Source organism: bacterium, from assembly GCA_023145965.1.
Classification (GTDB): domain Bacteria; phylum UBP14; class UBA6098; order UBA6098; family UBA6098; genus UBA6098.
In genome coordinates this window covers 1-57,671 of sequence record JAGLDC010000036.1, presented here as the reverse complement: position 1 = coordinate 57,671, position 57,671 = coordinate 1, and the positions used below count along the sequence as shown (strand labels likewise).

The 57,671-nt window shown below is 43.9% G+C and carries 50 protein-coding genes (1 of these 50 running past the window's edge); 18 read left to right on the top strand and 32 right to left on the bottom strand.

Features of this window, described 5'->3' with window-relative positions:
- On the bottom strand, positions 1-87 hold the beginning of the coding sequence (locus KAH81_04125; GenBank protein ID MCK5832841.1) for a hypothetical protein. Its footprint begins 198 nt before the window's first position; only the first 87 of its 285 coding nucleotides appear in the window; its start codon is at positions 85-87; the stop codon falls past the left edge of the window.
- A 270-nt stretch (positions 88-357) separates the two neighbouring features.
- On the opposite strand from KAH81_04125, the gene KAH81_04120 reads away from it, so the two are divergent.
- Positions 358-1,794 (top strand): hypothetical protein, encoded by a 1,437-nt coding sequence (locus KAH81_04120; protein MCK5832840.1) that lies wholly within the window; start codon positions 358-360, stop codon positions 1,792-1,794.
- A 41-nt stretch (positions 1,795-1,835) separates the two neighbouring features.
- On the opposite strand, the gene rodA is transcribed toward KAH81_04120, so the two are convergent.
- The 19 genes from rodA to KAH81_04025 form a co-directional block, all read right to left on the bottom strand.
- Complete coding sequence (gene rodA / locus KAH81_04115) at positions 1,836-3,023, bottom strand: rod shape-determining protein RodA (GenBank protein ID MCK5832839.1); 1,188 nt, start codon at positions 3,021-3,023, stop codon at positions 1,836-1,838.
- Positions 3,020-4,738: a penicillin-binding protein 2 gene (gene mrdA / locus KAH81_04110; protein ID MCK5832838.1), complete on the bottom strand. Its 1,719-nt coding sequence runs from the start codon at positions 4,736-4,738 to the stop codon at positions 3,020-3,022. Before mrdA ends, rodA begins: the two co-directional genes overlap by 4 nt.
- Before the next feature lie 65 nt (positions 4,739-4,803).
- Entirely contained in the window at positions 4,804-5,310 is a 507-nt protein-coding gene (locus KAH81_04105) for a hypothetical protein (protein ID MCK5832837.1), read from the bottom strand.
- Positions 5,311-5,317: 7 nt separating this feature from the next.
- On the bottom strand, positions 5,318-6,148 hold the full coding sequence (gene mreC / locus KAH81_04100; GenBank protein MCK5832836.1) for a rod shape-determining protein MreC: 831 nt from the start codon (positions 6,146-6,148) through the stop codon (positions 5,318-5,320).
- Between the two features lie 43 nt (positions 6,149-6,191).
- Entirely contained in the window at positions 6,192-6,641 is a 450-nt protein-coding gene (locus KAH81_04095) for a PTS sugar transporter subunit IIA (protein ID MCK5832835.1), read from the bottom strand.
- A 14-nt stretch (positions 6,642-6,655) separates the two neighbouring features.
- Positions 6,656-6,817 (bottom strand): Trm112 family protein, encoded by a 162-nt coding sequence (locus KAH81_04090; GenBank protein MCK5832834.1) that lies wholly within the window; start codon positions 6,815-6,817, stop codon positions 6,656-6,658.
- A complete protein-coding gene (locus KAH81_04085) occupies positions 6,817-7,788 on the bottom strand; it encodes an acetyl-CoA carboxylase carboxyltransferase subunit alpha (GenBank protein ID MCK5832833.1) in 972 nt (323 codons plus the stop codon). Before KAH81_04085 ends, KAH81_04090 begins: the two co-directional genes overlap by 1 nt.
- Positions 7,785-8,837, bottom strand: a complete 1,053-nt coding sequence (locus tag KAH81_04080; protein MCK5832832.1) for an undecaprenyl/decaprenyl-phosphate alpha-N-acetylglucosaminyl 1-phosphate transferase — start codon at positions 8,835-8,837, stop codon at positions 7,785-7,787. Before KAH81_04080 ends, KAH81_04085 begins: the two co-directional genes overlap by 4 nt.
- Positions 8,831-9,769, bottom strand: a complete 939-nt coding sequence (locus KAH81_04075) for a glycosyltransferase family 2 protein (protein ID MCK5832831.1) — start codon at positions 9,767-9,769, stop codon at positions 8,831-8,833. The genes KAH81_04080 and KAH81_04075 overlap by 7 nt, the downstream gene beginning before the upstream one ends.
- 11 nt (positions 9,770-9,780) lie before the next feature.
- Positions 9,781-10,545, bottom strand: a complete 765-nt coding sequence (locus KAH81_04070; GenBank protein MCK5832830.1) for a polyprenol monophosphomannose synthase — start codon at positions 10,543-10,545, stop codon at positions 9,781-9,783.
- Between the two features lie 2 nt (positions 10,546-10,547).
- Entirely contained in the window at positions 10,548-11,660 is a 1,113-nt protein-coding gene (locus tag KAH81_04065; GenBank protein ID MCK5832829.1) for a DUF362 domain-containing protein, read from the bottom strand.
- A 13-nt stretch (positions 11,661-11,673) separates the two neighbouring features.
- Positions 11,674-12,558, bottom strand: a complete 885-nt coding sequence (locus tag KAH81_04060; GenBank protein MCK5832828.1) for a decaprenyl-phosphate phosphoribosyltransferase — start codon at positions 12,556-12,558, stop codon at positions 11,674-11,676.
- The gene (locus KAH81_04055; GenBank protein ID MCK5832827.1) at positions 12,545-15,088 is read right to left on the bottom strand and encodes a hypothetical protein; all 2,544 of its coding nucleotides are present in this window, start codon (positions 15,086-15,088) and stop codon (positions 12,545-12,547) included. The genes KAH81_04060 and KAH81_04055 overlap by 14 nt, the downstream gene beginning before the upstream one ends.
- A 28-nt stretch (positions 15,089-15,116) precedes the next feature.
- Positions 15,117-16,259, bottom strand: a complete 1,143-nt coding sequence (locus KAH81_04050) for a glycosyltransferase family 4 protein (GenBank protein MCK5832826.1) — start codon at positions 16,257-16,259, stop codon at positions 15,117-15,119.
- Positions 16,260-16,277: 18 nt separating this feature from the next.
- Positions 16,278-17,129 carry a polysaccharide deacetylase family protein gene (locus tag KAH81_04045; protein MCK5832825.1) on the bottom strand — a complete coding sequence of 284 codons (852 nt, stop codon included), beginning with the start codon at positions 17,127-17,129 and terminating at the stop codon, positions 16,278-16,280.
- Between the two features lie 34 nt (positions 17,130-17,163).
- The gene (locus tag KAH81_04040; protein ID MCK5832824.1) at positions 17,164-18,576 is read right to left on the bottom strand and encodes a glycosyltransferase; all 1,413 of its coding nucleotides are present in this window, start codon (positions 18,574-18,576) and stop codon (positions 17,164-17,166) included.
- Entirely contained in the window at positions 18,566-19,045 is a 480-nt protein-coding gene (locus KAH81_04035) for a hypothetical protein (GenBank protein MCK5832823.1), read from the bottom strand. The genes KAH81_04040 and KAH81_04035 overlap by 11 nt, the downstream gene beginning before the upstream one ends.
- Before the next feature lie 17 nt (positions 19,046-19,062).
- Positions 19,063-20,310: a serine hydroxymethyltransferase gene (locus KAH81_04030; GenBank protein ID MCK5832822.1), complete on the bottom strand. Its 1,248-nt coding sequence runs from the start codon at positions 20,308-20,310 to the stop codon at positions 19,063-19,065.
- A 16-nt stretch (positions 20,311-20,326) separates the two neighbouring features.
- A complete protein-coding gene (locus KAH81_04025) occupies positions 20,327-20,785 on the bottom strand; it encodes an RpiB/LacA/LacB family sugar-phosphate isomerase (GenBank protein ID MCK5832821.1) in 459 nt (152 codons plus the stop codon).
- A 144-nt stretch (positions 20,786-20,929) separates the two neighbouring features.
- On the opposite strand from KAH81_04025, the gene KAH81_04020 reads away from it, so the two are divergent.
- From KAH81_04020 to KAH81_04010, 3 genes are read left to right on the top strand one after another with little or no spacing between them, the layout of a single operon-like run.
- On the top strand, positions 20,930-22,522 hold the full coding sequence (locus KAH81_04020; GenBank protein MCK5832820.1) for a hypothetical protein: 1,593 nt from the start codon (positions 20,930-20,932) through the stop codon (positions 22,520-22,522).
- Positions 22,523-22,554: 32 nt separating this feature from the next.
- Positions 22,555-24,663: a DUF3857 domain-containing protein gene (locus KAH81_04015; GenBank protein ID MCK5832819.1), complete on the top strand. Its 2,109-nt coding sequence runs from the start codon at positions 22,555-22,557 to the stop codon at positions 24,661-24,663.
- A gap of 9 nt (positions 24,664-24,672) precedes the next feature.
- Positions 24,673-26,745: a DUF3857 domain-containing protein gene (locus KAH81_04010; GenBank protein MCK5832818.1), complete on the top strand. Its 2,073-nt coding sequence runs from the start codon at positions 24,673-24,675 to the stop codon at positions 26,743-26,745.
- 14 nt (positions 26,746-26,759) lie between these two features.
- Here the strand turns inward: KAH81_04010 and KAH81_04005 are convergent, their stop codons facing one another.
- The 6 genes from KAH81_04005 to KAH81_03980 form a co-directional block, all read right to left on the bottom strand.
- The gene (locus KAH81_04005; GenBank protein MCK5832817.1) at positions 26,760-27,989 is read right to left on the bottom strand and encodes a hypothetical protein; all 1,230 of its coding nucleotides are present in this window, start codon (positions 27,987-27,989) and stop codon (positions 26,760-26,762) included.
- The gene (locus KAH81_04000; protein MCK5832816.1) at positions 27,982-29,253 is read right to left on the bottom strand and encodes a DUF1926 domain-containing protein; all 1,272 of its coding nucleotides are present in this window, start codon (positions 29,251-29,253) and stop codon (positions 27,982-27,984) included. Before KAH81_04000 ends, KAH81_04005 begins: the two co-directional genes overlap by 8 nt.
- 153 nt (positions 29,254-29,406) lie before the next feature.
- Positions 29,407-29,877 carry a 30S ribosomal protein S7 gene (gene rpsG / locus KAH81_03995; GenBank protein MCK5832815.1) on the bottom strand — a complete coding sequence of 157 codons (471 nt, stop codon included), beginning with the start codon at positions 29,875-29,877 and terminating at the stop codon, positions 29,407-29,409.
- A 401-nt stretch (positions 29,878-30,278) separates the two neighbouring features.
- Positions 30,279-31,382: a CapA family protein gene (locus tag KAH81_03990; protein ID MCK5832814.1), complete on the bottom strand. Its 1,104-nt coding sequence runs from the start codon at positions 31,380-31,382 to the stop codon at positions 30,279-30,281.
- Positions 31,369-32,109 (bottom strand): hypothetical protein, encoded by a 741-nt coding sequence (locus KAH81_03985; protein ID MCK5832813.1) that lies wholly within the window; start codon positions 32,107-32,109, stop codon positions 31,369-31,371. The genes KAH81_03990 and KAH81_03985 overlap by 14 nt, the downstream gene beginning before the upstream one ends.
- Positions 32,106-33,248, bottom strand: coding sequence for an aminotransferase class I/II-fold pyridoxal phosphate-dependent enzyme (locus KAH81_03980; GenBank protein ID MCK5832812.1), 1,143 nt, complete (start codon positions 33,246-33,248; stop codon positions 32,106-32,108). The genes KAH81_03985 and KAH81_03980 overlap by 4 nt, the downstream gene beginning before the upstream one ends.
- Before the next feature lie 636 nt (positions 33,249-33,884).
- Between KAH81_03980 and rplM the strand changes: the two genes are divergently transcribed.
- The 13 genes from rplM to KAH81_03915 all read left to right on the top strand — a co-directional run bounded on the left by rplM (position 33,885) and on the right by KAH81_03915 (position 48,403).
- Positions 33,885-34,316 (top strand): 50S ribosomal protein L13, encoded by a 432-nt coding sequence (rplM, locus tag KAH81_03975; protein ID MCK5832811.1) that lies wholly within the window; start codon positions 33,885-33,887, stop codon positions 34,314-34,316.
- Entirely contained in the window at positions 34,313-34,723 is a 411-nt protein-coding gene (gene rpsI / locus KAH81_03970) for a 30S ribosomal protein S9 (GenBank protein ID MCK5832810.1), read from the top strand. The genes rplM and rpsI overlap by 4 nt, the downstream gene beginning before the upstream one ends.
- Positions 34,724-34,824: 101 nt before the next feature.
- The gene (gene rpsB / locus KAH81_03965) at positions 34,825-35,574 is read left to right on the top strand and encodes a 30S ribosomal protein S2 (GenBank protein MCK5832809.1); all 750 of its coding nucleotides are present in this window, start codon (positions 34,825-34,827) and stop codon (positions 35,572-35,574) included.
- An 87-nt stretch (positions 35,575-35,661) separates the two neighbouring features.
- Positions 35,662-36,258 (top strand): translation elongation factor Ts, encoded by a 597-nt coding sequence (tsf, locus tag KAH81_03960; GenBank protein MCK5832808.1) that lies wholly within the window; start codon positions 35,662-35,664, stop codon positions 36,256-36,258.
- Between the two features lie 16 nt (positions 36,259-36,274).
- Complete coding sequence (locus KAH81_03955; protein ID MCK5832807.1) at positions 36,275-37,015, top strand: UMP kinase; 741 nt, start codon at positions 36,275-36,277, stop codon at positions 37,013-37,015.
- Complete coding sequence (gene frr, locus KAH81_03950) at positions 37,005-37,562, top strand: ribosome recycling factor (GenBank protein MCK5832806.1); 558 nt, start codon at positions 37,005-37,007, stop codon at positions 37,560-37,562. Before KAH81_03955 ends, frr begins: the two co-directional genes overlap by 11 nt.
- Before the next feature lie 600 nt (positions 37,563-38,162).
- Entirely contained in the window at positions 38,163-40,184 is a 2,022-nt protein-coding gene (locus tag KAH81_03945; protein ID MCK5832805.1) for a CotH kinase family protein, read from the top strand.
- Positions 40,185-40,204: 20 nt separating this feature from the next.
- Positions 40,205-42,220: a CotH kinase family protein gene (locus tag KAH81_03940; protein ID MCK5832804.1), complete on the top strand. Its 2,016-nt coding sequence runs from the start codon at positions 40,205-40,207 to the stop codon at positions 42,218-42,220.
- 23 nt (positions 42,221-42,243) lie between these two features.
- Positions 42,244-43,887 carry a DUF1566 domain-containing protein gene (locus tag KAH81_03935; protein MCK5832803.1) on the top strand — a complete coding sequence of 548 codons (1,644 nt, stop codon included), beginning with the start codon at positions 42,244-42,246 and terminating at the stop codon, positions 43,885-43,887.
- A 51-nt stretch (positions 43,888-43,938) separates the two neighbouring features.
- The gene (gene tmk / locus KAH81_03930) at positions 43,939-46,032 is read left to right on the top strand and encodes a dTMP kinase (protein ID MCK5832802.1); all 2,094 of its coding nucleotides are present in this window, start codon (positions 43,939-43,941) and stop codon (positions 46,030-46,032) included.
- Positions 46,029-46,919, top strand: a complete 891-nt coding sequence (locus KAH81_03925; protein MCK5832801.1) for a DUF4956 domain-containing protein — start codon at positions 46,029-46,031, stop codon at positions 46,917-46,919. The genes tmk and KAH81_03925 overlap by 4 nt, the downstream gene beginning before the upstream one ends.
- Positions 46,919-47,896, top strand: a complete 978-nt coding sequence (locus tag KAH81_03920) for a hypothetical protein (GenBank protein MCK5832800.1) — start codon at positions 46,919-46,921, stop codon at positions 47,894-47,896. Before KAH81_03925 ends, KAH81_03920 begins: the two co-directional genes overlap by 1 nt.
- Positions 47,897-48,403, top strand: a complete 507-nt coding sequence (locus tag KAH81_03915; GenBank protein MCK5832799.1) for a lamin tail domain-containing protein — start codon at positions 47,897-47,899, stop codon at positions 48,401-48,403. It abuts the gene before it with no gap.
- A gap of 85 nt (positions 48,404-48,488) precedes the next feature.
- Here the strand turns inward: KAH81_03915 and KAH81_03910 are convergent, their stop codons facing one another.
- The 5 genes from KAH81_03910 to KAH81_03890 all read right to left on the bottom strand — a co-directional run bounded on the left by KAH81_03910 (position 48,489) and on the right by KAH81_03890 (position 53,723).
- A complete protein-coding gene (locus tag KAH81_03910) occupies positions 48,489-49,943 on the bottom strand; it encodes a T9SS type A sorting domain-containing protein (protein ID MCK5832798.1) in 1,455 nt (484 codons plus the stop codon).
- Positions 49,944-50,182: 239 nt separating this feature from the next.
- On the bottom strand, positions 50,183-50,812 hold the full coding sequence (locus KAH81_03905) for a class I SAM-dependent methyltransferase (protein ID MCK5832797.1): 630 nt from the start codon (positions 50,810-50,812) through the stop codon (positions 50,183-50,185).
- Positions 50,812-51,840 (bottom strand): rod shape-determining protein, encoded by a 1,029-nt coding sequence (locus tag KAH81_03900; GenBank protein ID MCK5832796.1) that lies wholly within the window; start codon positions 51,838-51,840, stop codon positions 50,812-50,814. The genes KAH81_03905 and KAH81_03900 overlap by 1 nt, the downstream gene beginning before the upstream one ends.
- A gap of 89 nt (positions 51,841-51,929) precedes the next feature.
- The gene (locus tag KAH81_03895) at positions 51,930-52,526 is read right to left on the bottom strand and encodes a hypothetical protein (GenBank protein MCK5832795.1); all 597 of its coding nucleotides are present in this window, start codon (positions 52,524-52,526) and stop codon (positions 51,930-51,932) included.
- A gap of 30 nt (positions 52,527-52,556) precedes the next feature.
- Positions 52,557-53,723, bottom strand: a complete 1,167-nt coding sequence (locus KAH81_03890; protein MCK5832794.1) for a phosphopentomutase — start codon at positions 53,721-53,723, stop codon at positions 52,557-52,559.
- Positions 53,724-54,123: 400 nt separating this feature from the next.
- Between KAH81_03890 and radA the strand changes: the two genes are divergently transcribed.
- Entirely contained in the window at positions 54,124-55,503 is a 1,380-nt protein-coding gene (gene radA, locus KAH81_03885; GenBank protein MCK5832793.1) for a DNA repair protein RadA, read from the top strand.
- 508 nt (positions 55,504-56,011) lie between these two features.
- On the opposite strand, the gene KAH81_03880 is transcribed toward radA, so the two are convergent.
- Complete coding sequence (locus KAH81_03880; protein MCK5832792.1) at positions 56,012-57,457, bottom strand: zinc-dependent metalloprotease; 1,446 nt, start codon at positions 57,455-57,457, stop codon at positions 56,012-56,014.
- Positions 57,458-57,671: the final 214 nt, after the last annotated feature.

Sequence of the window (57,671 nt, the reverse complement as noted above, 5' to 3'; positions counted from 1 at the left end):
CACATCGAAAAGTTGAAAACCAATTACCCTAGAAGAATCGGCGAATGCCACGCCCTCCGGCTCGGTTAACTTCCCCTGATAGTTCATGGTTTGGTATTGCAAATACCGTAAAAAAAGATTACAATAAAGAAAAAAACCTTTATAATACCCCAAAGCCTGAGCTTATTACAATAGGACAAAATAATATGCATTTACCAAAAGCTTAAGATGTTTTTCTTATAATAAAGAAAACCCCGGGAAACTCGAAGATACTAGGATTTGAATATCTCTATTATTCAATTAGGTTAAAATTCTGTTTTACGAGAGGAGTTTTTTTATTATATTACTATAATAAGATTTATTTACAGCGAGGTCAAAATGAGAAATTTGTGTGTTTTCCTGTTAATCGCTACGATGGCTTTTTGCGGTGTCCGAATTGCTTCCCTTAAAATCGGTGGCCCAAACAGATGCATGGAAACAGTATCGGTCATCGATGCAGTTCTCATGGCGGATTCTACTATAGATATTATTCTTGCACCAGCAGAAAATCTTGGCGGCGACTCGAATCGAGCGCGAATAATATTCTCAGAAACCACATTGGGATGGGATTTCTCAGTGGCGGATACTTTCACTCGCACGCGAGAGGTGTTTTCAGCACTTCAGGCTATTGCAAGCCTTGCAGAAACCTATGCTGTGACTATAATCCCCGGCACTCTATGGGAGGTCGATAGTTTTAACCGTTGCTTTGAGTGCGTGCCAATTTTTGAGTCGGATGGCAATATTGCCCGTATTCGCAGGAAAGCCCATCAAACCAAAACCGATCCCAATATCGATGCTTCAATAATACTGGATACTGTTTTCACAAAAGAGGGCGATATATATTCATACCTGATTACTATTTCTAATGAAGCCGGAGACCTTCCTTCAGTTTATGGTTCTTCAGAATCCCCTGCGGATATCTGGCTTGCGCTCGATAGAAGATGGTCGGAAAATCTTATCTACGCTTTAGAAAACATCAATACTGTTTATCCTCCAAACTGGACCTTTGTTCATTCTGCCGTGGATTCTCCGAGTTTCAAAGCTCTCATTGACTCGAATTGGATTTCATCGAGCGGTCTTCTTGTTTTATCGGATTTTGATGCAGGCGCCGGTGCAACCTATATTTCGAATCTGTTTCCTGAATTTCATACCGATAATGATTGGTCGGTTATCCCAGATTATTCTGAGATGTCCTCATATGTCGTTATAGATGTCGATCCAGATATGCCAACCCACAATATGAGAGTGGATATTATCGCAAGAGATACCATCGACGCGCCGGTGGAAAACCTCTTTGTTAACTATGGCCCCCCTGATTGCACTCCGATTCACGCCGGTTGGACAGACGACGAAGGTGTTTTTATGGCATGTATTGCCGATGAGGAAAGCCTATATTTCCTCTTCTCCATCGATGGAATGATTCCCATGCCGGAGGAGACCACTCTTTATGTATCTTATGCTGAATCGAGATGCACAATCTTCGTAGCTCTCGAACCAGACTCATTTAATTCTATCTCGGAGGTTAAAAGACCTGAAAATGAGGAAATCGCTGTTTGGCCAAATCCTTTTAACGCGAGTTGCGTTATAAGCGCAAGCACACGCGTTGTAATCTACGATCTCATGGGTAAAGCGGTTCGTCAGTTAGAGATGGGTGTGCAAAATAAAACCCTCTGGGATGGTTGCGATAATACCGGGAATGAACTTCCAACCGGAATTTACTTGGTGAAAGCCCTCGATAACCGTTCGTCGAGTATCAAGATTTGCTTAATGAGATAATTATTGACTTTCGGATTCATAGCTAGAAGGAATCAGATTGGCTATGGTCCTTCTATGCCATGGGAATGGATGTTCAGCAAAATTCCGATTATACAGAAAGTTGTGAGAAGACTACTTCCACCGGAGGATAAAAAAGGCAAAGGCAATCCTGTTACAGGCATAAGCCCGATTACCATACCCATATTGACTACTGCACCAAAAAACAAAATTGCACCCAATCCAATTGCGGAAAGCCTTGCGTATTCGTTTCGCGCTTCATCCGCAATGCGAAGTATCCTGCGGAATAGAATGAAGAATAAAACCAAGGTTGCTATCGAACCGATAAAACCGAATTGCTCTCCTAAAACGGCAAAAATAAAGTCGGTCTGTTTAGCTGGGAGAAAAGCGAGTTTAGCCTGAGTTCCCTGTAAGAATCCCTTTCCCCAGAATTGACCGCTTCCTAGGGCTATTTTACTCTGGATTATCTGATATCCTGTGCCGAATGGGTCTCTTCCCGGATCAAGAAAGACAAGCACTCTTTCTTTTTGATAATCATGAATGGAACGCCAAATGGCAGGTGTTAAAATACCGGCTGCAAGATTTCCTAAAGCAGTAATAGCGAAAACTGGTAATCTTCTGCGTGAAAACCAAAGCGTCAAAAGCAAAGCAATATAAAATATAGCCCACGAAATCCAATGAAAACTCAATGAAACTGAAAGAAGCGGACTTGCCAGAAGAAAAAGAGTTAACTCACTGACACCAGCAGTATAAAGCGCGCAAACTATTATGACTATGAATACCATAGCGGTTCCAAGATCCGGCTGACTCATTACTATAGCAAAGGGTATAACAGCTATTAGAATTGCACCCGCAATGGTCTTAAACGAGCGAATGTCCTTTTTTCTGTCATAAAGAAATCTCGATAGCGCCAATGCAACAGCTGGTTTTGCAAATTCCGAGGGTTGTAGGGTCATTGTCCCTAGATGAAACCATCTTTTAATATCTCCACTTTGAAGTATAGGCGAAAAAAGAAGTAGCACCGCCAAGGCATAGTATATCCAGCCGAACGAGTAATGGAACCTAAGTGGAATGCGCCATATCGCGACCATCAACACAATACCCACCACAAGATATATCGATTGTTTTAGCCATATATTACTCGAAGGTGCTGCACTGTATATTAAAAGTATTCCCAAACACGCGAGTATTATCGAGCAAATCACCAATATCCAGTCGAATGAATGATTCAATTAATCCTCGCTTCATATATGTTGAAATAATTCAACATAAAATCCCTTGCTAAAGGTGCCCATGCCCCACCAGAGCCTCCATGCTCTACAAGCGTTACAATAACCAATCTAGGGGCTTCTGCCGGCGCATAACAGGTAAACCAAGCGTGGTCTTCGCCGTGAGGGTTTTGAGCGGTTCCCGTTTTACCTGCAACATTTATATTGGGTAGTTGCGCCCAAGCACCAGTTCCCAGTGGAGCATTAATTGCTCTAAACATCCCCTCTTTGGCAATTTTTATTGCAACTCCGCTGGCCGGGAGACGTCCATTCGTTTCGTTTTCAACAATAAGTGGCCTTTCCATTGGAGGGCGAATCTCTTTAACAAGCTTGGGTCTGTAAACTACACCTCCATTAGCTATTGCGCTCATGTATTGCGCAATCTGTATAGGTGTAACAAGTATCTCGCCTTGACCTATACAAAGATTCAACACAACTCCCGTTCCCCAACCACGCCTGCCGTATCGCTCGGTAAAATAATCCCTCGTTGGAACAAAACCCGAGGCTTCCGGCGAAATGTCGATTCCAGTAGGTTTCCCAAATCCGCTGCTCTTTGATAATTCACTCCAATTATTGAGACCAAGATGAAGAGAAAGCTGGTAGAAATAGACATCGCAACTTTGAGAGATAGCCTCGACTAGATTAATATCTCCGTGCCCACGCCTGTTCCAACAATGGAACCAGCGGTCTCCATACCAAATTCTACCATGACATGCCTGAAGGTGAGTATTTGCATTTGCAATACCCTCATCCACAGCACCCATAGCAGTTACCAGCTTGAAAATCGAAGCCGGTGGATAAGTCCCTTGAATCGATCTATTCAAAAGCGGATGTGTCTCTCGGTCGTTTAAAAGCTCCCAGATACTATCTGTAATCGTTTCGGTAAAGAGCTCTAGATCGAAACTTGGTCGCGATACCATTGCGAGTATCTCCCCGTTTCTTGGGTCCATCGCAATAAATACTCCAGTCTGAACATTTGCCATAAGGGTCTCTGCGTATGCCTGAAGACCGAGGTCTAAAGTAGAAATAATATCCGCACCGGAAATAGCAGGAATGTTTGATTTACCTTTTACCGGCCCCACAACCTCGCCAGTAACCCGAACCTCTATAAATTCCGCTCCATCGCGGCCCCTTAAAAAGGAATCATATGATTTTTCAATGCCGAGTTTGCCCAAAAAGTCGCCGGCTTTATAATTATCTTTATATAATTTTCTCAGCTCTGGCGCGCTTATTTCCCCAATATAGCCGAGAACGTGTGCAGCATGACTATGCCATGGGTAAACTCTTTGCGGTTCAACTTCATAGATAACCCCGGGATAATCCAGTAGATGTTCCTGAAGCTTGCTAACATCCGCAAAATTGACCTTGCGCTTTATTGGAATTGGTGCATATAGTGAAATGCCACCCTTATCTATTTTTTTTATTATACTCTCTGATGAAATATCGAGGAGCTTCTCCAAGCGGCTCATAACCTCCGGATTACTGACAAATTCAAACGGAAGAACACTTATTGTGTATGTAGGACGATTATCGACAAGAATCTTTCCGTTTCTGTCCAGTATCTTACCTCTTGCCGCTCTCTTTGGAACAATTCGTATCCTGTTTTGTTCGCTTAGTCTGTAATAATATTCCCCTTTTATAACCTGAAGATTGAAAAGAGCTACGGTTATTAATAACAATGACGCTATTAATAATATGTGAAGTAGTCTGATCGACCGTATTGAAAAGGTTCTGCTTCTCATTGTTATAAGTGCGCGATGTCGCTGTCTTTATAATGGCCGGGCAAAAATAGGCCAATTTTTATCGCTATCCAAAGTAAAATAAAACCTAAAAGCGCGGTTAAAACTGCCGAAGGTAAATCGAAACGGATCAAAGTGAGTCCATAATGTATTGCGAATGGAGTAAATAAACGGAATATAATCCTATCTAGAAATGACAAGATAAATAAGACAATACCTAAAAGCAATGGTCGAGATAGATTGAGTGAATCGTCTATAAGACCAAAAATCAAAACTACTGTCGTTTTTGCCAATATATGTCCACCTAATGACACAGGATCGAATATGTCGAGCATAAAACCACCCAACATAGCCCATAAAAGACTCTCGCTTCGCGAAAATAAACTGGTGGCAAAAACTAAAATGATAAAAGCAAGATCAAAATCCCATGGGAATTGAGCAAATGGAGTCGATATCGAAACCTGAATTCCAATCGCAAAATATAAAGCAAAAAATAATCCTATTCGCTTCATCTCAAAATCAATCCTCCGTTTGAATGGAATCGAGTGGACCTTGATCGCTCACTAAACCAACAAATAATATGAAGACCTCCTCTAGCCGATTAAGGTTCGCTGATGGTTCGATTTCAACCCTCATAAAAAGCCCGGATTGAGGCATAGAAACTCTGATAACACGCCCCACGAGCAAACCTTCAGGAAAAATCCCGCCCATACCAGAAGACAGTATCGAATCGCCCCGTCGAATATCTGCTTCTACTGGAATATTTTCTATGATAATCTTCCCGCGAGCATCCGTAGATACAATACCATTCACCCTGCTCCGTGCATCGACAACACTTATTTTAAAATTTGGATCGGTCATCAATTGAATTACACAGCTTTTATCGTAAACCCCGACAACCTTGCCGACTATTCCGCTCTCGTCGATAACCGGGAGCCCGATTATCACACCGCGATTACTGCCTACACCCGAAACCAGCGCACTAGGTAACCTCGGAGTTCCTCTACCTATAACTTCCGCAAGAATATTGTGATATTCGATTTTTTCAGCAAATCCAAGAAGCTCTCGAAGCCTATGGTTTTCTCTTTCCGCTTCCTTCAATGACTCCATGCGGAGTTTGATTCTCGAAAGTTCTTCTTTAAGAACAAGATTCTCCAAACGACGATTACGAAGCAAATGATATGTCTTACTCACCGAAGTAAAGGGGAGATAGATCGTGTTCATAAGTGAAGCGGAGATAGTAGTTCGGATTTCTAATGGAGCTTGATTTATGAGAACACTGATAACAATAGAAAATACCCAGAGACTGACGGAAAGGTGTTTTTTTATAATTTCAAGAAATGAGATCATGGCTTGGAGACAAACCTGTTAATTAACAGTTTTATAACCTCCATTATTCTTGATTTATAAGGTCGAGAACCTCTTGAGGGAAAGTAGCATTAAGAAGAATTTCCCGATTGTCCTTCTCTTTTAATAAATACGAGAGTTTCCCAAGAGCCGTTAAATGGGTGTTAACAGCTGTTTCCGGCACAACTATAACAAAGAATAAATGAACAAGGTTATGGTCTATTGCCCCAAAGTCGATCCCTTTTTCACTGCGACCAAAGGCTACTGTAAGCCCCTTTACCGATTTCGCTCGCGCATGAGGTAAAGCAACCCCAAAGCCAATACCAGTAGAAGCAAGCTCTTCTCGTTCAATAAGTGCGCTCTTTATTGTTTGAACGGAATCGATTTTGTCTGAGTTCCCAAGTAGCTCGGAAAGCTCGTCGATAACATCATCACTATTTGTCGATCTGAGCTCGAGTTCTATAAGATTTGTTCCACTGAACTGAGATAGTTTCATAATTGATACTCCATTTAACAGCTTTCAGCCTCATCTGCAAGCAGAAGAGGAATTCCATCGGCAATATTATATGCCAAGTTACAAACTTCGCAATAAAGTTTTTCTTTGGATATATCGTAAATAAGCTTCGAATGACATTTGGGGCAAACTAAGATTTCTAATAACTTTTCATCCATCATACTTTCACCTTTGTGAATATACCCATGTTTCTGTATTTTGTAAATCTCTTTTCTACTATTTGATTTCCATCAAAATTCGAGAATCTAACGAGTTCGGAAAGCAGGTCTTTTTCAAGGATTTTCGCGGCCATTTCAGGGTCGGAATGGGCGCCGCCTATAGGTTCAGGAATGATTTTATCTATCATCCCAAGCTCGAGAAGATCCGGAGCGGTAAGTTTAAGCGCCTCAGCTGCTTTTGGGGCTGCAGCTCGATCCCTCCATAGAATAGCCGCACATCCTTCAGGCGAGATTACCGAATACCAAGCGTTCTCCATCATTAAAACAGAATCTCCAACACCAATCCCCAAAGCACCACCAGAGGCGCCCTCGCCGATGATTAGAATAATTATCGGCACCGGAAGCCTTCCCATCTCGAATATGTTCCTAGCAATAGCCTCGGCCTGTCCTCGTTCCTCGGCGCCAATCCCAGGATATGCCCCGGGAGTATCGATAAAAATAACAACCGGCAAATGAAACTTGGCGGCGAGCTTAAAGAGCCTAAGTGCTTTTCTATATCCTTCCGGGTGCATCATACCGAAATTGCGCTTTATGTTCTCTTTTGTGTTCTTGCCTTTTTGCTGCCCAACAACCATAACCCGATGCCCGGAGAAATTCGCGAAGCCGCCGATTATGGCTGGATCATCCCTGAAACCGCGATCACCATGAAGCTCGATGAAATCCGAGCTAAGTCGCTCTATATAATCGAGTGTATATGGCCTTTTTGGATGTCGTGCAACCTGCACCTTATGCCAACGCGAGAGCTTACCGAAAACATCTTTGCGAATATTTTCTAGTTTCATTTTTAAAATAACCAAATCTGCTTGAGCCTTTTCATCTCCGGCATTAGCTTTTCTCTGAACACTCTCCAGGCGGTCCTCGAGCTCGATTATGGGTCTTTCAAAATCTAGATGGAATTTATGGATGCTCATAATTTGATCTTACTCCTCTCCAACGATGCTAATTTTACCGTCAACACAAGAAAAACCAATAATAAACCAGCAAGAAAAAATATCATAATACTCCTATTTCCCACCGAGAGCGCTACGGCTAATGTCGCGAAAATAAAACTGATAGAATAAAATACCCAATCAACAACAGAAGGGGGTAGGCCAAATGAAAGAAGCAAGTGATGAAGATGTTCGGCATCTCTTTGATATATCTTCTTCCTCTTCAATGTCCTTCTGATCACTGTAATTAGTATCTCCATAAGAGGAAAACCGAGCGCAAGCATCGGAACGAAAAGAACCATTGCTGTCGATACCTTTACCGGTTGGATAATACTCGCTGTTGCCATAATGTAACCTAATAAATAAGCTCCCATATTTCCTAATATAATACGTGCAGGCGGATAATTAAAGCGCAAAAATGCTATATTTGCACCAAAAATCGATAGGAAAATTATCGCTAAAACCGGAAGGTTCAATGAGGCGCATATCGCGAAGAGTGATATGCCAGCAATAGAAAGAACTCCCGGCGCAAGACCATCGAGACCATCGACAAAATTAACCGCGTTCATGACACCGACTATCCAGAGTGCTGTTACTGGATAAGAAAAAATACCCAATTCAGCAAAAGAATTGAATGGATTGGATATCACAGAAATCTTAACACCAAAAGACATCGTTACAATGGCTGCTATAAGTTGAAGTGCAAATTTAACACCTACACCTAAATTTTTTCTGTCGTCAATAAAGCCCATAAGCGATATTATGATAGCACCAAAAACTAAACCACTAATAGCATTTCTATATCCTGCAAAAGGGGCGGGATATATTATATAGCTGAGCGCAACCGCAATAACGATTGCAATAATAATTGCGATTCCACCTAAATCAGAAGCCGAAGGCCGTGTAATTTCAACATCCCTAGGAATCGAAGTCGCTCCTGTGAGTTTGCCAATTCTTATAGCTAATGGCGTTATAATAAGAGTAATAATAATCGATACAACCGCTACTATAATATATGTATAGGCTAACAAGATTTTCTTCCCAGCTTCTTGAAAAATCCCACAAGAAAGGATAATAAAAGATGAAATGAAAGTCCGAGTCCTAATAACAAGTTAAGCGGAAGAAGATAAGGATAGTATTTCATGAAATATTTAAAGAGGCTTATATGATGCCATGCATAAGTTCTGGAAGGCCTTAGTTTGGCAGATGCCCCACCAACATGATACACTTTTGCCTTTGGAATGATCACAACGCGCCAACCGGCCTTCTTTATTCGTCTCGAAATATCTATATCCTCGACATAAAAGAAAAATCTCTCGTCCATGAGGCCAATATTAGATAATGCTTCCCTTCTAATAAGGAAAAATCCGCCGGAAACCGCATCTACATCGGTGTTCCGAGCAGGAATTTCACGATATTTTTCGAATCTCTTTTTAAAAAAACTAAGTGGATTTAGTAACCAGTTTTTGGAGAAAAGGAGATTCGTGTAAGAAGGAAATATGTGACATGAGGGCTGAGGAGTTCCATCATCGGATAACATAAGACCACCACAAATGCCAACATCGGGATTTCTGCCCATGAAATCGATAAGTATGTCGAGCGATTGATCGATCAAGGCGGCATCCGAGTTAAGAAGAAGGATAAAATCTCCCATCGAGGAGCGAATTCCCTGATTACATCCCGCTGCGAAACCTCGGTTGGTGCTATTTCGTATCAATTTGATATCAGGGAATCTCCCATGAATAAAATCAGCACTGCCATCACAACTGGCGTTATCGACAACCACTATCTCAAGTCCCCTGGTGATAGGGGAATACTCATAAAGCGATTCGATACAATGAGTTGTAATATTTATTGTGTTGTATGACAGAACGACAACGGAAAGCTTATTGGCGGTATTCACCATAGCCGATGGCTCTAACTCGTTTGCTAGAGACTTGTTATTATGTAATCCATCGTTCAAATTGGTCTTCTTTATTTGGACTTTTTTGAGAAACGCAATTTCCAGACCATCGTGAAAGCCTCTTTGATGATATCCTTGGTTAGCTTCGTTTCTCCATGTATCCTATCTGGGAAAATAATCGGGAATTCTACGATACGATATCCCGCCTTCCACGTCTGGAATTTTGTCTCGATCTGAAATGCATAACCACCAGCGGATAGCTTAGAAGGATCAATATGTTCTAGCACTTCACGCTTATACACAACGAATCCTGCCGTCGCGTCCTTAACCGGCAACCCAGTAATCAAGCGTGTATAAATGCTTCCACCCCAAGAAAGAAGCTTTCGATAAAGCCCCCAGTTCTTTACTCCACCACCATTGACCCGGCGACTTCCGACAACCATATCCGCTCGATCTTGCGCAATTAGCTTCGACATTTGACGAAGATACTCCGGTTTATGTGAAAAATCGGCGTCCATCTCGAATATAAGCTGAAAATCCCTGTCCAATGCCCAATGGAATCCTCGGACATAGGCAGGCCCTAGCCCCTGTCTTTTGCCATGAAGAACAAAAACCCGCTTGGGATTTTCCTCGGCAAGTCTGTCAGCCAACTCGGGTGTGCTATCCTTCGATTCATCCTCACAAATAAGGATGCTGAATTCATCTCCCTGTTTCAAAACCGCAGGGACAATATCGAGAATATTGCCCTCTTCATTAACCATAGGCATGACTACCAATACTTTTGGGAGCACTATGTGTTTGGATTCTTTATTTGTTCTGGAGGTTTCATCTCCCATTTCTAGTCCTTGTTGAATGGGCAATTGCCCGGAGTGTATTCTTTAAATAATTTCCCCCATTGGGAGGTTTCTAGCCATTTGTCAAATATTTGTTGCCCATGGCGCGGCCACCAAAGTTTGTCGTGATAGGTTTCAGATGCCCATATGAATATAAGAACCAATGGCGTGTGGAAAAACAGTTTCTGCATGAATTTCAATGGGCTGTGCCAAAGAAGCCTTCCTGTGCCTGTTGCAAAATTAACACCGGATTTAAAAGCAAGATTACGCTCGGCTATTTCTTTATCTCCGACTATTTCAATATTCATAGGATTGCCATTGCCTAAACCCTGTTCCGTGGCCCTGCGAATATACCTTATTTTCATTGGATCGAAGCCCATTATCTTCGCCGATACCGCATCGATTGCCACCTGATCAGCAGAGGCTAAATAAAAATTAGTTTCATGTGGCGTCATTGTTCTAGGCCCGGGGCCAGAACCGGAAGTCGTGCCATCCATTAGGCAAAATATACCAGTATGTATTTGTTTCTGAATAGCGAGCAAATCGACAAGTGTATCGTGAATATGTGTGTGTGCGTAATGCCTATTTATGTTAAGCAAGCCACCGAAGGCATTCTTCATGGCGCCTGTAGTTGTAGTATAAGAATGTGTTTTCACCGTCGGAAGGTGAATTATATTCTTCCCGATAAAGTAATCGGGCACAAAAATACCATTCTTAAATATCTTATCGAGAATCAACATTTCTCTGTCAGGCTTAATCTCGATCCATTTCATGTCCGAATTTTTGAAATTGAATAGCACCGGTATATCGTATTTCTGGAATACCGGTTTGAACCGACAAAGCTCATCTCCCTTTTCCGTAATTGTTACAACGGTCTTGTTCTCGACAACAACTACATCATCATATCCGAGCTTCTTCAAGGTTAACCATATGCCTTCGAGACCCCAAGGGGTGGTATTGGCGCCCGGCATAGGGAGATGCCAGGATATATTATCCTTCAGTATCGTCGTTGCCGATTTGTCGAGCGTCTTTGTGATACCTCCAAGCTCGCAACAACGAGTGATATCCTGTAAAACCGTTTCAGGTTTTGTTTTAACGACTGCTACGCGTGATTTCATATTTACTCCCTAATCATGAGAAATATACAATTAAGAAAACCGTTATCGACCAAAGAATCATATTAATTATCGTCGGTAAATCGGTCAATAATATTCTAGTGGGTGATTCGCCTTTCTCCTTTTCATGAACCAACCAAAGATACCTCAAAAGTCCGTAAAACACGAAAGGAAGAGTTAATCCCAATGAGTGATTTCCGAACCTTACAAATACATCGTTTGAAAAAACATAAAAAGAATACGCAACTAAAGTTGCCGAAACCTCAATTATAGCGAGATTATCGAGAAATTTAATTGAATACTCATCGAGAAGGGGTCTGCTCAAATTCGACTCGTTGGTTTTTTCTATCCTCGTAAGTTCCTGCCTTCTCTTTTCCGTTACTAAAAAGAGCGCCAATAAGCTGGTGCATAATAAAAGCCATGAGGAGATCGGAACATCGACAGCCGCGCCACCTGCAGCAGCCCTTATCACAAAACCCGAAGCGACCGTCAAAATATCCAATATCGGTTGTTTCTTTAAGAAGAAGGTATATAACAACTGAAGAAAAATGTATCCTGCTGAAAAATACAGAAACCCAACTCCGATATAAAGTGAAACAACAATACCCACAATAAACAGTATTAAAGCTGTTATTAGAGCATAAGCAACCTTAAGCTGCCCGCTGGCAATAGGCCGATTCTTTTTATATGGATGGATCCTGTCGCTCTTCCTATCGACAATATCGTTTATCAAATAAACACCACTCGAAATAGCACAAAATGCCATAAATGCAAGTGTAGCCCTTATAAGCGAAGGAAGATGGAGAAAATCGCCGGCAAAAAATACACCCGCGTATAAAAATACATTCTTAACCCACTGATGTGGACGAAGACTCTTTATTATAGCCTTAACTAGATTCATTCACTGCTCTTCGACTTTTTCTGTTAGCAACAAAACTCAGGATAAAAAGCAATCCCCAAGCCAAAATGGCTAAAATCGACACCACGAGAGACTTTTTAAAAAGCCTGCCCTCGAAACGGAAATCTATACTGTGTTTCCCCTTAGATAATGGAACTGCACGAAAGGTTCCGTTTGCTCTGAGGATTTCAAGCTCTTGATCGCCCTCATAGGCGTGCCACTCTGGATACCAATTGTCGCAAAGGATGAGAAGTCCGTCATTTTTCATATCGACTTCCACTTCAACACGCTCTGGTCTGGTGTATTGAACCTGCGCCGGTGCAGGCACAAGAAGGCTCTCATTTACAGCACTTTGAGTAAATCCTGTAGTTCCTTCGATTGCAGCCGTCACAGCGGGATTAGTTTCATTGGAAAAAACTAACCGCCGAGCCTCCTCCGGCGAACTTGCGGATTTCCAATCATAAACAGCGAAAGCTCGGGGAAAACTCATTGGATTGCGATATAAGCGTAAATTGCCTTCTTGAAAAGCCAAAGGAAATTGCTGAATTTCCCTTCCGCGAACGGCAAGATAATCGGCGTTTAAAAGCGTAAGCCCCGCTTTTGAAAAAAGATCCCGCGATCCACCGTTTCTATTAATAAACTCATCGAAGGTTCTAAGCTGGTTACCGTGGCCAACACCAAAGACAACCTCTTCTAAACCATGAAGTGCGAGATGGCTATCTTGAAATGCACCGGGGAATACTATTACCCTAAATGGTTTTTTTTCATATTCGTTTTTCAAGAAAGAAATTGAGGATGTTTCTCCAAAATAGCTTTCAGGATCAACAATTTTAACAAAGGGCTTATCTATTCGCCATAGGTCAAAAAGAGTTACAAGTGATAGAATTATCAAAGCCAGAAAGGCGGAAATCCTGTTTTTCATGGCGAGGGCATAGGCGCCGAGACCAAGAATAACCACGATAGTTCCAAGCCACATTCCACGAGCTATATTGCCGATATTAGCCTGCATTATCGCCTGCTTAGAACTATCGATCCCTGAATAGAATATTGTGGTATATAGCTTCATCATACCTTTACCAGCACCAGTCATAATGAGTGCTGTAAGTGGAAGAAGAATCCCTATGAGAATCAGATACACCATTAAACCGCGCTTTAAAAGAGATTTCCTTTTTTCATCGTCTCTTAAGGCGAAAAGCATCTCCGAGGCTAAAACAACAGCACTGAAAACCGCGATGAATAATATCATCGACGGCCCTCTGAACTTCTTCACTTGCGGAATGAATGCATAGAAAAGGCGGAAAAATGGCGTTGTGGGACCAAGCGCGAATATTGTGGCAAATATTCCAAGCCCAAAAAAGAACCATGTTCGAGGTTTCCTAATAAATATAACCGCACCGATAGCCAGGAGAAAAATAATAATTCCAAAATAATCCGAATTAAGTTTGAATGCGTTATGCCCCCAGTATGTATTGGTATTCTCGACATTTATCCCAGCAAACTCAGGAAAAAATAACCCACCCATTTCCTCGGGATGTAATGCCCAACTGGTTGACCATTCGTAACCGGATACCTCCGTTCTCTGGGTTCTCTGAGAATATTCGCCAAGGTATTTAAAAGGAGGATAAATCTGAAGCGTTGTAATCAAAAGGGCAAATAATACTGCAAGTATAAAAATAGAAACATGTTTCGAGGCGTTCTTTATTGTTTTTTCTTTTAAAAGCAACCTGATTATTCTAAAAACGAAGTAAGCTCCTATAGCCCACGAGGCAAAATAGGCCATCTGCATGTGCGCTGAAATGACCATCAACGAATATGTCAGTCCAAATAGAAGATAACGCCATAATTTGCCATCTCGGAGTGCAAGCTCCAGTGCCCAAAAAGCCAAAGGAAGAAGCATAATGACAAACATCTTACCATCGTGACCAGCATAAATGTAACTAACGAAATACGGGCCGAACATATATGCCAGCCCTCCAAAAAAAGAAGCTCCTTTACAAAATCCGAGGCTCCTTAGGAAACCAAACATAAAGAATCCTGCAAGCCAAACATGAAGCACCAGCTTTAAACCGAGTGCATAGTGAATAGGCAATATAAGCTCTAATATCCTTGTCGGATAAAGAACATCGCCATGCATACCTGCATGAAATGGCATTCCCCCGTGGAGTAGATTTTCCCATAATGGATACGAACCGAACTGGGCAAAATGTGCTCTATAAAAACTGTGTGAAAAATAGCCCAATCCCATTGTGTCTGTCCCAAAAAGCATACCACCGCCAAAAATGAATCTCGAGAAAAAATAGGCCGTTATCCAAAGAAATAAAAATAAGAACACACCATCGCGTTTGGAGTTGAATACGGCCATGGCCAAAGGCAAGCCGGTTAAGGCCACTAAAGCGAAAGTCAAACCCCCAATATTTGGAGATTCAATATCCCACAAAAAATATCCAAAAAGGACTCCGAATAGAGCTAGAAAGATGCCGATACCCCAAAGAAATTTGGGCGACAACCCTTGTTTTTTCATTGGTTTAACCATATAAAAACTCCCGCGTCGATAATCAAATTCATAATAATTTGTTTCTTTTATTTATTTCAAAAGCCTCTTCGTAATGAGCTAAAACCTTATCGGTTAGTTTATTAACCGACCAATTATTCTTAACTCTCTCTCTGGCATGTGCTCCCATCGACCTTCTTTTTTCCTCGGGAAATGAAAGCATTTCCAAGATAGCTTCGGCTAAAGCTTTGGGTTTTTTGGGTGGGACAAGAATTCCACTTTGATCATCGATTATTTCGGGAAGACCACCGACATCTGAAGCTATAATTGGTTTTTCGCAAGACATAGCTTCCAGTGCTGCTATGCTCGTTGCCTCCATAAGTGAAGGTAAAACAACAAGGTCCGCCGACGAAATTATGCCGGGCATATCAATGTGTGGAACTGTTCCAAGGAAATGGATGAATTCCTGTATTCCTAACGAAGCAGATAATTCGTCTAATCTGCCTCGGAGGGGGCCATCCCCGACAATATATAAATGCACATTTTGCTTATTACGGATTGTTGGTAAAGCGCGAATCGCATACTCGATGCCTTTAATCTCATATAATCGACTGGGAATAAAGAGCATTTTTGTGTCAAAGGAAGGCCTTTTAATGACCGGTTCAACCGGCTTGAAAAAACCGGTATCCGTGGCATTGACAAGGGCATAGATTGGCTTGGATGGGTGAAACCCTCTGCAGATTTCCTGAATCGTTTTAGAAGCTGTTAAGATAACATCAGGATATGAGAGTAACTTCTTCAATATCGGGCGCCACAGCTTCTTGTCTGAAAGCCTTACAAAATGGCTTGTGTGTATAGAGGCCACAAGGGGGATGCCTTTTCTATGTAACTTTATCGCAGGGATAATGGAAGGAAAGGTGTGAACATGGCAAATATCAGCCCACGAAAACTTCCTTTTCATAGCGGGGATACCCGCAAGGGTAGTCGTTAACCAACCCGAAAACCTCTTATTGGGACAGAACCTACGTTCAACAGTTATCTTTCCCATTGTTTCGGTTTTAGGAAAATCCCCTGAACGGCTGGTGACTACATGAACAGAATGACCTTTCTCAATCTGAGTCTTGGCTAAGGTATAAATATGTGATTCCAATCCCCCTACTTCTGGAGGGAAATATATACTATGCACCAATATATTTAGATTTTCTTTTTTCAAAATATAATTCACCTAATGTTATCCCGATAAAACAGGCGTTAAAACTTTGCGACTACGCGAGTCAATACAATAATCGGAAATCCGCATAAAATTAAAACTGGATAATAATTCGTTAAGTTTTGTATAACCTTTTTTAACGCCCATTAAATGGACCTGGTTATAAACAGCGTTTACCGGTAATCTCGGATTATCTCCATCGATATCCTTGGGATGAAGGTATAAAACTGCTCTCTGACCGCGGCGTTCTATCCTCTTTATAGCCCCCTTCATTACGCTGACCGGAAAAAACCTTAAATAAAATCCACCTAAAGGGAACCTGTAAATTAAAAACCTACCTACCGAAGGCGGAAACTCATGAAGTTCGTGGCCCTCAATCTTACCGGTTTTATTTGCAATCCCGTCCATACCGCCGTAATATAGCCTGCCTGCGTATGCGCTCGAATCATATTTAAAGCCGCTTTTATCGAGTGCGTCAAGATACCTGTTCCAATTAGCAGGATTAACCGAAAAATTTGGGCTACGAAATCCGATAACTTCCTCGCCGGATACATCTTCCAATAATTCCTTGGCCCTATTAATGTTGTTAAATAAAAACTCTCCGGGCAATGAGTCTATCAAATCGTGGTCCCAACCATGACAGGCGATTTCATGACCCTCATCTTTTATTCTCTTAATCAAACCTGGAAAATCCCTTGCTATGACCCCAAGAGTAAAAAAGGTAGCTTTCGTTTGATGTTTATCAAGAAGTTCGAGAAGCCTTTCCGTAGCCGGTTCAACCCTTCTTTCGTCGGGTTTGAAAGCCCTAAAATCAAACCCCGGATAATGGGCGTGATACCAGTCCTCAAGGTCAATTGTTAAAAAATGAGTCATCAATTGATCTACTCTTCCTCAATAAACGAAAGTATTATTTATTTTCATGGCTTCCAATCTTACAACCTAACTTGGCGTCGCTATCAATATCCTTGGCTAGTTGCTCGATTTTTTCGCGAGAATTATCCTTCTTATTAGCAACAACATTTTTATGTGTTACTCTTCCAGACCGTCCCCAAGATTGTTGCCTTTGAACTATTTCGAAAGACTTCTCCGAGGGTTTATTCACCACCTCTTTTTCTAAAGCGGGTTCCTTAATAGCTTCCTTCTTATTTTTTTTCTCCGTGATATGAATCTTTTTCTTTGGGAGCTTTTTCGATTCGGATGGTTTATTGTCTGGCCGGCGATCATGGCTTTTTTTACTTTCCCTCTCAGGGGAAGAAGGCCTACTTTTATCATTAAAATCGTTTCGCTCTGATTTGTTGTAAGTCGGTCGCTCCTTTTTTTGATAATCCTGCTTCTTTGCAACTTCGAGTTTTGGAGCTTCGATATTTTGCTGTTTAAGCATAAGGAATTCGACTCTGTCGCGTAAATTGGCTATTGCCTCGGCTAAAAACCCCAGAGTGAAAGTAAATCCCGATACAGAGATTAATAAAATTAAAATTGTCTGAAGTGGAGGATAGCCCCAGTGGAATCCCAGGCGTGCAATGAAAATGAAAAGCGCTAACCCTCCAGCCAAAAGGAGAGATATAAATCCAGTACTCCCAAAATAAAGCATGGGTTTACGAAAAATCTTCTCGGATAACCAAACCGCAAGTAAATCGGTCAAGCCGATAAATATCCGCCCAAAACCACTATATTTCGGTTTGCCATGAAGCCTTGGCCTCAGTTTTACCGGTATATCCGCGACACGATAACCCCTCTGAGAGGCCAGAACTACCATGAATCTATGCCAATCTTTTCTGAGAAATAGCTCTGCCATCACCTCTCTACGAAGCATCTTCATCGAGTTCATGTCCTTGACATTGATCCCGAAAAGCCTGCGTGTAAGAAAATTGTAAATTTTGCTCACAAGTGGCTTCTGATATTGTCCCTTTTTAATCCCGCTAACAATACCATAACCGCGGTCGAGCTTATCCATCATGCGTTTAAGGTCGTATGGGTCATACTGAAGGTCCGCGTCGAAGATCGCGATGCGCTTACCCTTGCTCACCGAAAAACCCGTTTCGATAGCGGCAGTTTTGCCCATATTCTGCTTATGTTTGACTAATTTTAGAAAAGGATATTTGACCGCGAGTTCGAGAGTTTTCTCCGCAGTGCCGTCATCTGAACCATCATCTACGACAATAACCTCGGCACGAAATTTCTGTCGAGAGAGAAAAACCTCGAATTCCTTCGCGAGAGGAAGGATATTATCGACTTCATTATATGCAGGCACTATTACCGAAAGCGAATAATGCGATGGCAATTTTTCTCTGTAATTTTTATCGTTCGTTCTATTTCCCATTTCTATTTCCCATCAATATTTTTAATACTTCTTCCATCCTACCATTAATAACAACATTATAGATATTACCAGCATGTGATTCGTCATAACCCAAGCGAGTGTTTATACCGGCCATCGCGGGCAAAGCAGAGATAGGTATCTCGAATGCTGGCGAAAGGTCGATAGAGGCAGTAAAATCCTTGAACTTGGAAGCGAACGACTTTTTTGGCCACCCAAATATGTTAATATCCTTGCTTTCAATTACTAAAGATTCCACTCTTTCAATTATATCAGGCTTTTCCCATGCAACTACCGACTTAATCCCGCCTCCAAGAATTTGGTCAATTTCCTTAGCTAATTTGATCATGGAATCATCATAGCCTTTCGGCAACACAATTAAGGTCTGCCTAAAACGAGAACTAAATTCCTTGAATTCAGTTTGAGGACAAGAGGCTTTTTTAAGAAAAGCCCATTCGGTCCATTTGGCCATTTTAGAAGAAAAGGCCATTATTTATATAGTTCCGGGTAAACCGGGAAATCTGAACAAAGCTCCGCAACCTGTTTCCTTATTTCTTCGAGTCGAGCTTCGTTTTCGTGGTTCTCGATAACCTCGACAATCCACTCGCCAATTTTCTTCATTTCATCGGTTCCCATGCCTCTGGTAGTGATAGCTGGGGTTCCTATCCTTATTCCGCTAGTGACAAAAGGCTTCTCCGGGTCAAAGGGGATGGTATTCTTATTCACCGTTATTCCAGCTGCATCTAAAGCCTTTTCGGCGATCTTACCTGTAATACCCTTGGGCCTGAGGTCCACGAGCATCAAATGATTGTCGGTTCCGCCGGAAACGAGTCGAAGGCCGCTTTGTGAAATGGTTTTCGCCAGGGCTTGAGCATTATCGAGAATTTGTTGTTGATATGTTTTAAATTCTGGCGCTAAAGCCTCCTTAAAACATACCGCCTTAGCAGCGATCACATGCATAAGAGGGCCGCCCTGCATTCCGGGCATGATCGTTTTATCAAGTTTTTTTGCAAAATCTTGCTTGGAAAGAACCATACCCCCTCGAGGGCCTCGAAGGGTTTTATGTGTTGTCGTTGTTACATAGTGGCAATGGGGGATAGGTGTTGGATGAAGTCCCGTGGCCACCAATCCGGCAAAATGTGCCATGTCGGCGACTAAAATGGCTCCAACCGAATCGGCGATTTCTCGAAATTTAACGAAATCCCAGGTCCGAGGATAAGCACTGGCACCGGTCATAATTAGTTTAGGTTTGTGTTCTTCCGCAAGACGCGCAACTTCGGCATAGTCGATTCGCTCGGTTTCGCGGTCAACTCCATATTGAACAATATTATATAGCTTCCCGCTGAAATTAACAGGATGACCATGCGTGAGGTGCCCTCCGTGCGAGAGGTTAAGCCCCATAATTGTATCTCCCGGCTCCAATTCCGCAAAATACACAGCCATATTTGCCTGTGAACCGCTGTGGGGTTGAACATTTGCATGTTCAGCGCCAAAAAGCTCTTTCGCTCTATCTCTGGCGATATCTTCTGCCATATCGACGTATTTGCACCCACCGTAATACCTTTTGTGAGGATAACCTTCGGCATACTTATTCGTCATTATACATCCAACCGCTTCCATAACCGCCGGTGAAGTATAATTCTCACTTGCGATAAGTTCCAAACCCTCCCTTTGCCTTCTGAGCTCGAGCGTAATAGCTTCGTAAATCTCTATGTCGTCTTTTTTTAAGTAATTCATAAATTCTCCTAAATATTTATTGATTCTCAAGCTTAATGATCTTCTCGACACGACGCTTATGACGCTCACCTTCGGCCAGTTCGCCATCGAATTTCGTCACATCAAAGAGCCTTATAGCTTCAAGTGCTTTGGCAAGTTCTGTATATACTGCGCCAAGGCAAATTATATTGGCATTGTTATGCCTGCGAGCAAGCTCCGCTCTTTTTACATCGCATACCAATGCTGCTCTTATTCCATTAACTTTATTTGCGGCAATTGACATGCCAATTCCCGTGGTGCAAATAAGAATACCAAATTCAGCCTTCTCATTAATAACATCTGAAGCCACAAGAATAGCATAGTCTGTATAATCCACGGATTCGTTGCTGGAGGGCCCCCTATCGATAAGCTCCCATTTACTTTTGAGAGCCTTAATAATCTGTTCTTTGAGTTCGAAACCACCGTGATCTGAAGCGATAGAAAACTTATATTTCATAATTTCCATACCTATCTAATATACATTAACTATAAATAGTATAACTAATCTCTACATGCATTAAAAGTCAAGGTATTTTTGTATGAATGTATCTGTTTAACAGTTTTGTATTGATTTGCATTATTATCAGCATAGTATGTAGCTATGTTATCTAATCGAAACCAGTATGGTAATCCGAGGATTTATCTTTCTCTTCTTTTAATACTTCTTAGTATTCTGCAGACTTCGCTTCTATATGAAGGCGATATAGTTATCCTTTTAATGCAGGGACGTGTGTCACAAAGGGCTGTTGCACAGTACAAAATAGCACAAAACCTCGCCGAAGGAAAGGGCTTTACCTTCGATGGAATCCACAAGACAGGGAGTTTTTCTCCAATGTGGATATTGCTGATGGCCTTCATTTTCAAAATAATTAGCAACCCCATGGACTCTGCTCTTATGTGTTGGGCGCTTTCCGAATTAATTTTTCATGCAGCACTTATTATTTTATTTATTTTATCATCGAAAAGATTGAAATGCCTATCCGATTATATTGCTTTAATAGCCTTTTTTGCACTCTTTCCGGGTGTTAAATTTGCTTTTATCGATGGCCTAGAAAGCTCGCTCGCTTTTCTGTATGTAAGTGCATTGTTTTTGATATTCGATAATTTGCTTACTAATAGAGAATTCAAAGCAAATACCAAAAGAGGAGTGGGGCTTGGAATTCTACTCACACTCGGTTTTTACATCCGTCCTGATCTCCTTATTTTTGGGGCAATTTTATTTATGGTGTTGGTTTTCCAGAAGATTAACTTCAGTTCCGGATTGAAAAAGCTTACCCTCGGCGCTCTTGTAAGTTCGTCAGTTTTGATTATCCCATATTTTATTTATAACAAAATCGCTCTCGACTCTGTTTCTCCAATATTTTTTAGTGGGGCAAGTTCACTTTCGAGACCTGAAATATTCAGCAATATTTTTTTACAAATGACAACGGCTCTAAATCTACACCTGGGACCGTCGGTTTCATCTATTATCACGATTTTAATGGTTGTTGGATTCCTGGTTTTAGCTTTATGGTCTTTATTCAAAAAGCGGGCGTTTTTATGCGCCATTAGTTTTGCAATTTCGTTTCGCATACTCTCATTCATCCTCATAGGCAGAAAGGCAACCTTATCCGTCGAAGGTATTTCTTCCATAGATATTCTCGTGTTCATAATTCTTGTTATTTACGCTTTTATAATTCTTTTTAAAACCGTTTTCGGGAAGAAATACGGGTCTCTGATTTTCGTCTTGATTCTAACGGCTTTTTCGACATTAATGACCTTTATGAAAGATGTTAATTCTCCGGTAAGAGATAGAAATAAAGTAGTGCAAAGTTTCGCAGCAATCTGGACTTCGGAATACATACCGCCAAATACCATTATGGCTTCCTTCGAACCGGAAATCTTAGCTCTTGTGTCACAACGTTCAGTTATCGATCTTAGCGGCAAATACAACGATAAAGCGTATAACAAGAACTATTTATCAAGAGATAATGTTGCCGAATATATCATAGACGAAAATGTCGATTATATTTTTGGTCGTTTCGAGTTTATAAAGCCGGACTCTAATAGCACATTGGTCATTCTCGAATCAGGTCTCTCAGAGGGGGAGGCGAGTGCGGAATATAAACTAATTACCAAATTATCTGAAAATCTCAGAATTAAAAAGCAATTCTCACACTCTTTTTATATAATCCAGTTTTTAAAAGAGGGATAATAAATCTACAGCATAATCTCATCGGAGGAAAGATGAAAAGAACCATATTATTTAGTTTGCTTCTGATAATATTGCCCGTTTTTGCAGGGCAGGCCAATCTACACGATGGCTCGACAATCCGTGGCAATGTATTTTTCCAAAACGACGAATTTTCCATCGACGGTAAGGCTATCGACCGTGCAGAAGTGAAAAAAATATTTACCGGTGATGTTAAAACTGTCAAGACAGCGGCTCAGGAAGAATACATATATTCTGTAGATAAGTTCAATCAATATAAAGTATTAGCCGAGGATATGGAGGACGAAAATCCCAGTGCGCAGGGCTTAATATTCCTCGATAAATCCCGGCAAAGTCTTACTTCCGATGGCCGCACAGTGCAAGAATACCATTTTGCCGGCAAGATACTAGCTCAGGACACAAAGTGGTGGGCTACCAAGGCTTGGTCAATAGACGAGGGTATCAATAGGGTCAATATTCTCTATGCGAGGAGCATCGGCCCCGATGGAGCCGTCCATGAATACAGCCCCGAGGATATTATCTTCTCCAAACCAACTAGGGGTGCTGTGTTTTTCGGTCAGGGGCAAACCATGTCTCTCAATATCCCCGGTGTGGAAATAGGTTCTATTGTCGAATATGGTTACATCAATGAACAATACGCACCCGAGGATCCGGAGCTTTTTTCTCCAAGGTTTTTCTTTCAAAGCAGCGAACCTGCTAAACTTTCGACCTGTCAATTCGAGGTGCCTCTAGGGAGACAGCTTTATTTCGAGACCTTCCTGTTGGACAAAAAAGACCCCTATATCGGCAAATGGGTAAAGGAGCTTCCAAAATTCACAGGCTCATCCGAACCGGTTATCGAAAAAACCGATAGTAGTGTTATATATAAGTGGGAGCTTCGCGATATCGAACCAATGATACGCGAACCGCATGCTATGGGTTATTATTCTATTGCTCCAAGCGTTCACGCGGCTTTATATCCCGATTATTCCCACTACAACAAACGCTTTGGCGATCTTCATCGCGAACATATTAAGCTGACTCCACAACTCGACAGTCTTGCTAAAGATATTGTCGGCGATGCCAAAATTGAAACTGAGAAAATAGCAAAAATCTATCATTGGGTTCAACGCAATATAAGATATATTAGCGTCAAAGGTGCTTTGGCTAGCCGATTCGGAGGTCATTATGCACAGATTACCTATGATAACAAATACGGCGATTGCTCAGATAAGGCCATCTTTTTTAGCACCTTGTTATCTGCGGTAGGAATTGAGTCTTACCCAATCATACTTATGACAAACGATGCAGGATTCCTCGATAGATCGCGCTTTCCATTCTGGGGGGGTAACCATGCTATAAACGAGGTATGGTGGGATGGAGAACCCCATGTTCTCGATGCTACAAATAATCTTTTCCGTTTTCCTTCATATTCTATGGGCGACTGTGATATTTATTACGCTAATTATGTTCGTGGAGAGGTTGTTTATAATCCACCTATTCCGTCCGAGGAAAATTCGATGCAGAGCATAACAGCCGTGGAGCTATCGGCCGATGGAAGTGCTGTGATAAGCGATAGTTTCTGGTATTCAGGATCGATGGAGGCTGGTTATCGCGGATATTTTGAATATACACCCGAACAGAAGCATGAGAAAGTGGTCGAGCAAATACTCGCACAACGTAAAGCCGGCGTATCATTGATTGATTATAAGCTGACCAATATTCGTGATATATCTCTTCCATTCACTATGAAGTTCAAATATAAAATTGATAACTATCCAGTGAAGGCCGGCGACTATCTCCTTCTCGATGTGCCGGCACTGAGATATTCTTTTCAGGAGATAGCCCTTGGAGATCCTAATTATGGGATTAAAGTAGATATGACATTTATGCGAGCACACGATGTTACTTTTATTCTACCGGACAACCTTTCTGCGGAATTTATTCCAGGCGAGTTTTCAATATCGAATGAATACTTCGAGTATTCTGCGAACTACATCCCCGAAGGCAACAAAATTAAGTTCATTGATAAGTATCGGATTAAAAAATTGAGAATTCCAGTATCAGATTATAAAGCTTATAAAAAAGACGCTGAAGCCGTCTTATCATATCTCAAAGAGAGAATCTTTCTTGTCGAGAAATAGGAGGTTATCGTGAAATTAAATAAAATTTCAGTTATTATAATTGCATTGATCGTTTTGGTTTCGATCTCTTTTGCTAAAAATCGCGATGTTTTATATATGAGCGATGGAAGCGAACATATCGGAGAATTGGTCGAGATTAAAGAAGAAGTTGTTGTTTTCGAGACCTCCGATGGTTTTCTCGAACTCGAACCCTCTGAGGTCAGAAGTATAGACCTTGGCACCTGGCGTCCCGGTGACGATTGGAAGTCGCGACTCGACATCGACGATGAAATCCTTCTTTCGGCATTGGAAAGGGTCGATGAAGTTAGCAGAGAATATACAAGCTCCGGCTATATAACCCTGTATGAAAAGGGCGAGTTGACTTTCCGAGAGGACGGAACAGCTCGACTAGTCAGACGGTATATCTATTATATCGCAAACGAAAGCGGCAAGAATAAGGCCAATTGGTCAACAAGATACTTCAAGGATGCCCACGACGTGAACATCGATTTTGCTCGCGCAATAGGGCTTTCTAAGGTTAGCACTGTTGCCGATAATGCCATAGAGGATGGTAGCACGAATTCACTTCTCTCTGAATATCAAAGGCGCCGAATAAGAAAATTCGCGCTAACTGGAGCATCTCTTGGGTCCGTCGTCGATTATCAAATATCGCGCGAATACCTGAAGCTGGATATTTTTAACGGCCTCGATCTTCGCTGGAAATTCTATGATACCGAACCTAAACTCGTTTCCATTTTCGAAATAGCGCAAAAAGGTGAAGTGCCTTTTGAGGTTAAGGAATTCAAAATACCTAAACCTAAAAAATCTAAGCGCGATGGCTATTCCGTCAAGACATACAAGATGGAGAATATCGAGCCTTATGTTGAGGAAAATATGTTACCTAACCTCGATCTTATTTTCCCAAATATTGCTATTACAATTCCATCTGACATAGCCGAATTTTCTGGCGCATACTATGCCAAAGTCCAGGAAGCATTCGACGCAAAAGACGTAATTAAGGATAAGCTCTCAGCGCAATTCCCCAAAGGTTCGCCAACAATAGAACAGGTATATAACTTCGTCGCTGAGAATTATACCTCGAACTGGGTGGGAATGTCGGATTATTATCCCTATTCTAAACCCCTCTCGCAGTTATTGACTTTCTCTCGTATTGCCCGGCATGAGTTGGTTTTTGTGCTATACTGTTTCCTTGTCGAAGCAGGATTCGATGCCAACCTCGTCCTTTTAGGTCCGGGTTTGGATTCTTCTTTACCGTTGGATATGTTGAATATAGAGCATTTCCATGATCTCCGTGTTAGTATTCACGAAGGTGAGATTACAAGATACCTAGCGCCTAACGAGTATCTCCGATATGATCATCAATACCTTAGCGGTTTATGGATTCTTCCGATAGCCGAAAATGGTGCGAAGCTTATAGAGATACCTAGAGTCGATGGCGATTACGCTTATAGCATCCCCGAATACGAATGTATCCTCTATCCCGATGGTGCTCTCGATGTTCAATATAATATAATCTACCATGGCCCGACCGGAGGCGATAGTTATCGCTATCACAAGAACGATAAACCACGCCAATTAAAGAACTATTTTGAAAGCCTCGCTAAAGGTATTGATGGAATGGCCAATTTGGTTGATTTCTCCTTGACCGGGATTAAATCTCTCACAGAGCAGGTCGAGGTTTCCTATTCAGTTCATATTCCAGGATATGCCGTAAGTGCAGGGGAGGAGATACTTGCGTTCAAACTGCCCACAGTCGATTACGGTTCTAGTCAGGTTGGCGCCGCCACGCGAACACTTCCGTTTTCGCTACCGGGGGATTACTACAACGAGAAACTGATGTCAATAAAACTGCCGGAGGGCTATATTATCGAACACTTGCCCTCAAGCATGGATTTATCGAATGAATATACTGGTTTTTCCAGTTTACTGAGTATCGAAAACCAGACCTTGGAGTATAAGCAAGTGAATACAGGCACACATGCGCCGATTATTCAGGTTAAGGAGTATTTAGACTATAAAAAATTCGTCGAGTCACGAGCAAGGTTTTCTGAAAATTGGATACTAATTCGGAAATCAAATTAATATCCAGTTTGCCTTTAGTCAGGATATTTTTCTAAAAGGTCTATCCTATCGAGAAGGATTTCATTTTTCTTCCCGAGGTGTTTTCTTATAAGTCCCTTCTCGACTAGTTTATCTGCGAGTCTCTCTGTGTGAGTTCTCGGCCAAGGTAGAGATTGAAAAGCAAAGCATAATGGAGTATTCACGCCGAGTGAACCCAGCAGGATTTCTTCCGGTTCAGTGAAGGCTTTTTCTTGCCGAGTTTCAGCGGTTTCTAGCCATTTCCCGAAACTGGACCCACGCGAATATATACGTGTCATCTCACCGATGAACATCCATGGGTCTCTAATACCGCTAGTGAGCTCAGAAATCCAATCAGCTGGGGAAATCCGCTTTTCGCACATGGACTCGATTTGAGAAAAACCGTTATCGGGCAATCCCCAATTTCGAAGACCCTTTGCAGCCATAGGGAGAATATATTCTCTCACTATCTCTGAAATCCCGATCATCTTCCCCTTCAATCTGAATGTCGCTTGCATTCCGTTGATACAGGCATTTAGCCTATTCACGCCGTAATCTATTAGGTTTGGTTCGAAAGGCACAGTGTCACTATCGAGAAGCGCAGCACAGAGCCCTATATATAGTGTGGCTATTTGGCACATAGTTTGAGGATCGGGCTGACTGTCGTTCGAGCGAAGTTCGACTGTAGCTTTATCGGGATATTTTATGCAAATATCGCTCCCCCAATGCCCATAGCTTAATTCGGGATCAATCAATGTCATAGGTTGAGAGCATCCGCAAGCATCGAGTTTAACCCGATAGCTCTTAAAGTTGCCATCGAGACTCGGACTCGAAGAAGCTAGTGCCACAAATGCCGGAGTGAAGGGCATAATTCGGTTATATATTATAGCAGCCTGCTCGAAGCTTTCGATAGAGCCAAAATGCACATGCCCTCCTGCGGGATTATGGTCAGCCTCACGGTAACCCATGGGAACGAGTATTGCCTTCAGTTCGGTGGCGAGTTTCTCTGTGAGCTGAAATGCCCGTTCTGTCTTATCTCGCAGCTCGGAGTAGGAGGTTGCCATACCGACACGGATTTCTACAAGATCTATATCTTCACCGATCTCGAGCTCCGGGGCAATAATTAGGGCCTTTTCAACTAATTTTGCAATCTTGTCTTTTCCTGCACTCTTACCGGAAAACTTATCAACCAAAGGGATTTCCCAGTCTATTCCCGCAGTGATCTTATTGATTTTCATGTTATTCATTGTTAACCTCGAGTGTGAGATTTTTGTCAGGCAATATAATGGCTTTTGTTTCTATTGGCACAGTTGCACAAGCTAGATTATCTCCTACTTTTACCATATCGAGTTTAATGTTGCCCTCGGAAGTTTCGGCGGATATTTCGTTATGAAGTTTCCCTACCGCAAAGATAAAGAGATCATGATGTCCCCTGACGTAAGCCAGTCCGATTCCATTGGCGATAATGAGGTTATCGAAGGGGATTAACTTATAGGAAAACCTTGAAGTTTTGTTCTTCATTAACTGCTTTTTTTTACTGTATATCCTTACATTTGGCAACAGAGCCTCGATCATAGCCCATAACCTCGAGGTTTTTTTGCTTTCGAAGGAAAGCAGAAGGCCGTTTCTTTTTTTGGAGTGTCTTATAGCCACAAAGCCGCTGTTATCAAAGTGGATATTGCCGGAATACGAAACCCAATCTTCGCGCCACGCCCATGGGGGGATCGATTCAGGACAATAAAACCTATATGTCTCGCCGTTTGAGTCAATTAAAATTGTGCCAGCGAGTTTTTCGCCCACCGCCAGTGAGCTAAGCCTTAAACTTGGGGCTAAATCCTTCCCTTTACCCTTTTTATCAAAGTTGCTGATCAGATAATCGAGTTCGATAATGGGTGAATTTTGGGTCAGCTGAATCGCCAAGTCGATTTTCAATCCCGCCGATTTTGCGCGCATGCGGACTGCCCTTTTTTTGCCGTTAAAACTCGCTTTCGCATTTAGGTCAAGAAGCTTGAATTTCTCCTTTTCCGGTTTGAAATCACCGTTTCCAGCTAACCGAATCCCGGTTTCGACCTGTCCGCGTATTCCGTTGATAACAAGATCGTCAATAAGATCGCTTGCGTATGGGGTCGATACTTTATATATCGAACCTCCCCGGCGCGGGGAAATAAACAGCGATACAATGCTATTAGACAAACGAATCTCGGAATAACCATCAAAATTGAAATCATCTGGTTCAGCGGAAACTTTTCCAATTTCTTTTTGCCCGATTATATTCGATTTTGAAAGGTCTTGATAAAATTCCTTCGTCTCCTTTTCGCTCAGAACTATAAGGTCTCCCTTGCAAGGATCTGGTGCGAATTTCGAAAAGGCTCTGATGATTGAAACTTGCCTATTTTTCGTCTTTGGGTGAATCTTGTCTATTCCGATAATGTTTTTGAGAATTACATCTAACCTGAATTCTCTATCGGTTTTCGTTTTCTCTAAGTTTTTAATAATACCTGTTAAGTTCATAGTTTCTCCACCATGACCGTTTGGTTATTGTCGATTATACTAAAGATTAAAATGGACGAAATCCAGCAAAAAAACGAGATAAAAAAATAGCACCCCGAAAGGCGCTATTTAAACTAGATCGCTTTTTACGAAACTAATTTCGGAAAAAGTGTCTTACCAACGATAATGTGCAAAAGCTCTATTCGCTTTTGCCATTTTGTGGGTATCGACCTTCTTCTTGACCGCTCCTCCCTCGTTTTCCGAGGCTGCGATCAATTCATTAGCGAGCTTCCTTGACATGCCGTGGTCTCCACGGGCACGGGAAAATTGTATAAGCCATTTAAGAGCAAGTGTTATTTGCCTACCTTCGGGCACTTCAATCGGAACTTGATATGTTGCACCTCCGACACGCCTTGGTTTGACGGTTAGCTGAGGGCGGCTATTCTCTACTGCTTTTTCAAAAACATCTATACCTTTTTGTTGGGTACGCTCTTCGATAATATCGAAAGCATCATAAACGATGTTTTGTGAGGTAGATTTTTTACCTTGAAGCATGATGTAATTGATAAACTTGGCTACAAGTTTAGAATCATACTTGAAATCAGGTTCGATTGTCCTTTTTTGGGGTCTTCTGCGTCTTGGCATTTATCTCCTCCATAAATAACAATTATCCAAATAAATATGGCACCGATTTGCGGCGCTTACAAGTTAAGTAGAATATTTATGTTTCCGTTATTGTCAAGATATTTTTCTAAAATTTTATTTTGAATTAGGGAGCATCTTTATCTTCAAATCGGCTTTCAGTATAGTCTGTGGCAATAATTGTTTGCTAATAAATATTCTATTTTATCTAGCAATCCTACTGCCTTGCGAAACAAGTAGAATAGTTATGAGGATTTCCTGGAAGACTAGTGGCTAGCTTCAAATAATGTTTGTCGAGTCGTATGAACGCTGTCACGAAATTTGCAATTCAGGCAAATTTTGCGCCAACCCCTTTCTCACGCGCCAGCGTCTTTTGTTCCAGTTCGCGCTTTTTTTGTCACAAATTATCTAGGTTTCACATCGATCTTGTTTTCGGTTTCATTTGCCCAATTTACTTCGGTGGAGAATTTGAGTTGGCATTCTTGAAGATAACCGAAATAGATGTTTTTATAGGGCGATGTTGCCGGACGCGGTTGTTTTGGTGTTGTGAGGAGTTCGACGGGCGAGATTTTTACATGTTCGATTTTATTGCCTTCAAATTCGATTTCGAGTATTCCGGTGAGATTATTCATCAAATCGCGCTGATCGAAGACAAAATTACCCAGAGAGTAGGCAATCAGACGGTCGCCATAGAACTCGACTGCTTGCCAGGAATGCGAATGATGTCCGAGAACGACATCTACTCCAGAATCGACTAGAGCATGGCCGAGAGCGATTTGCCTTTCGGTTGGATAAAGGAAATACTCTTCGCCCCAGTGAATATTGACAATCAATATATCGCAATTCATTTTTGTTTTGGATATTGCCTCGAACACGAACGGATCGTGTGCTGGGGCACATGAGGGTTTATTTTTTCCTATGTAGTTTGTTCGGGTATCGTTAAAACCGAGAAAACCCAATCTGATTCCTTTTACATTGATGAATTTTGGCTCGAGTGATTCGGCGAGGTTTCGTCCTCCTCCAACTAGTTTGATATTGGAGTGCTCGAATCTATCGAGACAATCGCAAAAGCAAGAGAGTCCGTAATCAAAAGCGTGATTGTTAGCGATATTTAGAACGTCGAAACCGGCATCTTCGAGGACAGCAATCATTTCGGTATCCGCCCTAAAAACATATTTTTTATCTATTGCCGCTCCGATATTGCTTATTGGGCTTTCAAGATTTCCTGTTAAAATATCGGCTGACTCTAATGAGTGAATAACAGAACTTAAAGGCCTATAATAATTTGTAGTATCGATATGTCTGGCCACTCCTCGCGCGAACATCATGTCGCCAACTGCGAACAATTTTAATTTGGGTTGTTGCTCTATCCATGGGCAGTCGATACATATGTTCGAATGGCTCTTTTGCTCAGTCGATTTACATGAAAGGGAGATAAATGTTAGAATCAGCAGAAGTAAAATTAAACGGTTTGCGGATTTTTTTATCTTTCGGTTATGGATAGACATATCTGAACTCGACCATTGAAAAACTCCCTTTACCGACATCATAAGTCGCTTGAGTTTCATCGTCGTAGCCCTTGAATGTCTGTAAAAGCGGGAAACGATAGGCAAGAGTGATTTCGCCATAGTCACCGGGGGAGAATGTCCAATATGGTGATAGAGTTAGGACATTCCCGTCATAATAGTCCCAAGATATGCCGCTTTGTTGATATGTTCTGCCAATTTCGAGTTTGGCATAGGTTATCCAGTCTAGAGAAACACCCGTGCCCGATAATCCTTCGATGGGTATTCCTAGGTCGATACCGGTGATATGGGCATATCCTTCTCCTTTAACAGGATACACCTTACCACGCATGAATCTATAATGAACTCCGGCATGAACCGGAGGGATATGTGCCTCAAAGGAAACGGAAGCATCGCCGAGAGCCACCCAATCGTCGGTGAAAGGGAACATGCCCATCAGTCTGATAGGGAAAGCGAACCAACCTCCACGAAATGAAATGGTTGGAGTGAAGCGAAAACCCATTTCCGGTATAGGTATCCAGGCTACATCGCCGCCGGCTGAATCCAATGGGAAAACGACAAGCGGGAAATGAATTAGTATCTCACCGCGAAATATTTTATCCTGAAGTTCTTCAGCAACGGCTGCTTGAAGCGAATCGCGATTTACCCCACCATAAATAGGTAAAGCGGCGATAAAGGCAAAACAAATTAGAAGAAAGACCTTTCTCATAACTTCAATTCTCTCAAGCGTTCTATTCCCAGCTCTATATCATAATCTGGGATTGTGAGTGAAAATCGAATATAGCCCTCGCCACCATTTCCCATAGCAGATCCAGGGAGCGTAACGACACCGCATTCGTCGATGAGGCGCTTTGAGAACTCTGCACTGGTTTCTTTTGTAGGCACCTTCGTCCATATATAAAAAGTTGCTTTGCTCGGATACACTTTCCATCCAAGGGAAACAAGAGCCTCTCTTAAAGTTGCTACTCGTTTATTGTATATTTTTCTTACCGGTGGAATGAAGCTGTCAAAATTATCGAGAGCAGCTCGTGCGGCATCCTGAATTGGACGGAAAACACCTGAGTCGATGTTCTTTTTTAATGCACCGAGAGCCGCTATCGCATCGGCGTTACCAGCTGCAAATCCAACACGCCAACCGCACATTGAAAACGGTTTGCTAAGTGAATGAATCTCGAGAGCAACATCTTTACCGCCTACTGCTAGTGGCCCGGAGGGTTTTTCACCTGAAAAAATTTCGGAATAAGCGGCATCGTTAACAAGAAGATATCCGTTTTTTCTTGCGTGTTCGATGGCCTCTACCCAGAATGCCTCTGGTGCGGTTTGCGCTGTTGGGTTGTTTGGATAGTTTAACCAGACAAGCTTTGTTTTTGGAGGTATTTCATCGAGAGAAGGGAGAAAGCCATTTTTCTCGCTAAGCCTTATTGGAATTGCTTTAGCGCCAGCGAAAACTATGCCTGCTTTATAAACAGGGTATCCCGGATCGGGGTAACATGCGATATCTCCCGGATTAAGTATGGCTAGCGGAAGATGTGCTACTCCTTCTTTCGAGCCTATAAGGGCTAATATCTCGTTATCCGGGTTAAGTTTAACTCTCCAGCGATTGAGGATATAGGTTGCCGCCGAGCGTCTGAAATTTTCCTCTCCGCAATAACTAGGGTATTTATGTGCTTCACCCGCTACGAGTCCAGCTACGAGTGCTCCCTGAATATCCTTGTATGTTTGAATATCAGGATCACCGACACCAAAATCGACAATGCGCATTCGTTTAGCGGCTTCTCGCTTAGCTTTATCAATCTCTGCAAAAGGATAGGCGAGGAACGATTCGAGTCTTCTTGAATATAGTTTCATAATGACTCAAATTAAGCACAGAGCCGAAGATAGCAAGGATAATTTTATGCGCTTCCGCTAATACCGAATGTAATTAGTGGCCCATTTTCCAAGCCGCCGGGGGGCATCGACCTTCTCGACCTTCGGTCTCGAAGGCGGCGTGAGGCTGGTCTTTTTTTTGGTTTATTCACAACCTATTTGCTCCAGCCTCACGCTTATTTCTTCATCGAATGGAAAGCGAGCTTTCCATTCGATGAAGAAATGCGATGCCCCCCGGCATTTTACGAAAGTAGAAATTGTTTTGCTGATTTGATAGGTTTGACTTCGGTTTGTTTTTGCAATTCTTAGTTGTAATGGAATTTTTCAGTGACCACAATCGATATTTTGCTAGCAATCAAATATTATTGGAAACAAGAAACACTTAGGATCTAAATTTCGCATTAATAGTCACAACTTATTTAAACAGAAGCAACACCTTAAAATGGCAAATTTAATAAGTGATTTTTTTCTGAAAAACCCTATTTTTTTTTATGCCTGAGACTTTTTTAGCTTGACTTGTCTCGATTATTCAATAAATTATGGCTTGTTTTGCGAGAGAATGCTATAGTTCTATCGCTCTTAGGAGTTAATTTGAGTTTTTTAAAAAGAGGTTAAACGATGAAATCGCTTACACCAAAGAAGGAAGCGATCGACCATAAGTGGTGGGTCATAGACGCCGATGGGCTTATCCTGGGGCGTATGGCAACCAAAGTTGCACGAATTATTCGCGGTAAGGAAAAACCCATTTATACACCCCATCTTGATACCGGTGACCATGTTATTGTAATTAATGCAGATAAGATTCGGGTTACAGGTAAAAAGCTCGAAATGAATGTGCATAAGAGCTTTAGCGGTTATCCGGGTGGTCAACGCGAGAAAAAATGGGGAGAAGTTCTTGAAAAGAATCCCGAACGACTTATCGAGCACGCTGTTAAAGGCATGTTACCGAAAAATCGTCTTGGAAGAAGGCTTTTTAAGAAACTCCATGTCTATGCCGGTCCCGAGCACCCGCACATCGCACAACAACCTACAGCGCTCACAATAGAATAGCTAAAGGAGCATCCTTGAAGAACGGAATATATGCCACCGGAAAACGCAAAGGTTCAATTGCCCGTGTCTGGATAAAACCACAATCTAAGAAATCCCAGATTGTTAATGGTAAAACCCCCACGGAGTTTTTCTGCAGAGAAGACCTTGTTATACACATGTTAGAACCGCTTCGCACAGTCGATATGGAGGATACAGTCACTGTTGAATGCTTGACAAAAGGCGGCGGAATCAGAGGGCAGGCTGGTGCAATTAGACTCGGCATCGCCAGAGCTCTTATTAAATTCGATCCGGAACTCAGATCTGCTCTTAAAAAAGGGGGGTATCTTACAAGAGATGCTCGTAAGGTCGAGCGTAAAAAGTATGGTCGTCCGAAGGCGCGCAAGCGTTTCCAATTCTCGAAGAGATAAAGGACTTTATTAATAAGTTGTAAGCCACCGGAGGGGTCCCATTATTGGGCACCGGATAACAAAGCTTGCGACCGTCGTCTAACCCCAAAAAGGAGTAAACAATGCTTCCTAATGTGACCCTTGAGGATCTGCTAGATGCAGGTGCTCACTTCGGCCATCAAACCTCCCGTTGGCACCCCAAGATGGGGAAATTCATCTTTGGCCATAAAAATGGCATTCACCTTATCGATCTGAAAAAAACCTTGTTCTGTCTGCTCGAAGCATATGAGGTAGTCCGAAGGACTGTCTCCAATAATGGCACCATCCTTTTTGTTGGAACGAAGAAACAAGCTAAGAGTATAATGAAGGAAGAAGCAGAGCGTTGTGGTATGTATTATGTCTCAGAACGCTGGCTAGGTGGGATGCTTACCAATTTCCGCACTATTCGATCTTCCGTGGATAGAATGAAACAAATTGAAAAACAACGCGAAGACGGAACTTTCGATATGCTAACTAAAAAGGAAGTTCTTGAGCTTGAAAAGGATTATGGGAGATTGTTTAAGGTTCTTGGTGGAATAAGCGATATGGACAGGACTCCCAATTTACTCTTCATCGTGGACGCTAAAAAGGAAGAGATACCTATTCGTGAAGCCAAAAAACTACATATTCCTATAGTTGCTATTTGTGATACGAACACCGATCCTGAAGACATCGATTATCCCATTCCTGCCAACGACGATGCAATTAAGTCCATAAAGCTTATTGCTGGAGCTATTGCCGATGCTGTTCGCGATGGACTTTCTGGAAGCCAGTTACTCGAGCGTATAGATGAGGAATCTCGAATTGCCGAAAGCGGCGAAGCAAAGAAATGACACCCGAAGCTATTAATAATCAAGAAAATCAAGGCAAATAGCTTATCCTTAGAGTAATAATCCAAGGAAGTTCACGAAAGGGAAGAAATGAGCAATATAGATGCGAAACAAGTTCAAACGCTACGTAAGATGACCGGTGCAGGTATGATGGACTGTAAAAATGCTCTTGTCAAGAGCGGTGGCGATGTCGAAAAAGCGGTTGAAAACTTACGCAAATCAGGGATTGCAAAAGCCGCAAAGAAACTCGGTAGAGAGGCAAATGAAGGCAGGATACACGCTTATATACATCAGGGATCGAAACTTGGAGTCCTTCTCGAGGTATTCTGTGAAACGGATTTTGTTGCCCGAACCGAGGATTTTATTGGTTTCTGTAACGATATAGCTATGCAGATAGCGGCTGAGGATCCTCTGGCCGTTTCAGTGGAACAAATCGATCCGAAAATTATCGAGAAAGAGCGCGAAATATATACTGAGCAAGCGCGCGCTACAGGCAAACCTGAAGCTATGTTCGATAGGATTGTTAACGGTAAAATAGAGAAGTTCTACGATCAGGTAGTTCTTTTACGTCAGGCTTCAATAAAGGATTCAAATAAAAAGATCGAGACTGTGCTCCAAGAGATTATTGGAAAACTTGGCGAAAATATACAGTTGGGCAGTTTCGCGCGTTTTAAGATTGGGGAATAGACTCCGTTTTTTTTAAATTATGGAAACAAAGTATAAAAGGGTTTTGCTCAAAATATCCGGAGAAGGATTACAGGGCAAAGGAAACTATGGTATAGGTTCGGGGAGAATTTCCGAGCTTGCAGATGAGATAGTTGTAGCGAAATCAACTGGAGCCGAAATTGGCCTTGTTGTTGGTGGGGGTAATATTTTTCGTGGGCTTGCCGGTACCGAACTCGGTTTCGACAGAGCGGCTGGCGATTATATGGGAATGCTTGCCACTGCTATTAATGCTCTTGCTTTGCAGGTTGTTCTTGAAAAAAAGGGATTACACACTCGTGTCCTCACAGCAATAAAGATGGATCAAGTTGCTGAGCCTTATATCAGGAGGCGCGCTGTCCACCACCTTGAAAAAGGGCGAGTGATCATTCTTGCCGGAGGGACTGGAAACCCATATTTCACGACAGACACAGCTGCAGCTCTGAGAGCTATTGAGATAGGGGCAGAAGTTGTTTTAAAAGGAACCAAGGTCGATGGAGTGTTCGACAGCGATCCTGTGAAGAGCTCAAGCGCGATAAAATTTGATCACATTAGCTATATGGATGTTATCGAAAAGGATCTGCGTGTTATGGATCACACGGCCATCGCTCTTTGTGCCGAAAACGGGCTTCCGATAGTGGTTTTTAATCTAAATACAAAAGGGAATCTTTCCCGTGTTCTATCAGGGGATGCCATTGGGACTTTAGTCTGCGGAAAAAAAGGAGGCATAAATGCTCGATAATATACTAGAAAAAACAAAGGATAGAATGTCAAAGGCGCTGGATGCAATTGCTAAGGATTTAGCTAAACTTCGCACCGGCAAGGCATCGAGTGCGATCCTTGAAGGGATAAGAGTCGATTATTATGGCACGGAGATGCCCATTAATCAGGTAGCTTCGATTGCTATCCCTGAGGCAAGACTTATTGTTATTCAGCCATGGGACAAGAATGCTATCGATCCCATAGTTCGCGCTATTAACACTTCGGATATTGATCTTCCGCCACAGAGTGACGGTAATGTTATTCGTCTTACAATACCTGCGTTAACTCAAGAACGCAGGAAAGACCTTACTAAGGTTGCCGCCAAGATTGCCGAGGAGGGAAAAGTTTCTATTCGCAACATCCGTAGGGATGCAGTAGAACATATAAAGAAAGCCCAGAAGTCTGGAGATATTCCCGAGGATAATGCCAAGCGTGGAAGTGATGAGATACAGGAGTTTACGGACGATTACTCGAATAAGATCGACGAGCTTAAGAGGAAAAAAGAGGATGAAATAATGAATATATAGCCACATAAGTGGCTTCAAGGGCGCCTAAGGGCGCCCTTTTTTTATCCTACGAAATGGCTGTCACGCTTTTTGCTAAGTCCTTGAATTATTGTAAAATGAAGGTTTATTCATATTTATTTTGATCTATCTTTTTCTATTTTTTCTTCGCCATCCCGGACGCAAAAAGCCACCCCTCCCATCTTGCCTATTGGTATATGCAAATTGGTTGTTGTTTTCCCCATTCCCGCGCCAGCCTATGAGTTATATTCTAATAGTTGTAACATATTGATTTAAATGAAGATATATAGTTAGATGGAACAGGTGTTATTATTATATAACACCTATAGCAAACTATAACACTATAACACTATATGTAATAATGTAATAGTGAGAAAAATATTAATAGTGTTATCATATTGTAACAATATTTAATGATAAAACAACATATATTAATCTAAAAAGCATATAACTGATTGTATTGTAAAGAGATAAGAATAGATAAGATAATGGCATAAATAATGCAAAAGAAAAGTGTTTTAAATATTCATGGTAAAATAAACCTTATACAGTTTAAATCGTCAAAATCATAGAAATAAAAATATAAATAATGGAGCGAATAGGATGAAGCGATTAATATTAATGACATTTGTTTTAAGTATAGTTGTATTTTCTTTGATGGCGTCTTTTTTTGGCGATACCGTCCACACCGTGCGCGTCTATTTCGACGACCCGGATTTTTGGGAAACGCTGGATTCCACGCACGAAACCGGGGATTATATCATCTGTGACGTCGTGATAGACGGGATCGATACGCTCGATAACGTGGGTATCCGTATTAAAGGCAACAGTTCGTATAACCATCCGGGTAGGAAAAAGCCGTTTCACCTAAAATTCGACGAATACATCGACGATATGGATTATCTCGGCAACGAGCGGATATCGTTCAACAATTGCTACAACGATCCGACATTTATACGCGAGAAACTCGCTACGGAGATTTTCCACGGTTTGGGCGTTCCATGTCCGAGGGCGAGCTGGTCGGTAGTCTATTACAACGACATATATTGGGGATTCTATTCGACCGTCGATCCGACGAACAAACAGGCAATGACCCGCTTTTTTGGATATAACGATGGCAACCTATACAATTGCGATAGGTTGGCTTCGCTCGAATGGCTCGGTCCGGGCGTTGCCCCGTATATGAGCAGATATCAAATCTCTGCCAACGAAAGCGCGGACGATTGGCTCGACCTTATCGATTTTTTGGATTTCCTCAACCATACGGACGACAGCACTTTCGCCGCAGGGATTTGCGACCGTTTCGATGCCGTCGGCTTCGCGCGTGCGTGGGCAGCGAATACTTTTCTCGTGAACCTCGACAGCTATCAAGGTTTCGGACGCAACTATTTTTTATGCTTCGATTACGACACGATCGGACGATACATCGTCTATGACCTGAATCTGGCGTTCGGAGTCTTCAACAAGTATGGTTTCGATGCCACCGAGCTTAGGGAGTTGCCTATAGACTGGTATAATTCCGGCGGACTGCCGGATTCATCCGGGCGACCGCTTGCCGAGAGGCTTTTCGATAACTGGCCGCCGTTCCGAGGACTCGTGGATTGCGCGCTGCACGAACTTCTTGAAACCACACTCGAAGCCACGACATTCGACGCCCGCGTGACTGAACTCGCCGATCTCGTCCGTCCCTTTGTATATGCCGATTTGAACAAACAATATACTAACGCCAATTTCGAGGCGAATCTCGATGACGATATTGTAGTGGGAAGCCCGCCTCATGTGAGACTTATCCCCGGTGTGCGCGATTTCACCGCCGACCGATCTTTGTATATTTCCGGTCATATCGGGCCTTGCGATGAGGTTGATGTTTCCGGTGCGATTTTGATAAACGAGGTTATGGCGGATAACGACACGACAATCGCCGACGAAATGGGCGAATTCGACGACTGGTTCGAAATCTACAACCCCGGCGATACGACGGTGGATATATCTAATTGGTGGGTTTCGGACGATGTTACCGAGCCGCGCAAGTGGAGTTTTCCGAACGGGACGACGGTTCCTTCGGACGGCTACCTTCTCGTATGGGCAGACAGCGACCCCGAACAGGGCGATTTGCACACGAGCTTCAAACTCTCCGCAGATGGCGAAGAGCTTGCCCTATCCGGCTCCGATTTTATCGGCACGGGATTATGTGACAGCGTGAGTTGGACGGTCATGCCCACCGACAGCAGTTTCGGCCGTTATCCGAACAGCGGCGCGACTTGGCAGATATGCGTCGAGGCAACTCCGGGGGCGGAGAATATCTGGGGTTCGATATTCGTTTCAAATGATGTTTTACCGGAGGTCTTTTCGCTGTTGGCATATCCGAATCCGTTCAATTCGACGGTCAAGATGCAGGTCGAATACTCATCCAGCATCGGAGCCGATGTTTCACTCGATATAAAAGTAATCGATATTTCAGGAAGACTTGTTTCGAGTATCGTATTACCGGCCTCGAAGAGTGTGGGTGTAAAGGTCGGTTCTGTGATTTGGAATCCGGGGGATTCTGTTGGTTCCGGAACATATTTTGTGAATCTTAATGTGGACAATAAATCTGTAACAGAAAAAATCGTTTATCTGAAGTAATTCAATAGAAGGAGAGATCGATGATTGAAACGAGAAAGAATAGATTACTACTTATTTTCATATTGATAGGGTTGCCGCTTCTATCTCCTCTATTCGCGGATTTTTTCAGCGATACAGTCCATACGGTGCGTGTCTATTTCGACGAACCGGATTTTTGGCCGGCGCTGGATGCGACGCACACTACCGAGGAATATATCATGTGCAGCGTCGTTTTCGACGCCGTGGATACGCTCGACAGCGTGGGCATTCGCCTTAAAGGCAACAGCTCTTATGGCCATCCCGGAAACAAAAAGCCGTTCCACTTGAAGATCGACGAATATATCGAGGACAGGGATTATCGCGGTAACGAGCGCCTTAGCTATAATAACGGTTTCAAAGACCCGACGTTCCTGCGGGAAAAGCTCGCCACGGAGATTTTCCACGGTCTCGGCGTTCCGTGTCCGAGGGCGACCTGGTCCGTTGTTTATTATAACGACGAATACTGGGGATTTTATACGACTGTCGATCCGATAAACAAGGACGCTCTCACGCGGTTCTTTGGCGAGAACGACTGCAATCTATATAAGGGCGACCCCAACGGCACTCTCGAATGGTTTGGATGGACGGTATCCGCCTATCGAACGCATTACGAGAAGGCAACTAACGAAACTGCGGACGATTGGACCGACCTAATCGAATTCTGCAATTTTCTCAACAACTCGAGCGATACGGATTTCGGCGGCATTAATGAATGGTTCGACGCTATCGGTTTCGCGAGAATGTGGGCCGCGAATACGTTTCTGGTGAACCTCGACAGCTATCAGGGCACCGGACATAATTATTATCTGTATTTTGACTCGGATACTATCGGACGATATATCGTCCAGGATGTCAATGAGGCCTTCGGGGTTTTCAGCTTTGGGATGAGCGGATCCGCAATGCGCACGATGGCTATCGATTGGATGTCATCCGATAGGCCTTTAGCGGAAAGGCTTTTCGATGATTGGACGCCGTTCGCGCGCCTTGTGGATTGCGCGATTCACGAGCTTCTCGAAACGACCCTCGAATATTCGACTTTCGCGGCACGGGTCACGGTTGTGGCCGATTTGGTTCGACCTTATGTTTATGCAGATGATAATAAAATGTTCACAAACGCCGATTTCGAGACGAATCTCGACGACGATATTGTCAGCGGTGGCGGACATCCTCCCGGAAGCTCGACTATACCCGGTTTGCGCGATTTCATTTATGACCGGGGGATTTATCTGGCGTCGGTAATTGGGCCGTGCGATCCCGTGAATGTTTCCGGCGCAGTCCTGATAAACGAGGTCATGGCGGACAACGACACGATTATCGCCGACGAGATGGGCGAATTCGACGATTGGTTCGAAATCTACAACCCCGGCGATACGACGGTGGATATATCTAATTGGTGGGTTTCGGACGATGTTACCGAGCCGCGCAAGTGGAGTTTTCCGAACGGGACGACGGTTCCTTCGGACGGCTACCTTCTCGTATGGGCGGATAGCGATCCCGAGCAGGGGGATTTGCATACGAGTTTCAAACTCTCCGCTGGTGGCGAGGAGCTTGCGTTATCCGGCTCCGATTTCATTGGAGCGCAACTGTGCGATAGCGTGAGCTGGACTGCAATGCCTACCGATAGCAGCTGGGGCCGCTACCCAAATGGTGGCGTGACGTGGCAGATTTGCTCGGTAGCTACACCGGAAGAGGAGAATATGTGGTCTGTCTCGGTCGAAGAGGCTGTAGAATTGCCGAAGGAGCTGTCAATTTCGGTTTTTCCGAATCCGTTCAATTCGGCGGTATCAATCACCGCAACGGCGGGCGCGAAAATAGAGATATTCGATGTGAATGGACGCATGGTCGATAATATTTCCGTAGGGACGACCCCATGTGCTCGCCCACAAGGGCAGGCACACGGGCCTGCCCCTACGAAGGCAATCTGGCAACCGGTCGAAAATATCACCTCCGGGGTATATCTTGTGCGGGTAAAAGCCGCGGACAATGAGGTTACGACGAGAATAGTGTATTTAAAGTAAATTTTTTACGTTAGAAGGATGAGATGAAATTAAGACATGCCTATATATTACTTCTCGCAACTTTAGCCCTAGGTTTATCCACTTTCGCGGTCACTTACCCAATCGTCGATACCGGGCAGGAGGAGTGCTACGATAATTCGAGCGTTATCTCGCCCCCATCCCCCGGCGCGGCATTCTACGGTCAGGACGCACAATATGACGGCAACGCGCCGAGCTACACTATTAGCGGCGACGGACTTACGGTCTATGACAACGTCACAGGCCTGACATGGCAACAAACCCCGGACACCGATGACGACGGCGACACGGACGCCGACGATAAACTCACCTGGACCGAGGTTCAGACCTACCCGGATGTCCTCAATGCTGCAAGCTTCGGCGGATACAGCGACTGGCGCGTGCCGACGATTAAAGAACAGTATTCGCTGATAAAGTTCAACGGGCAAGACATCAGCGGATATACCGGCTCTCTTGATGCAGTGCAGCCCTTCATCGATGACGATGTTTTCGATTTTGCATACGGCGACACTCTGGCGGGCGAAAGACCTATCGATTCGCAATACGCATCGAGTAACGTTTATAATGAATATACAATCCCCGGTGTGCCAAAACTATTCGGAGTGAACTTCGCCGATGGCCGAATCAAAGGTTATGATACCGCAATGCCGATGGGCGACAAGACCTTCACGCTTATTTGCGTACGTGGAAATGCAGACTACGGCTTGAACGATTTTTCGGATAACGGCGACGGTACTCTCACCGACAGCGCGACCGGCCTGATGTGGCAGAAAGGTCACAGCGCAGGAAGTATGAGCTGGGAAGACGCTCTCGAATACGCCGAAACGCTCACCGTGGCAGGCCATGACGACTGGCGCCTTCCGAATGCGAAGGGACTTCAGAGCATTCTCGATTATAGCCGCTCTCCCGGCACAACTGGCGCTGCTATCGACCCGATGTTCGATTGCGCCTCTATAACGAATGAAGCCGGCGCGATAGATTACCCATGGTTCTGGACCGGCACAACTCACGCGACGGTTTACGGCGGTGCTTCGGCGGCTTATATTTGCTTCGGTCGTGCCGCAGGTTGGATGCAACTTCCCGGAAGAACCTATTATTCCTATATCGATGTTCACGGTGCGGGCGCGCAGCGTAGCGACCCAAAAAGTGGCTCGCCCCTCGATTTTTATCTCGGCGTGGATTCGCTGGGCAATCCGGTCCACGGCCACGGACCGCAAGGGGATATAATCCGTGTGGAAAACTATGTCCGTTGCGTGCGCGATGTAGAATCGATTGGAATTGACGACCAGTCTAATCTACCGGAAGAATATAATATCGGCGCCTACCCGAATCCGTTCAATTCTGCGGTTAATATTTCCGTCGATTGTCATTCCAACGAAAGCGGGAATCCAGAAATTGAGATATTCGACATCGCCGGACGGCGTATAGACGTCATTGCGAGGAGGGCAACGCCCGACGCGGCAATCTCGCCTTTATCAGAAACAGATTGCCACGCCCTTCGGTCGGCAAGCGCCGACTGGCAGGCTCGCAATGACGGGGCGAGCGAATTAATTTGGACACCGGACGAAACGGTCGGATCCGGTGTATATCTTGCCCGGGTTAAAACAGGAGATATTTCTCTATCGAAGAAAATTATCTATTTAAAATAAAAAACTTTTTACTATGTGGCTAAATGGAGAGCGTAAAATAAACGAGGAGAAATGAAAAATAATACTAAACATGAAATCCAGAGAGATACTGATAGCCGCGGACTGCTGCTCGTCTTCGAGGGCCTCGATGGTGCTGGAAAAAGCACGCAGGTAAAACGACTTGCCGACTATCTTGAAAGTAAGGGAAATAAGGTTGTCGTTACAAGTTGGAATTCTAGTAAATATATCGGTAAAGCGATTAAAAACGCCAAGCGCGCTCAACTGCTTACGCCAAACTGCTTCAGCGCACTCCACGCCGCCGATTTCTTCAACAGGCTCGAAAATATAATTATCCCGTCGCTTAATGCAGGTAAAATCGTTATCGCCGACCGATATTCATATACTGCACTTGCACGCGATGAAGCGCGCGGTATCGATGCTGAATGGGTAAAGCGGATTTTTTCTCTCGCAATCGAACCGGACTTAGCGTTTCTATGCCGTGTTCCTGTGGAAGTAGCGCTAAAACGCGCGATGAAGAAAAACGGAAATGTGCCCAAGTTCTACGAGTCCGGGATGGATGTTTCCGGCGAAACCGATCCGACGCAATCGTTTAGGGAATTCCAGGGCAGAGTAGATAAGGCGTATGCGAAGTTAGTCGATAAGGGAATTTTGACACCGATCGAGATGGATCGAGATGAAGACCAGATATTCGACTCTATTTTAACGGAGGTCGAACCGCTTCTAAAAACCTCTTCTTTAAAGCGTGAAACCCGAGATGACAAAGGCGTGGAATTGTTTAAGGGGAGCTGTTTTGGAAAGAATCCTACCGAATTGAATCTCTCTAATGGTTCATTTATTAGCAAACTCCCAAAGCATAACCTTCCCGGAAAACTAATCGTTATCGAGGGGGCGCACCACGCCGGAGTTACGCATCAGGTTAACGCACTCTATGACTGGCTTCAGGTTCGCAATGTTGATGTAGTCAAATCGGGCATGGGCGAAACATGGATAACCACGGAGATCATGGATCGCGCCGCCCAGAAGAATGCACTATCTACTTCCACGAATGTGATGCTCACCGCGAGCGAGATGGCCTATATTCTCGAGATCGAGGTATTGCCAGCTTTAAAGCGAGGGGCGATAGTGCTTTTAAACAGATATTTTATCACGACACTCGTTTGCGGTTTATTGCGCGGAATGGACCGGGATTGGTTGATCGAGACGCTTGGCGGGTTCGGAGTTCGACCGGACTTGACTATTTATATCGATACGCCGTTCGAGATTTTGCTCGAACGCATAGATTTCACGAGTTTGCTTGCGGAGGAATCGATTTATACCGGCCTCGATATAGGTTTCACACGCGATGTCGAGACGAGTTTCGATTTTTATCAGCGAAATGCTATTTCGGCTTATCAGGAGATCGTTAAAGCCGACGGGATTTCACTGTTAAAGGGTAATCGCGACCATACCGAACTTTACGAACCGATTTCCAAAATCGTCTCTGAGGTTATCAATATCAGTTCCGAAAACTATCCGATAAATAAGCGTTTAAAGGAAGTTCTCGAGCTATACCATCAGCATAACGGCTATTTTGAACACGCGCAAAAAGTCCGCGAATTTGCCGGCCAAATTTTCGACGCAACTGTGGATATTCACCGACTCGGAAAAACAGCGAGAGATTTGCTTGAATACGCAGCGCTATTACACGATGTTGGCCGTTCGGTGGGTCCCGAGCACGAAAAACATAGCTATAATATAATCATGGATTACGAATTCACCGAACTTACAGAAAGGGATAAGCGCATCGTTGCGATTATCGCTCTTTATCACAACGGTTCCGCATATTCGCTCGATAATGTTCGGCAATGGAAGCTCTGCGCGGAAGAACAACTTGCCGTTCGGCGTTTATCGGCTATATTACGCGTCGCAGATGCGCTGGACTCCTCGAATAAACAGGTCAGCGCAAAACTACGTGTATCGAGGGAGATGGGTGCGCTTGTTCTCGACATAAACTCTGTTAATAAGGCTAAGGCCGAGAGGAAGGATGTTCTGTCGAAAAAAGACCTATTTGAGCAGCAATTCAGGATTGATGTTTTAGTTGATAGAAACCGGATGGAGAGGATAAAAACAAAAAATGAATCTAATAAAGATGGCCTATTCTTATGAAAAATATTTTTTTGAAAATCGGTCGTAAATCCCAAATATTTTTTATTTTATCGGGACTTATCTTAATTCTCGTTCTGATACCGGACGCCGGTCATTTTTTAAATTCGGCGACAGCATTCGCACAAAGCGGATCGATCGAATTTTTAGAGGAAAATTCGGATTCGCCTATCGAAGGCCCGCCCGACAAAGGCGGTGCTCCCCGCAAGACCCTATGGGACACCGACTGGAGTGAGGCCCTTAATATTCTCGCGACGCTGTTTCTCGCGTCGGTGCTTTCCGGTTTAGTGAGCTATCGTAGGCGGGGTGGAAGTGCGCAGATGGACTTCACAGAAGCCCATATTGTCCTTTCGGCGGCGTCGGCGCTCATGATGATGATAATCGGCAGTCAAATCGCGCGCGCATTCGGGCTGATGGGTGCGGCATCTATCGTCCGATATCGATATTCACTTAAATCCCCGAAGGAAGCCAGTTCGCTCGTTATCGCCCTCGGCATAGGAATGGCATGCGGCGTGGGCTTGTATCCACTCGCGATAATCGCCTCGTTATACATCGTCGTGGTAATCAACCTTATCGAGCACATTCCGTCCGGCATGAAAAAGGCCCTGTTCCCGACCAATTGGACATGGAACCTGAGGGTCAGGACAATGGAGCCGGACGAAACCCTCACGCTGATCAAGGAGTTTCTATTCAAAGAGGATGTCGGCTATAAGATAAAAAGGGTGGTCGCCGATAAAGGCCCCGAAAGCGATCAGACCGAGATCGAGGTCGAGATTTTCGGAAATATCGACAGGAATTTCCTTGCCGAAAAACTCGCTTCAGACGATGTAATAAGGGTTCAATGGAAGCAAGATAAAAGCTCGACCTTCGATGATTTCGAAATAAAATAATGAAAACACGAAACATCATATTTCCTATACTACTTTTATGCGCAGTAATATCCTTTGCCAAGGTGGATATCGATGTTGGTGGAGAGGTTATCGCCGGTTGGCGTTGGGATTCACGCGAGATTTACCCAAATAACGAATTTTTTATAGACCGAGTTAGGCCGAAAATAAAGGTCGAATTTGATTCCTTGTCAACATTCTCGGCGAGAATATCCTTCGATCTGAATTCCGGTTTTGCGGAACTCAAGGATGCCGTAATCCGGTATAAATATGGTCGCCCGCTCGAAATCGGTATTGGGCAAAGAAGAAAACCTATCGGCCTCGAGGATTTGCTTGGCTTGAGCGATGTCCCCGCAGCGGATTGGACCGAAATTCACGATATTCTCGACGACGCCGGCTATCTCGACCGCGATATAGGTGTTTGGATTTCCGGGAAGCTCTTTCAAGAGCCGTATCAAATCGAATACGACCTCGGCCTTTACAACGGAAACGGGGGAGACGCCATCACCAGCGAAAAACAGTTCGCCGGACGATTGATATACTCGCCTTCAAAATTCGTCGATTTAATTGGGAGCTACGGCACCGGATTGGACACCCTCGGTCTCGAATGGCGGGACGCATGGAATATCGGGGCGACAGCATCGTCTGGCGATCTCGAATTGGGCGGTGAATATATCGCCGGAAACGACGTCGTGTCGAACGATGATTTCAATGGCTACGAACTCTGGGCGCGATACGCGTTCGGCAAATTCCAACCATATCTGCAATATGAGCACTGTTTAAGGAAACATTATTATAGTTTTGAGGACGGCATGGATCCGCTTTTCCACGATCTTTCGGATAACAAAAAAAGGACTCATTTAGGATTAGGTTTCGAGCCTATCGAAGGAACACGCTTAAAAGTCCAGGCAAGTTATATCGACGACGAATACGAAACGCCGCACACCGAAATTACAATTCAGGTTCACGCGAGGTTCTAAATGAAACCGGTTATCATGCTGCTATCGCTTATTCTGCTGATCGCCTTCGCCGGATGCACGAGATCCCCGAACGAGCCGGGGCCGGAGCCGGTCGATGTTTGGCATATCGTTATCATGTCCGAAATAGTCTCAAATAATGTCTCGATTTGCACCGACGAGCACGGCGATTTCGACGATTATGTCGAAATCTACAATTCGCAGGACACTGCTGTCGATATTTCGGGTTTTGCCTTGACCGACGATCCTGACACACTGAAATACATTTTTCCGAACTTCACTTTAATCCAACCGGACACGGTTTTGCTGATTTGGTGCGACGCAGAACCCGAACAAGGCGATTTTCACGCCGATTTCCGCATTAGCGCGGGCGGTGAATGGATAGCATTATTCGAACCGGGTGGCGGTATCGTCGATAGCGTGACGGTGCCAGAATTGCCGGCGGATTCCGCTTATATTCAAGATTCCGTTTCATGGCTCATCGGCGCGCCATCGCCGCAAAGACCATAATCGCACAATTCCCTTACTGAGCAAATCAGTGGCTCAATACAACTATATCGAACATCCCTGCCTATATGGCGAGATAATGAGTTTATTACTTAATATAGGATACTCTTTTTGAAATGAGTTTTTTGGCAGAAATTTGGAGTAGATAAAGGCCCGATGGTGTTGCGTCTGTGGGTGTCCAATGCGCCGTGTGAGAACCAGCCGATAATAATATCTTATCGGATATTCTTCCTGCAATGTCGATAACAAATATTTCTTTATCCTCATCAAAAGTGGAGGAGAGTTCTATCAAACATGACGAGTTAAAGGGATTTGGATAGGCAGAGAGACAAATTTCGCTTGGAATATCTGGTATTTCGTCGATGTTCAATGGAGTTCCGCTTAAGTATGCGGCCAGAATCAAGCTAGTCATTTCATCTTGAAAATCCGCTCTATCTAAAGTCGAAGGTGTCGAGGATGTCCACGCTGAAAGCTGTGTCGAAACCGAATCATATGCCCAATCGATGATAACCGGAACATAAGTGAGCACACCATTCCCTAGACTGTCAAAAAGATAACTTGCGTCGAGCCAATAATCAATCGATGAATGAGAAAAAAGAGAGTCGTATTTGGCTTTGCACGCAACAAACATGGCGGACGAAGAACCTATGCCCTCCGGCGGCTCATCATACGCTGCAGGGAAAAGAGGGAAAAGAACAGATGAAACAGGGGATGCAAATATACACCAAAGAACCGAGTTTTCAGGATTCTCGCCTATTGCCACGCCCTGAGCAATACCTGCAGCATGTGTGTTTGCATTGCAAATTGTTTGGGTTTCCCGGAAAGGTCCAGTGTCTATCCATCCCGCAGGAAGGCCAGAAAAAATGCCAGTCCATGGCAAGGGATAAGGATCTTGACCGGTTAAATAAAGATCAGATATGACATGTTTCGCAATAAAAGTAGCATCTAACGAATCACCAGAAATAGCCTCAATCATAAGCAAATATGCCCTGTCCATGCGATTCTGACCAACTCTGCCCGAGGACCCAATATAAGAAAAATTCCCATGAGTGGCAATTCCCAGTGAATCAGTATCGTAACGCGCATATTCATGCGGTGCACACTCAAATATCGCCGCACCACCATATGCATCAAAAACTGCATAGTTCGCGGCTGTGGACCTACCAGACGAATTTGTCGATATCAAAATGTCCTCGAAGTCATCAACCGTCGAACAAAGCTCTAAAGAATAGTTCATCATACTGCTGTTAGTTAAACCACTCCAACCACCAGATAAATTATAAGCCGCCGATTGAGTGATACCAAAACCTGCTTCACTAAGACCGAACCACACGCCCGAAGAACCCACAGAAGTATTTCCAGCATAAGCATAATAGCCCGAAGGTGTCTGAACCTTATATTCAAGACTCCATGAGGAAGTGTCACGGGTTTTGAACGCCAAAGGCCTACCATCACACGTCACCGAACCAGAAGCAACCCCTATCGTGCAATTTCCATAGGATAGGCCTAAGTAAAAAACAACACTAAAAATAATACTTTTCATAGAATCAAATATATATGTAATTATCACTTTTTCAATAAAACCACAAAAGCAATTCTAAAAGAAAAAAAAGGCGGGGACGCTGGCGCGGGTGAGGACGATGGAACGAAATTTGACTTTACACAAATTTCGTGACAGCGTGGAAGGTGAAAGGGATTTTTGCGCGAAAATAAATAAATATCAAAGTCGAGTATGCGAAATAGCAAAAATCGTGACAGCGTGGAGGTGGCGGTGAAATAAAATTATATTCTCGTGCTAAGAGCTACTCCGTCTCCAATGGGAAGCCATACAGTTTTAAGGCGTGAATTGTCCCTGAGGGCGTGGTTATAGTCGTCGAGTTCCTTAACACGAGGATTGTCGAACATGATAGGAAATAAAACGTCATCGGAAAGAAGTATCCCGCCCGGTTCCATAAGGTCAATAAGGCGCTCGAGCATAGGAACATAGAGGTTTTTTGCGCCGTCTTGAATAATAAAACCGAAAGGCCCGTTAAATTGGCTAATAATATTAGCACCATCTCCGACTGAAAGCCTCACCGACTCTTGTATGTCAGCATGCTGAATATTTCTTATTGCGGCGCTGGCTATTCGGCGGTTAATCTCGACTGTTGTTACCTCTCCGCCGTATGTCTTAGCGGCATAACCAAGCGCAATCGTCGTTTCAGCAACACTAGTTCCTATCTCCAGAATTCTTTGAGGTTTTTTGGAATAGATTATGACTTCGGCTAATGCCAGTGGAATTTGCCCGAGGGTTGGATTAATATTAACACCCTCAATATCGGAACCGTCTGTCTCTAGAGGAAGTCTTGTAGGAAGAAAATCTGCAATGTAAGTGAGAGCTTTATTAAGATCAAATTCGGGTTCAATATCCATTATCTTTTCTCTCTGGCCAAAAGCTTGTTGTATTTTGTGGTGTCATTTATGATTCTACCCGTTCCCATTACAACGCAAGTGAGAGGATCATCGACAATATATACCGGAAGATTGGTCTCTTCACGTATTTTTTGATCTAGACCGCGGAGCATACATCCACCCCCCGTCATAATAATCCCTCGGTCAACAATGTCGCTGGCAAGCTCCGGAGGTGTAGCTTCAAGAGCCTGCCTTAGTGCGTGCATAATAAGGCGAACCGGCTCCTCGAGACCTTCACGGATCTCAGCACTGGAAATCTTGAGGGTCTTAGGTAAGCCATCTACAACATCGCGGCCCTTAACATCGACATACTCTTCTCCGCCGGGTAAAGGATAGGCGGAGCCTATTTCTCTCTTAACCCTTTCTGCGGTGTTCTCGCCAATTGCAAGATTATACTTCTTCTTAAGATAATTTATAATAGCCTCGTCCATTTCGTCGCCGGCGATACGGATACTCGTATTGTTAACGATCCCCGAAAGAGCGATAACTGCTATCTCACTGGTTCCTCCGCCAATATCGATTATCATGTTCCCTCGGGGTTCCTCGACCGGAATTCCCACGCCTATAGCTCCAGCCATAGGTTCGTTAACAAGAAAAACATCGCGAGCTCCTGCATTTTCAGCCGATTCCGTAACCGCACGTCTCTCCACCTCGGTGATCCCCGAAGGAACTGAAATTACAATTTTAGGTTTTATAAGAAATCTCTTGCGGATTACCCTGCGTATGAACTCGCGGAGCATCTCCTCGGTCATAGTAAAATCAGCAATTACACCGTCTTTAAGTGGGCGAACAGCACGGATATGACCGGGGGTTCTTCCGAGCATTTCTCGGGCATCATGGCCGATGGCTATAACTTTGCCGGTTTCGTTCTCGACTGCCACTACTGACGGTTCATTAAGAATAATACCTCGCCCTTTAACGAAAACAAGGGTGTTGGCTGTTCCGAGGTCTATTCCAATATCGTTTGATAAAATATCAAAAATGGGCATTTTTTCTTCTTTCAAAAAGTCCTGGATAACAATCAGAAAATATCTTCCTTAAAAAGGCAATTATCAAGTTATTTCTGAAATTTGGGTTTTTACATATTCCCGCCGAATTTGAGACCAAATTCCATCGATGGGCCACTGAAATCACCTTCATTGTAGTTCTCGATATCGACATCAAATGACCTATGATAACCAGCAGCTATATAGGAACGCATCCAACTCGTTAGATTCAATTCCCCACCAAGCGTAATCTCGCTCACGAATAATCCATCGGTAAGAACAGCCCTATCGCCATCGTTATGTGTATTAACCAATCTTGCTTCACCCCACCCCACAAGTAGCCTTGCTGTAAAATGATACAGCGCCTCAGAGCGATGAATATACTCGAATTCAATGCCCCTATAACCGAAATCCAGCTTTAAGTCATCATCGTAACCGGGGACCGGATCGGCATCGATTTTCTCCCAAAGTTCGTAGCTTCCATATCCAATACTGAATTTGTGATCGATTATCCAACCCCCGCGACCACCAATCATGACCGCAAAATTGCCATCAATTGTGGTGAGTCTAGAAGAAACACAACCAAAACCACCGCTAGTAAGGTTTGAACCAACGAGAGTCCTTTCTTCTGAGAATATAGAGATCGCAATTAATAAGATCGCAAAAAAAATAAGTTTATTAATCTTCATTCTTTCTCCATTGAATATGATTACCTTTTTTTATGGTAAAATATCATGAAGGAAACTCACGCCGTCGCGGGTAGGTTCGGTTTCAAGAAATTCAGCGATTGTTTGCCCGAGGTCGGCAAAAGAATTTCTATCAGGTAATGCCCCAGGAATAAGATTATGACCCCAAGCAATGAGTGGAACAAGCTCTCTGCTATGGTCTGTGCTGGGTGTCGTGGGATCATTACCATGATCAGCCGTAATAAATAAAAGGTCATCTTCACCCATCGCGCCCATTATAGAGGGAAGAGAATCATCAAATTCACGAAGGCCTTGTGCAAGTCCACGAGGATCGTTGCGATGGCCCCAAAGCATGTCAAAATCAACTAGGTTAGTAAAGATAAGTCCTCTGTCAAATTCCTTAATTAACATCCTAGTTTCAGAAATACCCTCAGAATTGGAATGTGTGAAGACCGGTTCGGTTATCCCGATACCAGCAAATAAATCCATGATCTTGCCAACTGAAACTACAGGTAAACCGGCTCTTTCAACATGAGTCAAAAGGGTCGGCCCTTGAGGCTCGAGGGAGAAATCCCTGCGTTTTGGCGTTCGGACAAAATTGTTATTCGAACCTATGAAAGGCCTTGCAATAACACGACTTACACCTAAGTCTCCAGTAAGTATTTTACGAGCGATCCTGCACCAGTCATATAAAAGACCCACTGGAACTATGTCTTCATGAGCCGCTATCTGGAAGACCGAGTCCGCACTCGTATAAATTATGGGCTTGCCTGTTGAAACATGTTCTGCTCCGAGTTTCTCAATTATCTCGGTTCCACTGGCAACTACGTTTCCTAAAGTCCCGCGACCAATCTTGGACTCAAATGTAAACATAATATCCAAAGGAAAACCATACGGGAAAACCGGAAATGGTTCGCGAGTGATCAAACCAGCCAACTCCCAATGACCTGTGGTAGAGTCTTTACCCTTGGACTGGGGAATCATCCGCGTGTAAGCTCCCTCAATAATGTCGCTGGGCGGAGTGCCAGGAATATCTCCAAGGTTGCCAAGACCAAGTCTTCCTAAATTCGGGAGCTCTAAACCCCCAACTGCAGCAGCAGTATGTGGAAGAGTGGCACTTCCAAGATCGTTGTAATCATCAGCGTCGGGCGCCTCTGCAATCCCAACACCATCCAATACTATAATTATTGCCTTTTTCATAATAAACTAAATTATGAGTCAAAAACCCTTTTGTAAAGGTGTTTTTATAAAGATTAAATATCTTAATAAGAAAAAAGAAATGCAAAGACGAGCGCTGGCGCGGGGGAAGACGATGGCGCAAAATTTGACAAAACAAATTTTGTGACAGAGTGGGAAAGGGATAGGGGATTTTTGCCCAAGAAAGAGGACTGCTATTTCTAAACTTATAAAATAGCAAAAACCGTGACAGCGCTGCCGGGGGAGTGGTATCTATAATAAATTATCCAATGATAAGAATAATTTATTTGCCTTATATCGTTAGATAAAAGTAAATTCTTATATGACTGAAATATCGGAATAGGGGAAATTTTGATTGAATAATTTAAAGGACAAACTATATTTCAAAAAAAATCGAGGTGAAATGGCAAAAAAAGAGAAAATTCGATATGTATGTCAGTCATGTGGACATAAACATCTAAGATGGCAAGGCAAATGTGACAACTGCGGTGAATGGAACACGCTGATCGAAGAGGTTGTTGTTGAATCTAAAGTGTCTGCAGTTAAAAGGTATTCATCGACTCGGCCAATACCCATTTCTTCGGTAGGAATGGATAATACAAAACGAATTTCAGCGGGTTTTAAGGAAATCGATAGAGTTTTCGGCGGGGGAGTTATGCCGGGAAGCGCGATTCTCGTCGCTGGCGAGCCGGGTATAGGTAAATCGACATTACTCCTTCAATCAGCGATAGAAATGGCCGTAGAGGGCATGAAGGTCCTATATATTACTGGAGAGGAGTCGGCTTCTCAGGTCAAGGTTCGCGCTGAACGATTAAAACATAAATGCGAAAATAATCTCGACCTGCTTGCTGAAACATCTGCCGAGATAGCTGCTGGATTCGCTGCCGATTACAACATAGTTATAGTCGATTCAATACAATCAATGGCATCCTCAGCCCTTGAAAGCACGCCGGGCAATGTCGCGCAAGTGCGTCAATGCGCCTCGCTTTTTATCGAAGTAGCAAAAAAACATAATATTTCTGTGTTTATGATAGGGCATGTAACAAAATCCGGCGTTATCGCCGGGCCACGTGTTCTCGAACACGCAGTCGATGTCGTCCTAACCCTCGAGGGCGACCGCCATAGTGAATTGCGTATCCTTCGCACATCGAAAAACCGCTTTGGAAGCACAGGCGAAATAGGTGTTTTCTCAATGGCCTCGGATGGTTTGATCGAGGTTGAAAACCCATCATCAGCGTTTATTAATCAACATAAAGAACCTGTCCCCGGTTCCGTCGTTTTTGCCGGACTCGAGGGAGCACGCCCGCTTTTTGTGGAGATTCAAGCCTTAGCTTCTCCAACAGCTTATAGCTCACCACAACGCGTCGTTCAAGGCTTCGATCCGCGTAGATTTATGTTGCTTGTTGCAATACTCGAAAGGCGCGCAGGGTTTCCCCTGTCACGCCAGGACCTTTTTATCAATGTTGTTGGTGGTGTAACACTTGATGAGCGGACATCCGACTTGGGAATCGCACTCGCCATAGCCGGTAGTATGCAGGATATTCCTATTTCGCCCAAAATTGCCGTTTTCGGGGAAATTGGTCTAACCGGTGAACTTAGGTCAACCTCAAGAATTACCCCGAGGTTAAAAGAGGCCGCGAGACTCGGTTTCTCGAATATTATTATGCCTGCAGGGCAAGCCAAATTGGCAAAAATCGAAGGTCTTAGAATCTTGGCTGTCGAGGATATCTTCGCTGCATTTGCCGCCGCCTTTAGAAAGCAGGATAAAAAAAGGGAGCCGTAAAGGCTACCTCGAGGTGTGCAATATATGCTTTAATGTTAAATGGTTCGACAACCCATTCTTCGTTCCACCGCTCCGGCATTGGAGGCCTCTCCCGACGAGCCGCGTCTTTTTCTGTTGTTGCAGGCCAAAGGGCGCGGAAATAAATTTCAACCTCGCTGCCATTTCAATCCGTAGGGGAGACCCCTCTGTGTTCGTGCTGTTTTCGTTCCGTAGGGCTTTGACATCGGCAAACCCCGTTGTACCACCCGGCGGGCATATCGGTGCTCCTACGGTGGATTCCCGAGTGGGTCGGGAATGACAAAGGCCCTACAGGCCTGCGCGATTTCGCATTGTCAATCCGTAGGGGCGAGGTCTCCTCGCCCGTTCGCCGACGGGACGGGAAACCCGTCCCCTACGGAACCGCCTTCGACAAGCTCAGGACAACGCCTCGCAATAACAATCATTATACATTTTACATTATTTTCCGCCCGCGAACGGGATAACATGAATTAAATCTATGTAAAGAACACTATTTCAAATACACAATTCGTTTCGTGACCGATTTATCCCCGACTTTCGCGCGAACGAGATATATCCCGCTGCCAACCGATGCCTCCGGTTGCCAGATGACCTGCGTAGGGGCGGCATGAATGCCGCCCGCGGGACGCATACATGCGTCCCCTGCGGAATTGTTATAAACCATTCGCCCGTTTATGTCGAAAATCTCTACTCCGACCTGCACGGGGCGAGCATTGCTCGCGCCGACGCCGGGGGAGAGCGACATCGTCACCGCCGAGTTGAACGGATTCGGATACGCGTCGAGCGCAACAGCCGACGGTAGCTCCGGGTCATCATCGATACCGAGAACATCTATTATAGTCGTATAATATGAGTAATTCCCCTGGAAATCGTCCACGACGAGGCTAAGCATGTGGCTGCCTGGCGGAAGTTCCAAAACGAATGTCCCGTTCCCTTTGTTGAAATGTGTAGCGAATTCATCGGTCAATGTTGCGCGAAGTCCGCCCGGATGGGGGTAGTCATTGCGGCCTACCCAATCGACATAAGTCAAACCGCCTTCGGTGTGCCAATCGAACCAACATGTGAAATCGGTTGGCGGCACGGGCGCTTCATCCGCATAGAACATGCACATAAACTCTTCGGGGGGGTAGGTAAGAGGATCGGGAAATTCTATATATACATCGAAGAAAACCATCCCCGACCAGTGTATAGGTTCGAGCTGGACATCGAATATGAGTAGGTTACCCTCGACGTGTTCGCCGTAGATAGTTAAAAAGGGATCGTGAACCGGCATGATCCAAATAACCGCGCCGGCAGCTATGGGCGGCGGATAATCGCGCGACAACTGGTATCCGAGATTGCTTAAAGCTCCGCAGGCCAGCGCCATATCCGGGAATAGAGGCAACATCACGGAGGAGGTTGCGTCAGCTATCTTCGCGGCGGCTTTTGCCTCGGAACTGTCGTGAGAAGACAAAGCCCCGCCCGAGCCGTTCGAGCCGGGATCACCCCTCATAACATCGGAGGCGTTCTTGGTGTCGTCTAAACCGAGCGCGTGACCTAATTCGTGCGTCGCAAGCTCTGTAAGTCCGACCGTGCGGGTGGGTTTGATTTTTATCGTGCAACTGTCATACGGCTGCGACCAGGATGGATGCGCCGCACAGGTCCCCTGGCCACTTATGGTCGAACTCGATCTGATCCTGATATCAGCACCCGAGGAACTTGTGGTCGCTGTCATTTTCGGTTCGCCACCGGCATCGTTCCAACGGTCTATGGCGGTCTGAACCGAGCCTTTTTGGGCGGCGGTGAAAGACGTGTCGATATAGACCTTGATCGTGTCCGGGTCGCCGCTCCAGCCTTTATAGACGCTATCCACATCGAACGGTGCGGCAAGAGCAGAAAAAACGGGAAGAACTATACAGGCCATAACCAGTAACAGCAAAAATCGTTTGAGAAACATTAGGACTCCTTGTTTGCGTTTTCTTATATTATACGCTTAAATCACAGAAGGCAAGATTTAAAAACAGTCTGACCTCCCGCAAACTCGTGTTCTTCGAGTCATCTTATATAGATTACTTTTTTCGACGCGTTCGTTTCCTTTATGCGGACGAGATAGACGCCGGAACCGATTGATTTATCGGGTTGCCAAACGACCGTCTCGTTTCGTAGGGGCG

Excerpts from the sequence above, each read along its gene's own strand:
- KAH81_04045 (MCK5832825.1), bottom strand. The coding sequence starts at position 17,129 with ATGACTCATTTTTTAACAATTGACCTTGAGGACTGGTATCACGCCCAT.
- KAH81_04095 (MCK5832835.1), bottom strand. The coding sequence starts at position 6,641 with ATGAAACTATCTCAGTTCAGTGGAACAAATCTTATAGAACTCGAGCTC.
- KAH81_04120 (MCK5832840.1), top strand. The coding sequence starts at position 358 with ATGAGAAATTTGTGTGTTTTCCTGTTAATCGCTACGATGGCTTTTTGC.
- KAH81_03985 (MCK5832813.1), bottom strand. The coding sequence starts at position 32,109 with ATGAGAAAGGTCTTTCTTCTAATTTGTTTTGCCTTTATCGCCGCTTTA.
- KAH81_03980 (MCK5832812.1), bottom strand. The coding sequence starts at position 33,248 with ATGAAACTATATTCAAGAAGACTCGAATCGTTCCTCGCCTATCCTTTT.
- KAH81_03915 (MCK5832799.1), top strand. The coding sequence starts at position 47,897 with ATGAAACCGGTTATCATGCTGCTATCGCTTATTCTGCTGATCGCCTTC.
- rpsB (MCK5832809.1), top strand. The coding sequence starts at position 34,825 with ATGCTTCCTAATGTGACCCTTGAGGATCTGCTAGATGCAGGTGCTCAC.
- KAH81_04015 (MCK5832819.1), top strand. The coding sequence starts at position 22,555 with ATGAAAAGAACCATATTATTTAGTTTGCTTCTGATAATATTGCCCGTT.
- KAH81_04025 (MCK5832821.1), bottom strand. The coding sequence starts at position 20,785 with ATGAAATATAAGTTTTCTATCGCTTCAGATCACGGTGGTTTCGAACTC.
- KAH81_04000 (MCK5832816.1), bottom strand. The coding sequence starts at position 29,253 with ATGAACTTAACAGGTATTATTAAAAACTTAGAGAAAACGAAAACCGAT.
- KAH81_04055 (MCK5832827.1), bottom strand. The coding sequence starts at position 15,088 with ATGGTTAAACCAATGAAAAAACAAGGGTTGTCGCCCAAATTTCTTTGG.
- KAH81_03925 (MCK5832801.1), top strand. The coding sequence starts at position 46,029 with ATGAAAAATATTTTTTTGAAAATCGGTCGTAAATCCCAAATATTTTTT.
- KAH81_04035 (MCK5832823.1), bottom strand. The coding sequence starts at position 19,045 with ATGGCCAAATGGACCGAATGGGCTTTTCTTAAAAAAGCCTCTTGTCCT.
- KAH81_04005 (MCK5832817.1), bottom strand. The coding sequence starts at position 27,989 with ATGAATAACATGAAAATCAATAAGATCACTGCGGGAATAGACTGGGAA.
- KAH81_04090 (MCK5832834.1), bottom strand. The coding sequence starts at position 6,817 with ATGGATGAAAAGTTATTAGAAATCTTAGTTTGCCCCAAATGTCATTCG.
- frr (MCK5832806.1), top strand. The coding sequence starts at position 37,005 with ATGCTCGATAATATACTAGAAAAAACAAAGGATAGAATGTCAAAGGCG.
- KAH81_04040 (MCK5832824.1), bottom strand. The coding sequence starts at position 18,576 with ATGGGAAATAGAACGAACGATAAAAATTACAGAGAAAAATTGCCATCG.
- KAH81_03910 (MCK5832798.1), bottom strand. The coding sequence starts at position 49,943 with ATGAAAAGTATTATTTTTAGTGTTGTTTTTTACTTAGGCCTATCCTAT.
- KAH81_03895 (MCK5832795.1), bottom strand. The coding sequence starts at position 52,526 with ATGAAGATTAATAAACTTATTTTTTTTGCGATCTTATTAATTGCGATC.
- tsf (MCK5832808.1), top strand. The coding sequence starts at position 35,662 with ATGAGCAATATAGATGCGAAACAAGTTCAAACGCTACGTAAGATGACC.
- KAH81_03880 (MCK5832792.1), bottom strand. The coding sequence starts at position 57,457 with ATGTTTCTCAAACGATTTTTGCTGTTACTGGTTATGGCCTGTATAGTT.
- radA (MCK5832793.1), top strand. The coding sequence starts at position 54,124 with ATGGCAAAAAAAGAGAAAATTCGATATGTATGTCAGTCATGTGGACAT.
- KAH81_04105 (MCK5832837.1), bottom strand. The coding sequence starts at position 5,310 with ATGAAGCGAATAGGATTATTTTTTGCTTTATATTTTGCGATTGGAATT.
- KAH81_03920 (MCK5832800.1), top strand. The coding sequence starts at position 46,919 with ATGAAAACACGAAACATCATATTTCCTATACTACTTTTATGCGCAGTA.
- KAH81_04030 (MCK5832822.1), bottom strand. The coding sequence starts at position 20,310 with ATGAATTACTTAAAAAAAGACGACATAGAGATTTACGAAGCTATTACG.
- KAH81_03890 (MCK5832794.1), bottom strand. The coding sequence starts at position 53,723 with ATGAAAAAGGCAATAATTATAGTATTGGATGGTGTTGGGATTGCAGAG.
- KAH81_04020 (MCK5832820.1), top strand. The coding sequence starts at position 20,930 with ATGTTATCTAATCGAAACCAGTATGGTAATCCGAGGATTTATCTTTCT.
- KAH81_04070 (MCK5832830.1), bottom strand. The coding sequence starts at position 10,545 with ATGGGAGATGAAACCTCCAGAACAAATAAAGAATCCAAACACATAGTG.
- KAH81_03990 (MCK5832814.1), bottom strand. The coding sequence starts at position 31,382 with ATGTCTATCCATAACCGAAAGATAAAAAAATCCGCAAACCGTTTAATT.
- rpsG (MCK5832815.1), bottom strand. The coding sequence starts at position 29,877 with ATGCCAAGACGCAGAAGACCCCAAAAAAGGACAATCGAACCTGATTTC.
- KAH81_03935 (MCK5832803.1), top strand. The coding sequence starts at position 42,244 with ATGAAATTAAGACATGCCTATATATTACTTCTCGCAACTTTAGCCCTA.
- mreC (MCK5832836.1), bottom strand. The coding sequence starts at position 6,148 with ATGATCTCATTTCTTGAAATTATAAAAAAACACCTTTCCGTCAGTCTC.
- KAH81_04065 (MCK5832829.1), bottom strand. The coding sequence starts at position 11,660 with ATGAAATCACGCGTAGCAGTCGTTAAAACAAAACCTGAAACGGTTTTA.
- tmk (MCK5832802.1), top strand. The coding sequence starts at position 43,939 with ATGAAAAATAATACTAAACATGAAATCCAGAGAGATACTGATAGCCGC.
- KAH81_03945 (MCK5832805.1), top strand. The coding sequence starts at position 38,163 with ATGAAGCGATTAATATTAATGACATTTGTTTTAAGTATAGTTGTATTT.
- KAH81_03905 (MCK5832797.1), bottom strand. The coding sequence starts at position 50,812 with ATGGATATTGAACCCGAATTTGATCTTAATAAAGCTCTCACTTACATT.
- KAH81_04060 (MCK5832828.1), bottom strand. The coding sequence starts at position 12,558 with ATGAATCTAGTTAAGGCTATAATAAAGAGTCTTCGTCCACATCAGTGG.
- KAH81_03900 (MCK5832796.1), bottom strand. The coding sequence starts at position 51,840 with ATGCCCATTTTTGATATTTTATCAAACGATATTGGAATAGACCTCGGA.
- KAH81_04085 (MCK5832833.1), bottom strand. The coding sequence starts at position 7,788 with ATGAGCATCCATAAATTCCATCTAGATTTTGAAAGACCCATAATCGAG.
- KAH81_03940 (MCK5832804.1), top strand. The coding sequence starts at position 40,205 with ATGATTGAAACGAGAAAGAATAGATTACTACTTATTTTCATATTGATA.
- rplM (MCK5832811.1), top strand. The coding sequence starts at position 33,885 with ATGAAATCGCTTACACCAAAGAAGGAAGCGATCGACCATAAGTGGTGG.